Source organism: Aliiroseovarius lamellibrachiae (assembly GCF_018599245.1).
Classification (GTDB): domain Bacteria; phylum Pseudomonadota; class Alphaproteobacteria; order Rhodobacterales; family Rhodobacteraceae; genus Aliiroseovarius; species Aliiroseovarius lamellibrachiae.
On sequence record NZ_JAHEVJ010000002.1, the window covers coordinates 391624 to 448729 of the forward strand.

Annotated in this window: 54 protein-coding genes and 1 tRNA gene (2 of these 55 running past the window's edge); 33 read left to right on the forward strand and 22 right to left on the reverse strand. The window is 56.3% G+C overall.

The window, feature by feature from the left end; all coding sequences use genetic code 11:
- On the forward strand, positions 1-135 hold the end of the coding sequence (gene fnrL / locus KKW20_RS05325) for a transcriptional regulator FnrL (protein ID WP_214566771.1). 618 nt of this gene lie to the left of the window's left edge; 135 of the gene's 753 nt are visible here — the last part of the coding sequence; its start codon lies beyond the left edge, outside the window; the stop codon is at positions 133-135.
- A 95-nt stretch (positions 136-230) separates the two neighbouring features.
- Here the strand turns inward: fnrL and KKW20_RS05330 are convergent, their stop codons facing one another.
- A complete protein-coding gene (locus tag KKW20_RS05330) occupies positions 231-1070 on the reverse strand; it encodes a universal stress protein (RefSeq protein ID WP_214566773.1) in 840 nt (279 codons plus the stop codon).
- A 218-nt stretch (positions 1071-1288) separates the two neighbouring features.
- Here KKW20_RS05330 and ccoN point away from each other — a divergent pair, with 218 nt between their 5' ends.
- From ccoN to ccoS, 8 genes are all read left to right on the forward strand, one after another.
- Positions 1289-2887, forward strand: coding sequence for a cytochrome-c oxidase, cbb3-type subunit I (ccoN, locus tag KKW20_RS05335; protein ID WP_214566774.1), 1599 nt, complete (start codon positions 1289-1291; stop codon positions 2885-2887).
- A gap of 13 nt (positions 2888-2900) precedes the next feature.
- Entirely contained in the window at positions 2901-3635 is a 735-nt protein-coding gene (ccoO, locus tag KKW20_RS05340; RefSeq protein WP_214566775.1) for a cytochrome-c oxidase, cbb3-type subunit II, read from the forward strand.
- Positions 3636-3647: 12 nt separating this feature from the next.
- Positions 3648-3824: a cbb3-type cytochrome c oxidase subunit 3 gene (locus tag KKW20_RS05345; RefSeq protein WP_214566936.1), complete on the forward strand. Its 177-nt coding sequence runs from the start codon at positions 3648-3650 to the stop codon at positions 3822-3824.
- Between the two features lie 44 nt (positions 3825-3868).
- Positions 3869-4753, forward strand: coding sequence for a cytochrome-c oxidase, cbb3-type subunit III (gene ccoP, locus KKW20_RS05350; protein WP_214566776.1), 885 nt, complete (start codon positions 3869-3871; stop codon positions 4751-4753).
- A 492-nt stretch (positions 4754-5245) separates the two neighbouring features.
- On the forward strand, positions 5246-6658 hold the full coding sequence (ccoG, locus tag KKW20_RS05355) for a cytochrome c oxidase accessory protein CcoG (RefSeq protein ID WP_214566777.1): 1413 nt from the start codon (positions 5246-5248) through the stop codon (positions 6656-6658).
- Between the two features lie 40 nt (positions 6659-6698).
- Positions 6699-7199, forward strand: a complete 501-nt coding sequence (locus KKW20_RS05360) for a FixH family protein (RefSeq protein WP_214566778.1) — start codon at positions 6699-6701, stop codon at positions 7197-7199.
- Positions 7200-7213: 14 nt separating this feature from the next.
- Positions 7214-9409 carry a heavy metal translocating P-type ATPase gene (locus tag KKW20_RS05365; protein ID WP_214566780.1) on the forward strand — a complete coding sequence of 732 codons (2196 nt, stop codon included), beginning with the start codon at positions 7214-7216 and terminating at the stop codon, positions 9407-9409.
- A gap of 4 nt (positions 9410-9413) precedes the next feature.
- Positions 9414-9575 (forward strand): cbb3-type cytochrome oxidase assembly protein CcoS, encoded by a 162-nt coding sequence (ccoS, locus tag KKW20_RS05370; RefSeq protein WP_214566786.1) that lies wholly within the window; start codon positions 9414-9416, stop codon positions 9573-9575.
- Positions 9576-9689: 114 nt separating this feature from the next.
- On the opposite strand, the gene KKW20_RS05375 is transcribed toward ccoS, so the two are convergent.
- Complete coding sequence (locus KKW20_RS05375; RefSeq protein WP_214566788.1) at positions 9690-10307, reverse strand: response regulator transcription factor; 618 nt, start codon at positions 10305-10307, stop codon at positions 9690-9692.
- A gap of 206 nt (positions 10308-10513) precedes the next feature.
- Complete coding sequence (locus KKW20_RS05380; protein WP_214566790.1) at positions 10514-11248, reverse strand: arylesterase; 735 nt, start codon at positions 11246-11248, stop codon at positions 10514-10516.
- 24 nt (positions 11249-11272) lie between these two features.
- On the opposite strand from KKW20_RS05380, the gene KKW20_RS05385 reads away from it, so the two are divergent.
- Complete coding sequence (locus tag KKW20_RS05385; RefSeq protein WP_214566792.1) at positions 11273-11953, forward strand: ABC transporter ATP-binding protein; 681 nt, start codon at positions 11273-11275, stop codon at positions 11951-11953.
- Complete coding sequence (locus KKW20_RS05390; RefSeq protein ID WP_214566794.1) at positions 11950-14472, forward strand: ABC transporter permease; 2523 nt, start codon at positions 11950-11952, stop codon at positions 14470-14472. Before KKW20_RS05385 ends, KKW20_RS05390 begins: the two co-directional genes overlap by 4 nt.
- 143 nt (positions 14473-14615) lie before the next feature.
- Here KKW20_RS05390 and KKW20_RS05395 read toward each other — a convergent pair whose 3' ends face one another.
- The 9 genes from KKW20_RS05395 to KKW20_RS05435 all read right to left on the reverse strand — a co-directional run bounded on the left by KKW20_RS05395 (position 14616) and on the right by KKW20_RS05435 (position 21775).
- The gene (locus KKW20_RS05395; protein WP_214566795.1) at positions 14616-15329 is read right to left on the reverse strand and encodes a ZIP family metal transporter; all 714 of its coding nucleotides are present in this window, start codon (positions 15327-15329) and stop codon (positions 14616-14618) included.
- A complete protein-coding gene (locus tag KKW20_RS05400; RefSeq protein ID WP_214566796.1) occupies positions 15329-16108 on the reverse strand; it encodes a succinate dehydrogenase iron-sulfur subunit in 780 nt (259 codons plus the stop codon). Before KKW20_RS05400 ends, KKW20_RS05395 begins: the two co-directional genes overlap by 1 nt.
- Before the next feature lie 12 nt (positions 16109-16120).
- Positions 16121-17926: a succinate dehydrogenase flavoprotein subunit gene (gene sdhA / locus KKW20_RS05405; RefSeq protein ID WP_214566797.1), complete on the reverse strand. Its 1806-nt coding sequence runs from the start codon at positions 17924-17926 to the stop codon at positions 16121-16123.
- Between the two features lie 15 nt (positions 17927-17941).
- Entirely contained in the window at positions 17942-18313 is a 372-nt protein-coding gene (sdhD, locus tag KKW20_RS05410) for a succinate dehydrogenase, hydrophobic membrane anchor protein (protein WP_214566802.1), read from the reverse strand.
- Positions 18314-18323: 10 nt separating this feature from the next.
- Positions 18324-18707, reverse strand: coding sequence for a succinate dehydrogenase, cytochrome b556 subunit (gene sdhC, locus KKW20_RS05415; protein WP_214566804.1), 384 nt, complete (start codon positions 18705-18707; stop codon positions 18324-18326).
- Positions 18708-19021: 314 nt separating this feature from the next.
- Positions 19022-20083 (reverse strand): MaoC family dehydratase, encoded by a 1062-nt coding sequence (locus KKW20_RS05420; protein WP_214566806.1) that lies wholly within the window; start codon positions 20081-20083, stop codon positions 19022-19024.
- Positions 20083-20286, reverse strand: a complete 204-nt coding sequence (locus KKW20_RS05425) for a DUF1737 domain-containing protein (RefSeq protein ID WP_214566808.1) — start codon at positions 20284-20286, stop codon at positions 20083-20085. The genes KKW20_RS05420 and KKW20_RS05425 overlap by 1 nt, the downstream gene beginning before the upstream one ends.
- Before the next feature lies 1 nt (position 20287).
- The gene (locus KKW20_RS05430) at positions 20288-20836 is read right to left on the reverse strand and encodes an NnrU family protein (RefSeq protein ID WP_214566810.1); all 549 of its coding nucleotides are present in this window, start codon (positions 20834-20836) and stop codon (positions 20288-20290) included.
- Between the two features lie 72 nt (positions 20837-20908).
- Positions 20909-21775 carry an HpcH/HpaI aldolase/citrate lyase family protein gene (locus tag KKW20_RS05435; RefSeq protein WP_214566812.1) on the reverse strand — a complete coding sequence of 289 codons (867 nt, stop codon included), beginning with the start codon at positions 21773-21775 and terminating at the stop codon, positions 20909-20911.
- A gap of 343 nt (positions 21776-22118) precedes the next feature.
- On the opposite strand from KKW20_RS05435, the gene KKW20_RS05440 reads away from it, so the two are divergent.
- On the forward strand, positions 22119-22439 hold the full coding sequence (locus tag KKW20_RS05440; RefSeq protein WP_214566814.1) for a hypothetical protein: 321 nt from the start codon (positions 22119-22121) through the stop codon (positions 22437-22439).
- A 38-nt stretch (positions 22440-22477) separates the two neighbouring features.
- Here KKW20_RS05440 and KKW20_RS05445 read toward each other — a convergent pair whose 3' ends face one another.
- Entirely contained in the window at positions 22478-23236 is a 759-nt protein-coding gene (locus KKW20_RS05445; RefSeq protein WP_214566815.1) for a sulfite exporter TauE/SafE family protein, read from the reverse strand.
- Positions 23237-23393: 157 nt separating this feature from the next.
- Between KKW20_RS05445 and mdh the strand changes: the two genes are divergently transcribed.
- The 8 genes from mdh to lpdA all read left to right on the forward strand — a co-directional run bounded on the left by mdh (position 23394) and on the right by lpdA (position 33808).
- Positions 23394-24356 carry a malate dehydrogenase gene (gene mdh, locus KKW20_RS05450; protein ID WP_214566817.1) on the forward strand — a complete coding sequence of 321 codons (963 nt, stop codon included), beginning with the start codon at positions 23394-23396 and terminating at the stop codon, positions 24354-24356.
- Positions 24356-25009: a hypothetical protein gene (locus KKW20_RS05455; RefSeq protein ID WP_214566819.1), complete on the forward strand. Its 654-nt coding sequence runs from the start codon at positions 24356-24358 to the stop codon at positions 25007-25009. The genes mdh and KKW20_RS05455 overlap by 1 nt, the downstream gene beginning before the upstream one ends.
- Positions 25010-25229: 220 nt before the next feature.
- Entirely contained in the window at positions 25230-26423 is a 1194-nt protein-coding gene (gene sucC / locus KKW20_RS05460; RefSeq protein WP_214566821.1) for an ADP-forming succinate--CoA ligase subunit beta, read from the forward strand.
- Between the two features lie 15 nt (positions 26424-26438).
- A complete protein-coding gene (locus tag KKW20_RS05465) occupies positions 26439-26831 on the forward strand; it encodes a hypothetical protein (protein WP_214566823.1) in 393 nt (130 codons plus the stop codon).
- Positions 26832-26872: 41 nt separating this feature from the next.
- Positions 26873-27757, forward strand: a complete 885-nt coding sequence (gene sucD / locus KKW20_RS05470) for a succinate--CoA ligase subunit alpha (RefSeq protein WP_214566825.1) — start codon at positions 26873-26875, stop codon at positions 27755-27757.
- 70 nt (positions 27758-27827) lie between these two features.
- Positions 27828-30797, forward strand: coding sequence for a 2-oxoglutarate dehydrogenase E1 component (locus tag KKW20_RS05475; protein WP_214566827.1), 2970 nt, complete (start codon positions 27828-27830; stop codon positions 30795-30797).
- Between the two features lie 3 nt (positions 30798-30800).
- Complete coding sequence (gene odhB, locus KKW20_RS05480; RefSeq protein WP_214566829.1) at positions 30801-32297, forward strand: 2-oxoglutarate dehydrogenase complex dihydrolipoyllysine-residue succinyltransferase; 1497 nt, start codon at positions 30801-30803, stop codon at positions 32295-32297.
- 125 nt (positions 32298-32422) lie between these two features.
- Complete coding sequence (lpdA, locus tag KKW20_RS05485) at positions 32423-33808, forward strand: dihydrolipoyl dehydrogenase (protein WP_214566831.1); 1386 nt, start codon at positions 32423-32425, stop codon at positions 33806-33808.
- Between the two features lie 136 nt (positions 33809-33944).
- On the opposite strand, the gene KKW20_RS05490 is transcribed toward lpdA, so the two are convergent.
- Positions 33945-34607: a GntR family transcriptional regulator gene (locus KKW20_RS05490; protein ID WP_214566833.1), complete on the reverse strand. Its 663-nt coding sequence runs from the start codon at positions 34605-34607 to the stop codon at positions 33945-33947.
- Positions 34608-34639: 32 nt separating this feature from the next.
- Positions 34640-35329 (reverse strand): M48 family metallopeptidase, encoded by a 690-nt coding sequence (locus KKW20_RS05495; RefSeq protein ID WP_214566835.1) that lies wholly within the window; start codon positions 35327-35329, stop codon positions 34640-34642.
- 176 nt (positions 35330-35505) lie between these two features.
- Between KKW20_RS05495 and KKW20_RS05500 the strand changes: the two genes are divergently transcribed.
- Both KKW20_RS05500 and KKW20_RS05505 read left to right on the forward strand, forming a co-directional pair.
- Positions 35506-35829 carry a TIGR02300 family protein gene (locus KKW20_RS05500; RefSeq protein WP_214566836.1) on the forward strand — a complete coding sequence of 108 codons (324 nt, stop codon included), beginning with the start codon at positions 35506-35508 and terminating at the stop codon, positions 35827-35829.
- A 123-nt stretch (positions 35830-35952) separates the two neighbouring features.
- Positions 35953-36028, forward strand: a tRNA-Ala gene (locus KKW20_RS05505).
- Between the two features lie 124 nt (positions 36029-36152).
- Here the strand turns inward: KKW20_RS05505 and KKW20_RS05510 are convergent.
- From KKW20_RS05510 to KKW20_RS05530, 5 genes are all read right to left on the reverse strand, one after another.
- On the reverse strand, positions 36153-37118 hold the full coding sequence (locus tag KKW20_RS05510) for a glucokinase (RefSeq protein WP_214566838.1): 966 nt from the start codon (positions 37116-37118) through the stop codon (positions 36153-36155).
- A gap of 52 nt (positions 37119-37170) precedes the next feature.
- Positions 37171-38289, reverse strand: coding sequence for an ABC transporter ATP-binding protein (locus KKW20_RS05515; RefSeq protein WP_214566840.1), 1119 nt, complete (start codon positions 38287-38289; stop codon positions 37171-37173).
- Positions 38290-38293: 4 nt separating this feature from the next.
- Entirely contained in the window at positions 38294-39181 is an 888-nt protein-coding gene (locus KKW20_RS05520; protein ID WP_214566842.1) for a carbohydrate ABC transporter permease, read from the reverse strand.
- Positions 39174-40049 carry a carbohydrate ABC transporter permease gene (locus KKW20_RS05525; protein ID WP_214566937.1) on the reverse strand — a complete coding sequence of 292 codons (876 nt, stop codon included), beginning with the start codon at positions 40047-40049 and terminating at the stop codon, positions 39174-39176. The genes KKW20_RS05520 and KKW20_RS05525 overlap by 8 nt, the downstream gene beginning before the upstream one ends.
- A 126-nt stretch (positions 40050-40175) precedes the next feature.
- Entirely contained in the window at positions 40176-41432 is a 1257-nt protein-coding gene (locus KKW20_RS05530; protein ID WP_214566844.1) for an ABC transporter substrate-binding protein, read from the reverse strand.
- 197 nt (positions 41433-41629) lie between these two features.
- On the opposite strand from KKW20_RS05530, the gene KKW20_RS05535 reads away from it, so the two are divergent.
- From KKW20_RS05535 to KKW20_RS05560, 6 genes are all read left to right on the forward strand, one after another.
- Positions 41630-42331, forward strand: a complete 702-nt coding sequence (locus tag KKW20_RS05535; protein WP_214566846.1) for a response regulator transcription factor — start codon at positions 41630-41632, stop codon at positions 42329-42331.
- 3 nt (positions 42332-42334) lie between these two features.
- Positions 42335-43804: a sensor histidine kinase gene (locus KKW20_RS05540; RefSeq protein ID WP_214566848.1), complete on the forward strand. Its 1470-nt coding sequence runs from the start codon at positions 42335-42337 to the stop codon at positions 43802-43804.
- Positions 43805-43917: 113 nt separating this feature from the next.
- Positions 43918-45168: a sarcosine oxidase subunit beta family protein gene (locus KKW20_RS05545; protein ID WP_214566850.1), complete on the forward strand. Its 1251-nt coding sequence runs from the start codon at positions 43918-43920 to the stop codon at positions 45166-45168.
- Positions 45169-45228: 60 nt separating this feature from the next.
- Positions 45229-45540 carry a sarcosine oxidase subunit delta gene (locus KKW20_RS05550; RefSeq protein ID WP_214566852.1) on the forward strand — a complete coding sequence of 104 codons (312 nt, stop codon included), beginning with the start codon at positions 45229-45231 and terminating at the stop codon, positions 45538-45540.
- Complete coding sequence (locus tag KKW20_RS05555; RefSeq protein ID WP_214566854.1) at positions 45537-48491, forward strand: sarcosine oxidase subunit alpha family protein; 2955 nt, start codon at positions 45537-45539, stop codon at positions 48489-48491. Before KKW20_RS05550 ends, KKW20_RS05555 begins: the two co-directional genes overlap by 4 nt.
- On the forward strand, positions 48484-49047 hold the full coding sequence (locus KKW20_RS05560; RefSeq protein WP_214566856.1) for a sarcosine oxidase subunit gamma: 564 nt from the start codon (positions 48484-48486) through the stop codon (positions 49045-49047). Before KKW20_RS05555 ends, KKW20_RS05560 begins: the two co-directional genes overlap by 8 nt.
- A 4-nt stretch (positions 49048-49051) precedes the next feature.
- Here the strand turns inward: KKW20_RS05560 and KKW20_RS05565 are convergent, their stop codons facing one another.
- On the reverse strand, positions 49052-50062 hold the full coding sequence (locus KKW20_RS05565; protein ID WP_214566857.1) for a GlxA family transcriptional regulator: 1011 nt from the start codon (positions 50060-50062) through the stop codon (positions 49052-49054).
- Positions 50059-50955, reverse strand: a complete 897-nt coding sequence (locus KKW20_RS05570) for a LysR family transcriptional regulator (protein ID WP_214566858.1) — start codon at positions 50953-50955, stop codon at positions 50059-50061. The genes KKW20_RS05565 and KKW20_RS05570 overlap by 4 nt, the downstream gene beginning before the upstream one ends.
- 111 nt (positions 50956-51066) lie before the next feature.
- Here KKW20_RS05570 and KKW20_RS05575 point away from each other — a divergent pair, with 111 nt between their 5' ends.
- The 5 genes from KKW20_RS05575 to KKW20_RS05595 all read left to right on the forward strand — a co-directional run.
- Positions 51067-52515 carry an aldehyde dehydrogenase family protein gene (locus tag KKW20_RS05575; RefSeq protein WP_214566859.1) on the forward strand — a complete coding sequence of 483 codons (1449 nt, stop codon included), beginning with the start codon at positions 51067-51069 and terminating at the stop codon, positions 52513-52515.
- Positions 52515-53495: a membrane dipeptidase gene (locus KKW20_RS05580; RefSeq protein ID WP_214566860.1), complete on the forward strand. Its 981-nt coding sequence runs from the start codon at positions 52515-52517 to the stop codon at positions 53493-53495. Before KKW20_RS05575 ends, KKW20_RS05580 begins: the two co-directional genes overlap by 1 nt.
- A 79-nt stretch (positions 53496-53574) precedes the next feature.
- Positions 53575-55131 (forward strand): BCCT family transporter, encoded by a 1557-nt coding sequence (locus KKW20_RS05585; RefSeq protein ID WP_214566861.1) that lies wholly within the window; start codon positions 53575-53577, stop codon positions 55129-55131.
- 96 nt (positions 55132-55227) lie between these two features.
- The gene (locus KKW20_RS05590; RefSeq protein ID WP_214566862.1) at positions 55228-56934 is read left to right on the forward strand and encodes a hypothetical protein; all 1707 of its coding nucleotides are present in this window, start codon (positions 55228-55230) and stop codon (positions 56932-56934) included.
- A protein-coding gene (locus tag KKW20_RS05595; protein ID WP_214566863.1) for a DUF3726 domain-containing protein crosses the window boundary here: on the forward strand, positions 56931-57106 show its beginning. 475 nt of this gene lie beyond the right edge of the window; 176 of the gene's 651 nt are visible here — the first part of the coding sequence; the start codon lies at positions 56931-56933; its stop codon lies beyond the right edge, outside the window. Before KKW20_RS05590 ends, KKW20_RS05595 begins: the two co-directional genes overlap by 4 nt.

A 57106-nucleotide genomic window follows, 5' to 3' on the forward strand; every position in this document is an offset into this window, starting at 1 on the left:
GTAAGCCGCCAGATTTCTGCGCTGAAAAAGGCCGGGATCATTGTGCTTGAAGGCAAGCGTCGTGTGATCATTCCAGATTTCGCGATCCTGATGGCGGAAACCGGTGATGATTTTGATGGGGGGCCGTTGGCCTGACCTAACGACGCACGACGGGTCTCAGACTGTCAAAACGAGCCGTGCCCTACGGCTCGTTTTTTTTGTGCGGTTCTGTCTTCGTGAATGAAGTAGGGTCAATGCGCCAGAAATACTGGCTTTGCAGCAACTTCCAGCATGTGTCGGGTGGCGCCGCCCATAATGGATTCGCGGAACCGCGAATGACCATAAGCACCCATCACAATCAAATCGGCATCTTTGTCACGCGCGTGACGGTTCAGAATATCTGACACGCGGGGCAGGGTGCGCGCCATAACGGTGACCTCTGCGCGCACGCCATGACGCGACAGCATTTGGCTGAGCGCGCCACCGGGGTCCGAGCGTTCCGGCCCATGGCTGGGCGGGTCGATGATGGCGATGTAAACATTGCGGGCCCTTTGCAAAAACGGCATCGCAAGACGGATGGCACGCAGGGCTTCGGCGCTTTCATTCCAGGCAACAACCACGTTCTCGAGTGTCTCAGGAAGGGCGGATCCATCTGGCATGATAATCACCGGTGCGGAACCGTTGAACAGCGCGGCCTCGACCGTGGCTTCGGCGTCATGGCCGCGCCCTTCGCCGTAAGGGCGGGGCAAGACGACAAGGTCGGCGAACCGTGTGTGGTGGGCGATCAAGCCATTGAGGGCCACCATTTGCGAAGACAGGCAGGTTACGGACCAATCAAAGGTTGCACCGGACAAGGTCTTGCGCGCGTAATCTTCCATTTCAGCGGCCGCATCGCGGGCCATCGTTAGATTGTCCTGGATCATCATCGCTGAGGCGCCTGCGTAGTAGACACCTTGTTGCGAGTGATCGACGCCAAGGCAAAGCGTGTTCAAATGCGCCTCGTTGGTGCGGGCGAGGGTCTGTGCGGCCTTGAATGAGGCATCGCACATATTTTCGTCCGTGAGGACGGTGGTGATGGTTTTGTAGTCCATGGACGGCTCCTGAAGGTATTGTCCATAGCCTGCACAACCCCCACCTGCGACGCTTTGACATGGGTCAAAGGCAAGAAAACAGCCTTGGTGCGACAGTTTTGACATGGATCAAGGTAGTCACTAGGGGATAGGTCCAAACCGACAAAAGTCGACAAGTGTGTCCGAATCCCAGTTTTTCAAGGCGGGCACATTCATGACAGAGACGAAGGGACGCAAAAATGTGGGATTACCTAAAATTGGTAGTGTTTGGCCTGATTGCAGTTTTGGCCGCCATTGCCGCTAGCTATGCTCGCGATCTCGCGTATGGGGTGCATGCCATCCTGGTGACGCTTATCGCGACTGGCCTTTTTGTTTATTCACTGAAAAAAGTGGGTGAACCTAAAGTTGTTGAAACAGGATATATGGATGGGCCCATACGTGTGGGCGTGGCGCTGACGGCCTTTTGGGGCGCGGTTGGCTTTTTGGTTGGGACGTTCATTGCGTTCCAGTTGGCCTTTCCGCAATTGAACTTCGGCTGGGCCGAGGGGTATTTGAACTTTGGTCGCTTGCGTCCGCTGCACACCTCTGCAGTGATTTTCGCATTTGGCGGTACCGCGCTGATCACCAGCTCGTTCTATATTGTTCAGCGCACCAGTGGCGCGCGCCTTTGGGGCGGCAATCTGGCATGGTTTGTGTTCTGGGGATATCAGCTTTTCATCGTGCTGGCAGCCACCGGATATCTGTTGGGTGCAACCCAATCGAAAGAATATGCAGAGCCTGAATGGTACACCGACCTGTGGTTGACCGTTGTTTGGGTTGCTTATCTTCTGGTGTTCCTTGGCACGTTGATAAAGCGCAAAGAGCCGCATATCTATGTGGCCAACTGGTTCTATCTGTCGTTCATTGTGACCATCGCGATGTTGCATGTTGTGAACAACCTGGCGTTGCCAGTTTCGATCTTTGGGTCGAAATCGGTTCAGCTCTTCTCGGGTGTGCAGGATGCAATGACACAGTGGTGGTACGGCCACAACGCTGTTGGCTTTTTCCTGACCGCGGGCTTCCTTGGCATGATGTACTACTTTGTACCAAAGCAAGCTGAACGTCCGGTTTTCTCGTACAAACTGTCGATCATCCACTTCTGGGCTTTGATCTTCCTGTATATCTGGGCTGGTCCTCACCACCTGCACTATACCGCTTTGCCCGATTGGGCTGGGACTTTGGGTATGGTCTTCTCGGTTATCCTGTGGATGCCGTCCTGGGGTGGTATGATCAACGGTCTGATGACCCTGTCTGGTGCATGGGATAAACTGCGCACCGACCCGATCATTCGTATGATGGTTGTGTCGATCGGTTTCTACGGCATGTCGACCTTTGAAGGTCCGATGATGTCGATCCGCGCGGTGAACGCCTTGTCACACTATACCGACTGGACCATTGGTCACGTACACTCTGGTGCGCTTGGTTGGAACGGCATGATCACCTTTGGTGCCTTGTACTTCCTGACGCCGAGACTGTGGAACCGTACCGGTCTTTACAGCCTTCGTCTGGTCAGCTGGCACTTCTGGCTCGCCACCATCGGTATCGTTCTGTACGCATCGTCGATGTGGGTGACCGGTATTCTCGAAGGTCTGATGTGGCGTGAAGTTGACGCACAAGGCTTCCTTGTGAACTCGTTCGCTGACACCGTGTCTGCCAAATTCCCAATGTATGTGGTTCGTGGTCTGGGTGGGGTTCTGTTCCTCTCGGGTGCATTGATCATGTGCTACAACCTTTTGATGACCGTATTGCGCGCTCCAGCTCAAGAAGCTGAAGCTCCCGCTGCGGCTCCGGCTGAATAAGGAGGGGATGACGATGGGAATTCTTGATAAACACGTTGTTCTTGAAAAGAACGCAACGCTCTTGCTCGTCTCCAGCCTTTTGGTGGTGAGCATCGGCGGCATGGTTGAAATCGCACCGCTCTTCTACCTCGAAAATACCATCGAGGACGTAGAAGGCATGCGCCCCTACTCGCCGCTTGAGCTGGAAGGTCGGAACATTTATGTGCGCGAAGGCTGTTATGTCTGTCACTCGCAAATGATCCGCCCAATGCGTGACGAAGTTGAACGGTATGGTCACTATTCACTGGCCGCAGAAAGCCAGTATGACCACCCGTTCCAATGGGGATCCAAACGGACAGGTCCTGACCTTGCCCGTGTTGGGGCCCGGTATTCGGACGATTGGCATGTGGATCACCTTTCGGATCCACAGTCGGTTGTTCCGGAATCGGTGATGCCTAAATATGCCTTCCTGGCAGAGCGTATAATCAGTCCGAAATATGTTCGGGACCTTCTGGAGGCCAATGCACTTGTCGGTGTGCCTTACACCGAAGAGCAATTGGCATCCGCCGAGGCTGATTGGTTGACCCAAGCAGACCCCGAAGGTGACAACTCCGATGTTGATGCATTGATGGCTCGTTATCCAAAAGCGCAAGCGCGCAACTTTGATGGCAAGCCGGGTGTGTCGGAAATGGACGCACTGATCGCCTATTTGCAGATGTTGGGCACATTGGTTGATTTCTCGACCTTTACACCTGACGCAAGCCGGTAAGGAGCTGGGATGATGGATACATATAGCCTTATGCGTTTGTTCGCAGACAGCTGGGTCCTTTTGGCCATGTTTTTCTTTTTCCTCGGGGTTGTGTTCTGGGCGTTTCGCCCAGGCAGCCGCGCGGTGCATGACGACACGGCCTCCATCCCCTTCCGCCATGAAGACAAACCTGCCGGTGACCGGGACTAACGTTATGTTAATCCCCCGGCGCTCAGCTCAAGGAGTTGTGGCAAATGAGTAAAAAACCTGTTGAGAAGAAAAAGGTCGAGACCACCGGCCACAAATGGGACGGGATTGAAGAATTTAACAATCCGTTGCCCCGTTGGTGGGTCTGGGTGTTCTATTTGACCATCGTTTGGGGTATTTGGTATTCCATCGCTTACCCCGCTTGGCCCATGATCAAAGGTGCGACAGCTGGCTATCTTGGCTGGTCCACCCGTGGTGACGTTGCCGAGGAAATTCAGCGGTTCAAAGATATGAACAGCGCGCTGGAAACCGAATTGGCCAGTGCTGATCTGACCACACTTGAACGTGGTTCGGAACTTCACAACTACGCCATCCAGTCAGGCGGTGCGACCTTTGCGACCTTCTGTTCGCAATGTCACGGTGCGGGTGCCAACGGCATCACCGAAGGTTCGGGCTATCCGAACCTTTTGGACAATGACTGGCTGTGGGGTGGGTCGATCGAAGAGATCCAGACTACGGTGACCCACGGGATCCGTTCGATGGATTTCGAAGACGACACCCGTTTCTCGGAAATGCCAGCCTTTGGCGACGACTATCTGTCGGATGAGGAAATCGGCCAAGTTGCAAACTATGTGATGAGCCTGTCGCCCGTCACCAAAGCAGATGCTGATGCCACTCTGGCTGAGGCGGGTGCAATGGTGTTCGCAGACAATTGTTCGGCGTGTCACTCTGAAGATGGTACCGGGGATCGTTCGCAAGGCGCACCAAACCTGGCCGACGCCATCTGGCTTTACGGCAACACCGAAGATGAAATCATCCACACGATTTCTGTTGGTCCAAAAGGCGTGATGCCGGCGTGGAAAGGCAAGCTTTCCGACAGCCAAATCAACGCTGTTGCGACCTATGTACATGGATTGGGCGGCGGCGAATAAGCCATCGACCAACCCAAATCTGATCCGGGGCCTCACTCCCCGGCTCGGCACCAGCCCCTGATCCTGTTCGCGCGTTTCTCCGGGGTTGGTGCCATCTAATAGAAAAGCCCGGCCTTTGGTCCGGGCTTTTTTCATGCTATCTACAGATGTTGAAAAGGCTGTGTAATTTGCCTTTGGCGAAGAGCGGAAAACTGATTTTTGCGCAAAATCACTGACGGCTCGATCGGACGCTCTGGTGTGAGGCGAACGCCCCCAAGTGATTTGCCACAAAGGATTGCGGTGTCACGTTGATAACTGAATTGTTGCAGGTGCGGCCTTTTGACGGGCTGCGACGAGACGTCACCGCGACAAAATTGAAAATTAAATAATAACAATAGCTTAAGGCGACGCTTCGCATGTTCAATAATGAAAATTTTTGATCCACATCAATGCTGAAATGTAGAATAATTCTTACTAACAAACTCTCACGATTATCAGGACAGGACCCTGTCAATGTCAGACGCCCCGGAACAGCTATACGCCGCCCGCGAACCCGTATTCCCAAAACGGGTCAAAGGCATTTTCCGCAGCCTTAAGTGGTGGATCATGGGGATTACCCTTGGTCTTTATTATCTTGCACCGTGGATCCGTTGGGACCGCGGTCCCAACCTGCCGAACCAAGCGATTTTGGTCGATATGGCCAACCGCCGGTTCTATTTCTTCTGGATCGAAATCTGGCCGCATGAATTTTATTTCATCGCCGGGCTTTTGATTATGGCCGGGCTGGGCTTGTTCCTGTTCACCTCTGCCGCTGGGCGGGTCTGGTGTGGTTATGCTTGCCCACAAACGGTCTGGACCGATTTGTTTATTTTGGTGGAACGCTGGGTCGAAGGGGACCGCAACGCGCGGCTTCGTCTGCACCGCCAGAAATGGAACGGCGAGAAAGTTCGTAAGCGTTTGGTTAAGTTCCTTCTTTGGATCGTCATTGCGGTTGCAACTGGTGGGGCGTGGGTATTTTACTTTGCTGATGCGCCGACATTGTTGAAAGATCTTGTCACGGGGCAAGCCCACCCGGTGGCTTACACAACAGTGTTGGTGTTGACGGCCACAACCTTTTTCTTTGGCGGGATCGCGCGCGAGCAGATTTGTATTTACGCCTGCCCTTGGCCCCGCATTCAAGCGGCGATGATGGACGAAGATACCATCACCATCGCCTATCGTGACTGGCGTGGGGAACCCCGTGGGCGTGGTAAAGCCCGCGATGATCTGGGCGATTGTATCGATTGCAACGCTTGTGTGAACGTCTGTCCAATGGGCATCGACATTCGCGACGGTCAGCAAATGGAATGCATCACCTGTGGTCTCTGTATCGATGCCTGTGATGACATGATGGCTAAGGTCGGCAAAGAACGCGGGCTGATTGATTATCTTGCTTGGAAAGACGAAACCAGCGAGCGTGCAGGTAATCAAAAAGTACCGGTGATCAAACACCTGCTGCGCCCGCGTACCATACTTTATGTAAGCCTCTGGGCCGCAGTTGGCATCGGGCTGACCGTGTTGTTGTTTGTGCGCCCGGCCGTGGACGTGACAGTTCGCCCAGTGCGCAATCCAACCTATGTAACCCTTTCTGACGGTGCGGTTCGCAACACCTATGATGTGGGTGTGCGCAACCGTCATGGCGAGGAATGGCCCTATTACTTTGCGCTGCCGCTTGGTTCGGATCTGGAACTGGAACTGGAAGGGTCGGACAAACTTGTGTTAGTTGCTAATCCTGATACCGAAGCCAAACAGCGTGTGTATGTGATTGCCCCTGCCGGTTCGGAGGCCGCCACCAAAGACCGCACTGAAATCCGGCTTTGGATTGTGGATGGGGTAACGGGTGATCGGACCTACCATGATACTGTGTTTAACGGGCGTGGCCGCTAAGGCCCGCCCCAACCGGCCGACGCCATTTGGGACAAGAAATATGAAACAAGAGACAGGTAAAAATGAGGCTGGCAAAAAAGAATTTGTGCTGACCGGCAAGCATGTGCTGGCCATCACCGTGTCGGCCTTTGCCATTATCATCGGCGTGAATGTGTTCATGGCCTATTCGGCGATCACGACCTTTCCCGGGCTGGAGACTAAAAACTCCTATGTGGCCAGTCAGCAGTTTAATCGCCTGAAGGCCGCACAAGAGGGGCTGGGGTGGGATGTGGGCGCCAAGATCGAAGGGGAAACTCTGATCTTGGACATCAAAGACAAAGCCGGTGATCCGGTTAAGGTGGCGTCGATTTATGCCATCCTCGGTCGTGCGACCCAAGTGAAAGATGATCAAGAACCCGCGTTCACCCAAAGCTCCACCGGGGCCTATGTTGCCAATGTCGGTGCGTTGGATGGCGGGAACTGGAATTTGCGCCTGAATGCCACCGCTGAAAATGGCGTGACGTTTCAACAGCGCATCCAAATCTTTTTGTCTGAGAGTTAATCCAAAGGTTTCTCATGTCCGTCCCTCTGTCTGCCTGCCCTGCCTGTGACGCCGCCCCCCTTGCCAAAGCGCAAGCGGGAAAGGGGGTTGCGGGCAATGGGATGGAAGGCAAACGCATCATGCTGTCCTTGCCGCATATCTATTGTGCGGCCTGTATTGCAGGGGTTGAGGGCAACCTCGCCCAGCAAGATGGCGTGCGTGCGGCGCGCGTGAACCTGACCCTGAAACGGGCGACAGTTGATGTTGATCCTGATGTCGAGCCAGAGACATTGGCCAATTACCTGACGGGTATTGGCTTTGAGGCATATGAGCTGGATGCGGGACAGCTGACCTCAACCGCGACGGACAAAATGGGCAAAGACCTGTTGATGCGTCTTGGCGTGGCCGGGTTTGCGATGATGAATGTCATGCTGTTGTCGGTGGCGGTCTGGTCGGGGGCGACGGATGCCACGCGCGACATGTTCCATTGGATTTCGGCGGCCATTGCCATTCCGACGATTGGCTTTTCCAGCCAGGTGTTTTTCAAATCCGCCTGGACCGCGCTTCGGGTGGGGCGATTGAATATGGATGTGCCAATTTCCTTGGCGATCCTCTTGGCGCTTGGCATGTCGCTTTATGAAACTGCGCAATCGGGCGAGCACGCCTATTTTGACGCAGCCTTGTCGCTGACCTTTTTCCTTTTGGCGGGTCGCTATCTTGATTACCGCACCCGATCCGTGGCGCGGTCCGCGGCGGAGGAGTTGGCGGCGCTGGAAGTGCCCCGTGCCCTTCGTTTGACCGATGCGGGTGATGAACAAGTATCCGTTGCTGAGCTTGCGGTCGGCGACATCGTGCGTGTGGTTCCGGGCGCGCGGGTGCCGGTGGACGGGATTGTTGTCACCGGAGAAAGCGAGCTTGATCGGTCTTTGTTAACTGGCGAAAGCCTGCCGGTGGCCGCAGGACCGGATACGGTCGTTTCAACCGGTGAGGTGAACTTGACCGGGCCGATGACGGTGCGCGTGACGGCCGCAGGGCGCGACAGTTCATTGCACCGGATGGCCGACCTTGTGGCGATCGCGGAAACCGCCCGTAACCGCTATACCTCGCTTGCGGATAAAGCTGCGAAAATCTATGCGCCTTTGGTGCATATCTTAGCGCTCGGGGCGTTTTTGGCATGGCTTTGGATCTCGGGTGGTGACGTGCGATTGGCGCTGAACATTGCGGTCGCTGTCTTGATCATCACCTGTCCCTGTGCGCTTGGTTTGGCCGTTCCTGCGGTGACCACGGCGGCCTCTGGACGGTTGTTCAAACAAGGCATGTTGCTGAAATCCGCCACCGCGATGGAGCGTTTGGCCGAAGTGGACCATGTGGTTTTCGATAAAACCGGCACGCTGACCCAAGGCAAACCGGTGATGGATGAGAACGCACAGCATCGCACGCAGGATCTGGAAATTGCTTTGGCCTTGGCCGAGGGATCCAGCCACCCGCTTGCCCTGTCCCTGACCCAAGCCGCACGCGCCAAAGGCATTGTACCTGCTGAGGTGTCACGCGTGCATGAGGTGCCGGGCAAGGGCATCGAGGGGATCTGGAACGGCAAAACAGTGCGTCTTGGTCGTGCCGAATGGCTGGGGGCCAATGCGGTTGGCCAAACGGCGACCTACCTGTCGGTCTCTGGTGCGCGCCCGGTCGCGTTTACCTTTACGGATCGTCTCCGTGAGGCGGTGAATGAAGCCATTTCCGGATTGAAAGCGCAGGGCATGGGGATCACTTTGATTTCTGGCGACGTTCCTGCAGCGGTCGCGGATATTGCGGGCCGGGTTGGGATTTCCGACTGGAAAGCGGATACATTGCCCGAAGGCAAAGCCGAATATGTCGCGCGTCTGGGCAAGTCTGGAAAGCGCGTTTTGATGGTTGGCGACGGGCTGAATGACACGGCGGCACTGGCGGCGGCTCATGTCTCGATTTCGCCCGCCTCAGCGCTTGAGGCGGCGCGGGTTGTGTCGGACATCGTGTTGTTAGGGCAATCCATGGGCCCCTTGGGGGAGGCCACGTTGATGGCCAAGTCGGCAACGCGCAGAATTAAAGAAAACTTCGCCATCGCAGCGGGTTACAATGCAATCGCCATTCCGATTGCGTTGCTCGGGCTGGCCACGCCCTTGGCTGCTGCCCTTGCTATGTCGCTGTCATCTGTGACAGTTAGTCTGAACGCTTTGCGGTTGAAAAAAGGCTGAACCGATGAATGTGCTGGTCTATCTCATCCCTATTTCGCTCTTGCTTGGGGGCGGTGGATTGGCGGCATTTTTCTGGACATTGCGCAGCGAACAATATGACGACCCGGATGGCAACAGCCAACGGATCTTGTCGGATCGTTGGGATGACAGACCGCCTGAAGAGTGAGCTTTGGGTTAATGGGAGCATTTCCAGGTCATATTGTATCGCTTGTTCGCGGCCTTTCGCTCTGCTCCAACGCGAAAAGCAATAGCGGGGGCGTCTTAGAAAACTGGAGGCGCGTTAAACCAAGTTAAGATCACGCGCGATCATGGCCGCATGGGTTCGGTTTTTCGCGCCCAATTTACGCACCACCGCGCGCATATGCATCTTGACCGTGACTTCCTGAATGGAAAAGGCGTGGGCGATTTCTTTGTTCTGCAACCCATCACAAAGGCCGCGCAAAATCTGTAATTCACGTTCCGACAATTGCACCAGAGAAATGGCCGCCGGATTGTGAACAAGATCTGTAAACAAACATAAAAACTGTCCTTGCCGTGCTAGTTCTAACGCGTGGGACATTTCATTTGCGGGCAGATCTTTGGATATGACCGCGTTTGCCCCAGCCCGATAGGCGCGTTGTGCCAATTCTAGTGATCCGCCACGCATAAGAAGCGCGAAAGGACGCCTATCGTGCAGGTCCGACAGGTGATTGACCCCCTTAAGCCCGGACAGGCCCGGCAGGTCAAATTCAAGCACAACAAAATCAAATTGCCCGCCGCCCTTACGGGTGTTTGCCAGACGATTGATCGCGGCTGGCACCGTTTCGACTGATGTCAGATCAATGCCGTTCTGATCGGGAAAAGCAGCAGCAACACCATTCGTAATAGTTGCATCGGCTGTAACGACGAGTGTTTTCAATGAGGGACCTGCAAACGCGCCAAAATTGGTTTTTAAGTAATTAAAACAGTGTCACATAGGGATGCTCTGGAACACCTATCAATAAGGATAGGTTTTCATTGGGTTTTTGCCGAAATTCGCAAATTGCAATACTCAACAAGGCGGTATCGTAAGAAGGGGTTCCATTTTGCAATGATGGTCGTGGGCAAGTGATAAAATCGAACCATTCAATCAGTGCGAGAGAGTTCGCCTTGTTGAAGCCTTTGCAGAACTGAAAGAACCTCGGGGCCGATTTTTTCGACAATCATGGCGACCCCCTGTGCGGTTGGGTGGATGCCGTCGCGCTGAAATAGCGTTTGCAGCACCTCTTGTCTGTTTGGCTGTTCTTCCAATGCGGCAAAGAAGTTGGGGATGAATTGGCTGTGAAAACGTGCCGCAAGTTCGGGGAAGGCCATGTCATAGCTGGCCTTATGGTCGGGGCCAAAATTTAGCGACGCCGGAACTCGGATCAAGATGGTCGGCAGCCCGCGGGAGGCGAGTTCAGACAAAATCGCTTCAAGATTTTTGCGGGTTTCCTCCGGGGGAAGGCCACGCAGCATGTCATTGCCACCAAGGTTGACCAGCACGGCGTCAATATCATCGGTCAACGACCACCCAAGCCGCGCTTGCCCGCTGGCTGTGGTGTCGCCCGAAACTCCAGCATTGATGACCTCTATTTCAGCGGACCGTGCCACCAGCCAGGCCTGAAGTTGCGGCACAAATCCTTCGCCTTGGGCAAGGCCATATCCGGCGGTCAAACTGTCACCCAATGCCAGAAGTTTTAGGGTCTTTGCCTGAAGGGCAGTCGGCTGAAGCCAACCGACAACAAGGGCCAGGATGAGCCCACAAATGGGCCTGCTTAAATTGAACTGCGTGGTCCTCTTGTGAACCGCGCGTTTGGCCCCATATGCATGTGAACTCATTGATTTTCTCCCCAAAGGTGCCAGATGCCGTTTTCCAAACCAGATGCCGTTTTGACCCTTACTGATGCACGGCTGACGCTTGGCCATAATGCCGGTCGCACCGAGATCCTCAAGGGGATAGATTTAAGCGTTTCGCGTGGCGAGACATTGGGGCTGACGGGGCCGTCCGGGTCTGGCAAAAGCTCTCTCCTTATGTTGATGGGCGGGCTGGAACGTGCCACCGGGGGGCAGGTGCAAGCCCTGGGTCAAAACTTGGGTGCGATGGGCGAAGATCATCTTGCGCGCTTTCGCAGAGATCATATGGGGGTGGTGTTCCAATCTTTCCACCTTATCCCAACGATGACTGCGCTCGAAAATGTGGCAACCCCGCTGGAACTGGCGGGAAAGCGCGATGCGTTTGAACGTGCCGAAGAAGAACTGGCCGCCGTTGGGCTGGGCCACCGAATGCACCATTACCCCAGTCAGATGTCGGGCGGTGAACAACAGCGGGTCGCTTTGGCGCGGGCTGCGGCCCCTCGGCCCGATATTTTGCTGGCCGACGAGCCCACCGGAAATCTGGACGGGGCGACCGGCGAGGCGATTATGGATCTGCTCTTTGGTCTTCGTGATCGCCATGGCGCAACGCTGGTCATGGTCACTCATGCGCCAGAACTCGCCGCGCGATGTGACCGGATTTTGCACATTCAAGACGGGCTTTTGGCATGAGCGCGCTGAGACAAGCCGCCCGATTTGCCCGCCGAGATATGCGCGGCGGACTGCGAGGGTTTCGAATTTTTCTGGCCTGTTTGGCGCTTGGCGTTGCGGCGATTGCGGCCGTTGGATCTGTACGTGAAAGCCTTCAGGCGGGATTGGAAAGCCAGGGGGCGGTGCTTTTGGGGGGGGATGCGTCGGTCTCTTTCACCTATCGCTTTGCGGAGGAGGAGGAGGCCCAGCAACTTGGTGCCACTGCCGAGACTATGTCGGTCATTGCCGATTTCCGCTCGATGGCAGTGGTCGGTGAGGAACGCGGGCTGACGCAGGTGAAAGCCGTGGATGGGCAATACCCACTTTACGGTCAGGCCGTCTTGAACCCACCCATGAGTTTGGAAACGGCCTTTGCGGGGCAGAATGCGTTGCCCGGTGCGGTTATGGATGACCTGTTGATGGCGCGCCTTGGATTGGTGCCGGGGGATCGGTTCAACCTGGGTGGTGCATCTTTTGTCTTGATGGCCGAACTGGTGAACGAGCCGGATAATGCCAGCGGTGGTTTTGGACTTGGCCCGCGCACATTGGTGCATCGTGCTGCGCTTGCGGGAACGGGATTGCTGTCGGAAGGCACGCTTTTTGACAGTCACTACAGGTTGCGCTTGCCGGAAGACGTGGATCTTGATCAAGAGAAAAAGCGCGTGATGGATCAGTTGGAAACCCACGGCGCGCGCTGGGAAGATGCGCGCAATGGCGCACCGGGGATGAGCCGTTTTATCACCCGCCTCTCGACCTTTTTGGTGCTGGTGGGCTTGGCCGGTTTGGCGGTTGGCGGCGTCGGAATTTCCGCTGCCGTGCGGGCCTATCTGGATGGAAAAACCGAAACGATCGCGATCCTGCGCGCGCTTGGAGCAGAACGCCGGGTGATCTTTCTATCCTATTTTCTGCAAATCGCAGTCCTGACCTTGGCGGGCTTGCTGATTGGCTTGCTGTTGGGGGCAGGGCTTCCGGTCATTTTGGCCCCTTGGATCGCGGGTGCCCTGCCGATTGAGGCGTCGATTTCTGTCTATCCCGGCCCGCTGGCCGAGGCCGCACTATATGGCTGTTTGGCGGCTCTTTTGTTTACCCTTTGGCCGCTTGCACAGACCGAAGATGTGCAACCTGCAACCCTTTTTCGGGATGCCGCCCTTGGCGAGCGCCGGTTGCCGCGCCCGGTTTATATTGGGTTAAGCACGGCGATATTGGCCTTGCTTGTCTGGGCTGCGGCAACGTTGTCAGGGATGGCAACTCTGGCGATGTGGTCGTTTGTTGGCATTGCCGGGGCGTTTGCGGCGCTGGTTCTAACCGGTTTGGGCATTCGCTATCTGTCGCGTTGGCTGGGGCATCTGAACTGGCTGCGCGGTCACCCGATTGCCCGCATGGCGCTGACGGCGGTTGGTGGCCCGGGCGGCGAGGCGGGTGCGGTGGTCTTGTCGCTTGGTCTGGGCCTTGCGGTTCTGGCCGCCGTTGGGCAGATCGACAACAACCTGCGGGGGGCGATTTCGCGTGAACTTCCCGATGTGGCCCCGAGCTTTTTTGTGGTTGATATTCAACCTGATCAGATCGAAGGCGTCCAGGCGCGACTGAAGGGGGATGCGGGCGTCACGCGTGTCGATACGGCACCAATGCTGCGCGGTGTGATCACTCAGATCAACGACCGCCCGGCGGCTGAGGTGGCTGGCAACCACTGGGTCGTGCAGGGCGATCGCGGGTTGACCTATTCAGATCGCCCCACCCGGACCAAAGTTGTTGCCGGGCGCTGGTGGCCGGAAAACTATGACGGCCCCCCACAGATTTCGTTTGCTGCCGAAGAGGCAGAGGAAATGGGGCTTGGATTAGGGGATATAATCACCGTCAATATCTTGGGCCGGGATATTGCGGGCGAGATTACGTCATTGCGAGAGGTGGATTTCTCGCAAGCTGGAATGGGCTTTGTTTTGACCATGAACCCTTCTGCGCTACAGGGCGCGCCACACACCTGGCTTGCCACGATTTATGCAGATCAAGCGTCAGAGGCGGCCATTCTGCGCGACCTTGGAAAAGCCTATCCGAACATCACACTCATCTCTGTGCGCGACGCGATCACGCGTGTCACTGGATTGATGGGGCAGGTGGCGGCCGCCATCACCTATGGCGCGATGGCCACCTTGGTCACGGGGTTTGTGGTGCTGATGGGGGCTGCGGCAGCCGGCGAGCGGGCGCGCACCTATGAGGCGGCGGTGTTGAAAACGCTTGGCGCCACGCGGGGCGAGATTTTGCTGAATTTCGCGCTGCGTTCCGCGGTTCTTGGGGCCGCGGCGGGTGTGGTCGCGGTGATTGCGGGCGGCATATCGGGCTGGGCGGTGACCCATTACATCATGGAAAACGACTTTGTGTTTGAACCTGTGTCCGCCATTGCGATTGTAACGGGAGGTGTGGTTGCGACCATTCTTGCGGGTTTGGCTTACGCGTGGCGTCCCTTGGCAGCACGTCCTGCACAGGTTTTACGCGCGCGCGAATAGGGGCTCTGCCCCCCGGCCCCGAGGTATTTTGGGCAAGAAAAAGCTAAGACGTGGCGTGGTCGGTTTGTTGGGTGGTCAATCCAAGCAAGGCGGGGCTGTTTCTAGGGCTCTGTTCTTTTTAAGTGGTGCGCCCGACGAGCCTGTCATGTTGTCAAGATATGGCCCAATAGTCCCAAAGCAAAGCCCAGAATCGCGCCAAAGGGCGGGGTCCAGCGTCGAGACAGGGGAATTTGGGGCGCAATGTCTTGATACATTAGATAAAGAATGCCGCCTGCGGAAAAGAGCATCAGCCAGCCCAAAATGACGGGGGCATTTGCCAGCAGTGTCAGGCCAATCAGGGCGGCAATTGGGCCCAACGGGACCAGAAGTAGAAAGAGGCCTAGGCGTTTGGATCTGAGCATCGCGGATGTCTCGGCCAGTTCACGGTCTGCGTTAAACCCTTCGGGCAGGTTTTGCGCGCCGATCAATCCCGCAAGCAGCAAAGCGAGCGCGGGTTCAGCGGTGAGAACGGCGCCCAATGCGATGGTTTCCGGGATGAAATCCAGCAACATCGCCATAAATTGCGACTTTGACCCGCCGCGACGTGACAGGGCCACATCGACCACAAGTGCAGCGATTGCGCCAAGCAAGAAGGGGATCAGCGCGCGCGCTCCGGTGACACGGTCCAATCCCTCGGGGATCAGCACCAAGGCAACAGCAGACAGGAGTGCGCCCGCGCCAAAGGCCATCACCCAATGGTTGGTTTCATTCCGGATCCACCCCGGAAGGATCCGGTCAAATCCGGCCAGCCATGCGCCAAAAGGAATGGCCGCCCCAGCAAGGGCGGCCAATGTTATTGCATAGATCAGATCGCTCATCAGAGTGTGCGTTCAACCATCATCTTTTTGATCGAGGCGATCGCCTTGGCTGGGTTCAGACCCTTTGGACAGGTCTTGGCACAGTTCATGATGGTGTGGCAGCGGTAGAGCTTGAACGGATCTTCCAGATCATCCAAACGCTCGCCTGTTGCCTCATCCCGGCTGTCAATGAGCCAGCGATAGGCGTGCAACAGCGCGGCTGGCCCCAGATACCGATCACCATTCCACCAATAGCTTGGGCAGGAGGTTGAACAGCTGGCGCACATCACGCATTCATACAGGCCATCAAGTTTCTTGCGGTCTTCAATCGACTGCCTCCACTCTTTCGCGGGGCGGTTGGTTTTGGTCTCGAGCCACGGCATGATCGACGCGTGTTGCGCGTAGAAATGCGTAAGATCCGGGATCAAATCCTTGACCACAGGCGTGTGGGGAAGCGGATAGATTTTCACATCCCCCTTGATCTCATCCATGCCGTAAATACAGGCCAGCGTGTTGATCCCGTCGATGTTCATCGCACAGGACCCACAGATGCCTTCGCGGCAAGAGCGGCGGAAAGTCAGCGTTGGATCGATTTCATTTTTGATCTTGATCAGCGCGTCCAGCACCATGGGACCGCAATTGTCCATGTCGACGAAATAGGTATCGACGCGTGGATTTTGCCCGTCATCCGGGCTCCAGCGATAAATCTGGAACTTGCGCACATTGGCGGTGCCGGTGGGTTTGTCCCAGGTTTTACCGACACGAACGGTCGAGTTCTTGGGGAGCTTGAATTGTACCATCTGGCGTCCTCCTTAGAACGTCCGCGCTTTGGGCGCGATTTTCTTGAGTGCAATGCCGCCTTCGGCTTCGGTGGTCAGCGGGTCAACCACAACCGGACGATAGGTCAGATCCACCTTGTTGCCTTCGACACGAGACACCGTGTGAACGCGCCATTTCTTATCGTCGCGTGTTGGGTAATCTTCGTGTGCATGCGCACCACGGCTTTCATGCCGGGCTTCAGCACCGTGAATGGTGGCCAAGGCGTTTGGCATCAGGTTGGCAAGCTCTAGCGTTTCCATCAGGTCAGAGTTCCAAACCAAGGAACGGTCGGTCACGGACAGGTCGTCCATTTTCGCCGCAACTTTGGTCATCTTCTCAACGCCCTCTTTCAGCGTCTTGTCGGTGCGGAACACAGCGGCGTCCGCCTGCATTGTTTTCTGCATCTCAAGGCGCAATTCGGCGGTGGGCACGGTGCCATTGGCGTGGCGCAACCCGTCGAAACGATCCAGAGCCGCGTCAATAGACGGTTGGTTCAGCACAGGGTTGGCGGCGTCTGCGTCGACAACCTTGCCGGCGCGGATCGCAGCGGCCCGGCCAAAGACCACAAGATCGATGAGCGAGTTTGACCCAAGGCGGTTCGCCCCATGCACAGAGGCACAGCCCGCTTCGCCCACAGCCATCAGGCCCGGCACAACAGCTGTCGGATCTTTGGCGGTTGGGTTCAGCACTTCGCCCCAATAGTTGGTTGGAATGCCGCCCATGTTGTAGTGAACGGTGGGCAGAACCGGGATCGGTTCTTTGTTCACATCAACGCCTGCAAAGATCTTGGCGCTTTCTGAAATGCCGGGAAGGCGTTCGGCCAAAGCCTCGGGTGGCAGGTGGTCAAGGTGCAAAAAGATGTGATCACCTTCTTTACCCACACCGCGCCCTTCGCGGATTTCCATGGTCATGGAACGGGACACGTAATCGCGCGGCGCAAGGTCTTTATATTGGGGCGCATAACGCTCCATAAACCGTTCGCCTTCCGAGTTGACGAGATAGCCGCCTTCGCCGCGCGCCCCTTCGGTGATCAAACAGCCAGAGCCGTAGATGCCGGTGGGGTGGAATTGAACAAACTCCATATCCTGAAGCGCAAGGCCAGCACGCGCCACCATACCGCCACCGTCGCCAGTGCAGGTGTGGGCGGAGGTCGCCGAGAAGAACGCACGCCCGTAACCGCCGGTCGCCAAAACGACCATCTTGGCGTTAAAGACATGCAAGGTGCCGTCATCAAGTTTCCAGCACACAACGCCCTGACATTCACCGTCTTCCGACATGATCAGATCAATCGCGAAATACTCAACATAGAATTCCGCGTTGTTTTTCAGGGACTGACCGTAAAGCGTGTGCAGGATGGCGTGACCGGTCCGGTCAGCGGCCGCACAGGTCCGTTGCACGGGGGGGCCGTCGCCAAATTCGGTGGTGTGACCGCCGAAGGGACGTTGGTAAATCTTGCCCTCTTCAGTGCGGGAAAAGGGCACGCCGTAATGCTCCAGCTCGTAAACCGCTTTGGGCGCTTCACGGGCAAGGTATTCCATTGCGTCGGTGTCACCGAGCCAATCCGACCCTTTCACAGTGTCAAACATGTGCCACTGCCAATTGTCCGGGCCCATGTTGGACAGGGACGCGGCGATGCCACCTTGCGCCGCAACAGTGTGGCTACGGGTGGGGAAAACTTTGGTCACACAAGCAGTGCGCAGGCCTTGTTCGGCCATGCCAAGCGTGGCGCGCAGACCTGCGCCACCGGCGCCGACCACAACCACGTCATATTCATGCGTTTCGTATTCGTAAGCTGCCATTTGGAGGCTCCGATCTTAAAATGCGATACGCGCGAGGCCATACAGGGCCACGGCGAGAACGGTGTAGGAAATGGCGGTGCAGAAAATCACCAGGACTTTCTTGGTCACGCCGCGCGAATAATCTTCGATCACCACCTGGATGCCGTGGCGGAAGTGAACCATGGTGGTCACAACCGTCATCGCGGCAACGATGGCGGGGAAGGGGTGTTGATAATAGGCGATGGCCTCGTTGTATGGCATGCCCAAGGCGTGGCCAAAGGTCAGGGCAAACATCGGCATCAAGATCAAAAGGCCCACGGCGGAAATCGCCTGACCCCAGAATTGTTCGGTGCCAGAATGCGAGGACCCTTTGCCCACGGCGCGCTTGCGGTCGGTCAGATAGCTCATGTCCCGCTCCTTAAACGATGATTGCGACGAGGATCGCGAGAACGACAGAACCGCCGATCACGCCAAGCCCCATCTTTTCGGCGGTCTCAACATCAAGGCCAATGCCAATATCCCAGATCAGGTGACGCAGGCCGGACAGCGCGTGGTAGCACAGCGCCCAAAGCGCCATGAACATCACGACATCACCGATAAACGAGGTCATAAGCCCGTTCACGAAATTGTAGTATCCTTCGCCCATAGCGGCTGCAAAAAACCACCATGCCACCAAAATCGCAGCACCCAGCAACGCAACGCCGGTAATTCGTGCAAAAATGGAGGTGATGGAGGTCAGCTGCGGGCGGTAAACCTGCAAGTGTGGGGAAAGAGGGCGGTTGCCTCTGTTCACATCGGCCATGGCGGCCTCCTTTGTCAGTTTCGACTTTAGGGTGTTTCGAGATGAAATTGATACACAACTTTATTTCGAAACGCTTTAACGACAGGAATAGCCCTTTTTGCGTCACGGAGTCACGTCCGCAGAGAGGGTAAAAAGGGGTAATTTGCGCTAACTGATGCAAAAAATGATGCGTGTGATCACAATTTTTCTGAATGTGATCACAAATTTACTGACTTTTTACCCGAGGAAAAAACTCGGGCAATACTTGCATTTGCATGCTGAAGTACACCAAAATCCGCGCCCCAAATGAGGCGCGGATTTGCTTTGTTCGGAGTTTAAACGGGCATCAGTGCCCAGTAATCCAGATCCAACATCACCTCGGGAAGATACTTTCCGTCGTCTCCCTTCAGCGCGAACTCGGGTGCGCCGTGTTTCACAGCCACCATCCGCAAGCGAATGGCGCCCACGCCGGGAATGTCCGTTTCGGCCTTGTCCAAGACCTCTGACCATGCGCGGATTGTGTCACCAGAGAAGCACGGGTTGGCGTGCGCCCCGCCGTTCAGGCCCACGATCATCTGCGCATTGGCGAGCCCGTTAAATGACAAAGCCCGTGCCATAGAAATTACATGGCCGCCATAGATCAGGCGTTGCCCATCGGGACGGAAGGTGGCATCGAAATGCACTTTGGCGGTGTTCTGCCACAGGCGCGTTGCCATCATGTGTTCGGCTTCTTCAACGGTCACACCGTCGACGTGGTCGATCTTTTCACCGACCTCATAATCGCCCCAGCGGTGCGGCTCGCCGGCTTGAGTGAACTCATAATCGGCAAATGTCAGTGTCTCTGGAATAGACAGATCACCAGCGGCGAGGGCGGATTTCAGCTCTGGGATCACAGTCTCAGGGGCCGGGGCATCCAAGTTTCCTTTACGGACCATCACCCAGCGCACATATTCCAGAACCGTTTCCCCCATCTGGTCAAACCCGCGTGTGCGCACCCAGACCACACCGGATTTCCCGTTGGAGTTCTGTTTCAGCCCAATCACCTCGGACACTGACCGCAACGTGTCGCCCGGATAGACCGGTTTCAACCAACGCCCCTCGGCGTAGCCAAGGTTCGCCACGGCATTCAGCGAGATATCCGGAACGGTTTTGCCAAAGATCACATGAAACGCGATGAGATCATCAATGGGTGAGCCTTCCAGACCGCAATTCGCGGCAAACTCATCGGATGAGTAAAGCGCGTGGCGGGCGGGATAAAGCGCGTGATAAAGCGCGCGTTCACCTTCGGCCACAGTGCGCGGCACCGCGTGTTCGATCACATCACCGATTTTATAGTCTTCGAAAAACCGACCCGAATTGGTTTTGGCGTTGGTCTTGGAAGTGGTTTGGGCGGGCATTATTGCGCTCCTAGTTTTACGTCAGGGTGATAGTCGCCCGGCGCCTCTTTGATCACGGCCTGCGCACAACGCATTTTTCCGGTTTCAGGGTCGGGGGCATAAGCCGGGTCGCCGTAAAGCGCCCAGCCTTTGTTCAACGCGTCTGTCACTTTGTGGCAAAACGCGGCGGTGTCTTCTTCGGTGAGCAAGCGATACAGCTTCACATCACGCTCCGAACGGATTTGGGCCAATGAGGCTGTGGATATAGCCGATCACCGCAAGCAAGATGAGCGAGGCAAACAAGAACATCGCATCCTTGGCAATTGACCCTTTGGGGATGGGGGTCCAGTTGGGTTCCGCGCGGTTGATCACGCGCATTTCAATCACCGACCAGACGGTCAATCCGCCAAAAAGCATCATCGAGGCCGGATCCGGGTTCACGGCAACATGGGCCAGCGCCCAGATGATCATACCGGTCAGCATCGGGTGGCGCATCTTGTAAAAGATCGCGCCTTTTGAGGGGCCGGGGCTCATGAAATAGATCGCAAACAGGATGGCGAGATTGTTAATGTGTTTCAGAAAGCTTGGGTAAGACCACAAGTCATAGCTGTCCATGGAGCTGTGCCCAACCACCATCAGAACAATACCTGTGACGATGATCAGCGCGGAAATCCCCTTTGCTTTGTCGCCCAAAGCGGCGTGCTTTTCAGGCCATGCGCGTTTCCAAAAATGGCCTGCGTACCAAAGGGCAAGGCCCAGAATAAGGATGGTCATGATCAGCTCTCCTGCAGTGATCTGCGCGGATCAGAAAGCGTCCCTTTCCCAACCCGCGCGAAGATCCCCGGCTTAACCGCCGAGGGTTTGGATGGCTTCGGCTTTCGCCAGAATGCCTTTTGCAGTCACAACATGCAGGTTTTCGACGATTTTACCATCCACAACCGCAACGCCCTGGCCCGAGGCTTCTGCCTCTTCAAAGGCGGCGATCTGGCGGCGGGCAAGGTCGATTTCTTCCTCTGACGGGGCAAAGGCGGTGTTGGCCACGTCAAGCTGCGCGGGATGGATCAACGTTTTCCCATCCATGCCCATATCACGCCCTTGGTCGCATTCGGCGCGCAGCCCGTCATCGTCTTTGAATGCGTTGTAAACGCCGTCGATGATCACAACACCATGGGCTTTTGCGGCGATCAAACACATGTGCAACCCACCCATCATTGGCAAGCGGTCGGCGCGAAAGCGGGTGTTCAGCTCTTTTGCCAGATCGTTGGTGCCCATCACAAAGCCTTTCAGGCGCGGGTGGGCGGCAATCTCGGCGGCGTTCAACATCCCCTGCGGGGTTTCCATCATCGCCCAAATATCCACATCCGGGATCAAGGCGGCCAGCTCGTCCAGCTGTGCGGCTGACCCGACTTTCGGCATCAGGATCGCGTCGATGTCCGCGCCGACAAAGGCGGCCACATCGTCCTTGCCCCATTCTGTGTCAAATCCGTTGATGCGGACAATTTTTGCGCGGGCGCCATAGCCCCCCTTGTCCAGCTCTGCCTTCAGGATCGCGCGCGCCTCGGTTTTGGCATCCGGGGCAACGGCATCTTCAAGGTCAAAGATGATCGCATCTGCTTGCAGTCCACGGGCCTTTTCCAACGCGCGCTCTTTTGAGCCGGGAATGTAAAGGACGGACCGATAGGGGCGTTGGGTTTGGGCTGTGGCGTCTGTCATGATTCTGTCTCTCCGCAATATTATTGCGCAAATGATCATGAACACGCACCATTGCGCAAGAGAAGATTTGCTGCGCCGCAGAAATTTTCAGGTGACGGGCCGGTTTCTCCAACTTTCGATTAACCAGTGAACCATGTGGTCGGACTCGCGCGCGTGCGGTTAACCAGTTTTTCGTCCTTACACCGCAGGCTGATATGGCTAGTCGAGCGACGGGAGGGCCCGCGGATGGCCGCCGTTTAAGAAACGGGATGCAGCTCGGCACCTGATCGGACTGGAGCGCAAATTGTCGCCGGAACACCGGATGGCCCGATATTTTGCCCGCCTTGATTGAAAGGGAAGACCCATGAAAAAGCATCTTTTTGCGTTTGGGATGATGGCAGGCGCGGTGCTGTTGTCGACACATCACGCCCGTGCACAACAACAAAACTGCGCGCCGCGCGTGGCCGTGGTGGACCGTTTGGCACAAACCTACGGCGAAACGCGTCAGTCCATCGGGCTTGCGACCAATAATACCGTGGTCGAGGTGTTTGCGTCTGTTGACAGTGGCACATGGACCATCGTGGTGACCACGCCCCAAGGGCTCAGTTGTCTGGTTGCGGCCGGTCGCAGTTTTGAGCAGGTGGATGAGGCTCTGACGCCAGCTATGTTGGGTGAACCCGCTTAGCATTGGCTAAAAGTGATCTGCCCACGCCGGTGGGCGGATCAGGTTAGGGCGTCGAAAATGAGCTTGCTGCCTGTTGCGATCAAAAACAGATACGTCAGGCCGAAAAAGGCACGCTCGGGCATCAAGTGATGCAGCTTTACCCCGATCCAGATGCCAATGATACCAAATGGGGCGAGGTAAAGATCCGCGAGTGCCGTTTGTGTGGTAAAGATCCCCAACACAAAATAGGGGATGAATTTCATACCGTTGATGGCCCAGAACACGATGACGGTTGTGGCCTGAAATGTTGTTTTATCAAGCCTGCGCGACAGCAAAAAAACCGCGGCTGGTGGGCCTCCTGCATGGCTGATAAAACTGGTGAACCCGCCTATCGCCCCCCAAAAGGCGCCAGTTTTTGCGCCCATTGGCTGCGCCGCTGGTGTGATCCATCCGCGCGCGCGGGCCAGTTGAAATGCCACAAACCCCACCGCGATTAGACCGATCAGCAAGCGAAAGAGGTCTGGATTGGCGGTGCGATAAAGTAACGCCCCCACCAGTACCCCCGGTGCCGCGCCAAGGATCAGGGCCTTGGCTGAGAGGCCATCCCATTTGCCCCAATACGGGCGCAGGGCGGTGATATCCATCAGCATCAAAAGGGGTAACATCAGCCCAATCGCGGCACCTGGTTCCAGAATCAGCGCAAGCAGCGGTGTCGCCGCAAAAGCAGCCCCAGAGCCGAACCCACCTTTCGAAATGCCCGCAAATATCACGGCGGGGATTGCGAAGGCAAAGAAAGTGAGATCAAGGATTTCGGGCATAAATTACTCGTTTCCTGCGCATTTATTGGCGCTTTAGCGCTATCGCCTCCGGTGCTGACACGCAAGATGTGATCTATGCCGCACCGCGGCAGCCTTGCGCAAAAGCGACATTCGCCCTAGGGATAGCGCCAGATTTAACGGATCAAGGATCAAACTCATGGCACGACCCAAAATCGCCCTCATCGGTTCGGGGATGATCGGTGGCACTCTCGCACACCTCGCAGCTTTGAAAGAATTAGGTGATATCGTTCTGTTCGACATCGCAGACGGCACCCCCCAAGGTAAAGCTTTGGATATTGCTGAAAGCGGACCTGTTGAAGGTATCGACGCCGCAATCTCCGGCACCACAGATTATGCGGATATCGCAGGCGCTGACGTTTGCATCGTGACCGCTGGTGTTGCGCGTAAACCCGGCATGAGCCGCGATGACCTGTTGGGCATCAACCTGAAAGTTATGAAATCCGTTGGCGAAGGCATTGCCGCCCATGCGCCAAACGCGTTTGTGATCTGTATCACCAACCCGCTGGACGCCATGGTTTGGGCGCTGCGCGAGTTTTCGGGTCTGCCGCATCAGAAAGTGGTTGGCATGGCTGGTGTGCTTGACAGCGCCCGCTTCCGTCACTTCCTTTCGGTCGAATTTGATGTGTCCATGCGCGACGTGAATGCGTTTGTGTTGGGCGGTCATGGCGACACTATGGTGCCATTGGCCCGCTACTCGACCGTTGGCGGCATTCCTTTGCCGGATCTGGTGGATATGGGTTGGACCACACAAGAGAAACTGGACAAGATCATTCAGCGCACCCGTGACGGTGGCGCCGAAATCGTTGGCCTGTTGAAAACGGGCTCCGCTTACTACGCACCGGCCGCGTCCGCGATCGAAATGGCGCAAGCTTACCTCAATGACCAACGTCGTCTGCTGCCTTGTGCGGCGTATGTTGATGGCGCGCTGGGCCTTGAGGGCATGTATGTTGGCGTTCCAACCATCATTGGCGCCAACGGCATCGAAAAGGTTGTGGACATCAAACTGAACAAAGACGAGCAAGCCATGTTCGACAAATCAGTTGATGCGGTTAAAGGTTTGGTTGAAGCCTGTAAGGCGATCGACAGCTCGTTGGCGTAATGTCTTTGAGTTCAAAATACTTCAATGTGGCCGCAGTTTTTGCGGCCACATTTGTTTTTGCCCAATCCGTTTTTGTGGGCGCTGGTTTTACGCAACCGATTTTTGATGATGAGGCCTTCCCTAAGCCGCGACAAGCGCTGTCGACCGACCTGGATGGGGACGGTACTCCTGATCGGGTGTTGGTTTATGCCCTGAACAGATCCTTTGATATTTTGTCTTATGAACTGGGCTATGGCGGGGGTGATTTTGGCGAGAGGGAAGCCTTTATCGTTCCGGTCAACCTGTCTGACTTTGACAGCCTTGCGCTTTTGCCGAACGGAAATGTCACGCTCACCTGGGGGTGTTTTGCCTGCGGACGGTATCACACCCACATATCCCTCACGCTGCGCTTGGACCAAGACCGACTTCAGGTCATTGGGTATGATCAGTATTATGCAGACCGCATATATGCGGCCGTGTTTTCGTGTTCGGTCAACCTGATCACCGGGAAAGCCGTGGTCGAGGCGGATGATATAGAACAGGTCTTGCTGACAACGCCGGAACGGGCGACACATTTGCAGGACTATCGTTTTGAGAGTACGCCAAAAGCCTGCGATGCGCTGCGCAAATATGATGATGCCTTTATGGAAGAGCATTTTGGGGATGAGCGCTAAGCCGGCTCTGTGATTTCAGTTCGGCGAATGCGGCGATTCACATGTGAAATGCGTCATTCAGGCTTTGGCGCAGATTTTGTGATCACACATTTTAGGGGTGTGATCACAAAAGAGATAAAAACACCAAAAAAACGAATAATTGAACCGAAAACCGTTTCTTTACATGTTCTGTTGTGCATTCTGACCCAGAGTAAATGGACCAACTGGATAGGATGATTTCATGAACATTCATGAATACCAGGCGAAGGCCCTTCTGAAATCTTACGGCGCCCCCGTTTCTGACGGTCGTGTTGTGCTGAAAGCAGAAGATGCAAAAACCGCCGCAGGTGAACTCGATGGCCCCCTTTGGGTGGTAAAAGCACAAATCCACGCTGGTGGCCGCGGCAAAGGTTCCTTCAAGGAAGCCGACGCTGGCGACAAGGGCGGTGTGCGTCTGACCAAATCGGTCGAAGAAGCCGCGGAAGAAGCCAAAAAGATGCTGGGCCGCACGCTGGTCACGCACCAAACCGGCCCCATCGGCAAGCAAGTCAACCGCATCTATATTGAGGCCGGTTCCGGCATCGAGCGTGAACTTTACCTCGCTCTGCTGGTGGATCGCCAAACCTCGCGCATCTCGTTTGTATGCTCAACCGAAGGCGGCATGGACATTGAAGAGGTGGCTGCGTCCACCCCTGAAAAGATCCTGAGCTTCTCGGTCGATCCTGCCACTGGGTACCAAGGTTTCCACGGTCGTCGTATCGCATTCTCGCTGGGCCTCGAAGGCGCGCAGATCAAGCAATGCGTTAAACTGATGGGCCAGCTCTATAAAGCTTTCGTTGAGAAAGACATGGAGATGCTGGAGATTAACCCGCTGATCATTTCCGACAAAGGCGACATCAAAGTGCTCGACGCCAAGGTCAGCTTTGACGGAAACGCGCTGTATCGCCACGGGGACATCGCGGAATTGCGCGACGTGACCGAAGAAGACGCGAAAGAGCTGGAAGCATCTAAGTATGACCTGAACTACATCACCCTTGATGGTGAAATCGGTTGTATGGTGAACGGTGCTGGCCTTGCGATGGCCACCATGGACATCATCAAGCTGTACGGTGCTGAACCTGCCAACTTCTTGGATGTGGGCGGGGGCGCGACCAAAGAAAAGGTGACTGAGGCGTTCAAGATCATCACCTCGGATCCCAAAGTGAAGGGCATCTTGGTCAACATCTTCGGCGGGATCATGCGCTGTGATGTGATTGCCGAGGGCGTGGTTGCAGCCGTGAAAGAAGTGGGTCTGCAAGTGCCGCTTGTTGTGCGCCTAGAAGGTACCAACGTTGAGCAGGGCAAAGAGATCATCAACACCTCTGGCCTGAACGTGATCGCCGCTGACAACCTCAGCGACGGCGCAGAGAAAATCGTGAAAGCGGTGAAGGGCTGATGAGAGGTTGGAACTATGGAGCCAATTGAAGCGATTGCATTGGTCGGCTTTCTAGTTCTGATTGTCGTTGTAATGATGATGAAGGAACAACGCCTGAGCGACCCTGATAGATCGGACACAATTTACATTGATCAAATGAGGTCTTTGTCGATGTTGCGGACTGGACCAGTTTTCGCAACATTAATCCGACAATCAGGAGGGGTTTATCGGGAGTTGGGTGCCTTCCCTTCTATTGGCGATGCTTTCACTGAGGTTGAAAAGTCTTTTAGACGGGCGAAGATTGAAAGTGTGTTTGTTGAAGAAAACTCAATGGATGAGTTTCGAGTAATCAGACTACATCATTCGCACGGGGGAAAGGCTGAAGGAAAAAAGCTTGGCGGCGCCTTGATCGTCGTCGAACAAGTCTAACAGCGGCCATGATTGGCTCAGCGAATTAAGGAGACTCCTAAATGGCAGTCCTTATCGACGAAAACACTAAAGTGATCTGTCAGGGCTTTACTGGCTCTCAGGGCACTTTCCACTCGGAACAGGCGATTGCCTATGGCACCAAAATGGTCGGCGGTGTGACGCCGGGCAAAGGTGGCATGGATCATCTTGGCCTTCCGGTCTTTAACTCGGTGCATGAGGCGAAAGCCAAGACCGAAGCAAATGCGAGCGTCATCTATGTGCCGCCCCCCTTCGCAGCGGACTCGATCCTCGAAGCCATTGATGCTGAGATGGAATTGATCGTTTGCATCACCGAAGGCATTCCGGTGCTGGACATGATGGGCGTGCAACGTGCGCTGGACGGATCAAAGTCGCGCCTGATCGGGCCAAACTGCCCCGGCGTGATCACGCCTGATGCGTGCAAAATCGGCATTATGCCCGGCCACATCCACAAACGTGGCTCGGTTGGTGTTGTGTCGCGCTCGGGTACTTTGACCTATGAAGCCGTGAAACAGACGTCTGACATCGGCCTTGGCCAGTCGACTGCTGTTGGCATCGGTGGCGACCCCATCAAAGGCACCGAGCATATCGACGTTTTGGACATGTTCCTTGACGACGACGAGACCCAGTCGATCATCATGATTGGTGAAATCGGTGGTTCCGCCGAAGAAGAAGCCGCCGCATTCCTGGCCGAGCAGAAGAAAAAAGGCCGCTGGAAACCCGTTGCTGGCTTTATCGCGGGTCGCACGGCCCCTCCCGGTCGTCGTATGGGCCACGCTGGCGCGATTGTTGCTGGCGGCAAAGGTGGTGCTGAGGACAAGATCGAAGCCATGAAATCGGCGGGTATTGTTGTGGCTGACAGCCCTGCAACCTTGGGTGAAGCTGTGCTTGCAGCGATTGCCAAATAAACATTTCAAATCGCGCGCGCCCGGTATGGTCTGGGCGCGCGCATTCCCATTTCAGTTGAGACCGACGCGCATGACGGATCAGAGCCCCAACGACAGCTTTCACGCATCAAGCTTTATGCAAGGCCATAACGCCGAGTACCTTGAACAGCTTTATGCACAATATGCCAAAGACCCTTCGGCGGTCAACGCAGCCTGGGCTGCGTTTTTTGCCGAAATGGGCGACGCAGGCAGTGACGCCATCGCCGAGGCCGAAGGCCCCAGTTGGGCGCGCGCTGATTGGCCGCCGACCCCAACCGGCGATTTGGTGCATTCTCTGGACGGTATGTGGCCCGATGAGGACACGACCAAAGAGGGTAAGGCCGCTGGCAAAAAGATTGCCGAGAAGGCCGCCGCCAAAGGTGTTGAGGTTTCCGATCAGGCGATCAAACAGGCCGTGCTGGACAGTATCCGCGCGCTGATGATCATCCGTGCCTACCGGATCCGGGGCCATTTGGCCGCTGATCTTGACCCGCTGGGCATGCGCGAAGGATCCAAACATCCTGAATTGAACCCTGCGTCTTACGGGTTTTCTGAGGCCGACATGGACCGGCCGATTTTCATCGACAATGTACTGGGGCTTGAGATTGCCTCGATGCGTCAAATTGTTGAGATCGTGAAACGGACCTATTGCGGCACTTTTGCGCTGCAATACATGCATATTTCCAACCCGGAAGAGAGCGCTTGGCTGAAAGAGCGGATCGAAGGGTTGGGCAAGGAAATCGCCTTCACCCGTGAAGGGCGCCGGGCGATCCTGAACAAGCTGGTTGAGGCTGAGGGCTTTGAAAAATTCCTTCATGTCAAATACATGGGCACCAAGCGTTTTGGTCTGGATGGCGGCGAAAGCCTGATCCCGGCGATGGAGCAAATCATCAAACGTGGTGGAGCGCTGGGCGTAAAAGACGTGATTATCGGCATGCCACACCGGGGCCGTTTGTCGGTCTTGGCCAATGTGATGCAAAAACCCTATAAGGCGATCTTCAACGAATTTCAGGGCGGAAGTTATAAGCCCGAAAGCGTGGATGGGTCGGGTGACGTGAAATATCACCTAGGCGCCAGTTCGGATCGCGAATTTGATGGCAATACTGTTCACCTGTCGCTGACTGCCAACCCCTCGCATCTTGAGGCGGTGAACCCGGTGGTTCTGGGCAAAGCGCGTGCCAAGCAAGAGCAGTTGAACGACACGGAGCGGACACAGGTTCTGCCGGTCCTGTTGCACGGTGACGCGGCCTTTGCGGGTCAAGGTGTTGTGGCGGAATGTTTTGGCCTGTCGGGTCTTGTCGGTCACAAAACTGGCGGCACGATGCACATCGTGGTCAACAACCAAATCGGCTTTACAACCGCGCCGCATTTCTCGCGCTCAAGCCCCTATCCAACAGATATTGCCTTGATGGTCGAGGCGCCAATTTTCCATGTGAATGGCGATGACCCCGAAGCTGTGGTTCATGCGGCAAAAGTGGCCACGGAATTCCGTCAGAAATTCCACCGGGATGTTGTGCTTGATATCTTCTGCTACCGCCGTTTTGGTCACAACGAGGGCGACGAGCCCATGTTCACCAACCCGGTGATGTACAAAAAGATCAAAAAGCAAAAGACCACGCTTCAGCTTTACACCGACCGATTGGTGGCCGAGGGGCTGATCCCGTCGGGTGAGATCGAAGACATGAAAGCGTCGTTCCAGGCGCGCATGAATGAAGAGTTTGAAGCCGGCAAGGAATTCAAACCAAACAAGGCGGATTGGCTGGATGGGCGTTGGTCACATCTGGACAAAAAAGCCGAGGAATATCAGCGCGGTCAGACTGCGATTGCGTCAGACACCTTTGCCGAAGTCGGTCGTGCATTGTCGACAGCGCCCGAAGGGTTCCCGCTGCATAAAACAGTTGGGCGTCTTTTGGATACGAAGGCCAAGATGTTTGAAACCGGGTCTGGGTTTGACTGGGCCACGGCCGAGGCGCTGGCGTTTGGGTCATTGCTCACCGAGGGGTTCCCGGTGCGTTTGTCCGGTCAGGATTGTACGCGCGGCACGTTTTCTCAGCGCCATTCGGGTCTGATCAATCAGGACAACGAAGACCGCTATTACCCGCTGAACAACATTCGTGAGGGTCAAGCGCATTACGAAGTGATCGACAGTATGCTGTCGGAATACGCGGTGCTTGGGTTTGAATATGGCTATACGCTGGCTGAACCCAATTCCCTGGTGATGTGGGAAGCGCAATTTGGCGATTTCGCCAATGGGGCGCAGATCATGTTTGATCAGTTCATTTCGTCCGGTGAAAGCAAATGGTTGCGGATGTCTGGCCTGACTGTGCTTATGCCGCATGGGTATGAAGGGCAGGGACCAGAACACAGCTCGGCCCGTCTGGAGCGGTTCTTGCAGATGTGTGGTGGCGACAACTGGATCGTTGCCAACTGTTCAACACCTGCCAACTATTTCCACATCCTGCGTCGCCAGATGCACCGTGGATATCGTAAACCGCTGATCCTCGTGACACCAAAATCGCTTTTGCGTCACAAGATGTGCATCTCAAATGCTGAGGATTTCACCGAGGGGTCAAGCTTCCACCGTGTGCTGTGGGATGACGCCCAGAAGGGCAATTCCGACACCACACTTGCGGCGGATGACAAAATCAAACGCGTCGTTATGTGTTCGGGCAAAGTCTATTACGACTTGCTGGACGAGCGTGACAAACGCGGCATCACCGACATTTACCTGCTCCGTATGGAACAGTTCTATCCCTTCCCAGCGATGTCGCTGGTGAAAGAGCTGGAGCGGTTTAAGGGCGCTGAAATGGTGTGGTGTCAGGAAGAACCAAAGAACCAGGGCGCCTGGACCTTTGTTGAACCAAATATCGAATGGGTGTTGACCCGGATTGGCGCAAAACATCTGCGTCCCGTTTACGCTGGTCGTCCAGCATCCGCCTCGCCCGCGACGGGCCTGGCGTCACAACACAAAGCACAACAGGCCGCGTTGGTAGATGACGCGCTGAACATGGAAGGGAAATAACCCATGAGCATCGAAGTACGAGTGCCCACCCTGGGCGAAAGTGTCACCGAGGCGACCGTTGCAACCTGGTTCAAGAAACCCGGTGACGCGGTGCAAGCAGACGAAATGCTGTGCGAGTTGGAAACCGACAAGGTGACGGTCGAAGTGCCCGCGCCCGCTGCCGGCGTTCTGAGCGAGATTGTCGCCGCAGAAGGTGTGACCGTTGGTGTCGACGCGCTTCTCGCGAATATCTCCGAAGGCGCGGGGGCGGCGGCGCCAGCTTCGGCCCCGGCTGCGGCGGCCTCTGCCCCAGCAGCATCCAGCGACAGCGTGGATGTCATGGTGCCAAGCCTTGGTGAAAGCGTATCGGAAGCGACCGTTGCCACATGGTTCAAAAAGGTCGGGGACGCGGTTGCCGCAGACGAAATGCTGTGTGAGCTGGAAACCGATAAAGTGTCGGTCGAAGTGCCTGCCCCCGCGGCGGGTGTGCTGACTGAGATTATCGCGGCCGAAGGCACCACCGTTGATGCCACGGCCAAACTGGCGGTGATCGGTGGCGCCGGTGCGGTGGCAACACCTGCTGCGGCCCCTGCGGCCCCTGCTGCGGCGGCGGCCCCTGCGACGTCAGGAAAAGACGTTGAGGATGCCCCTTCGGCGAAGAAAATGATGGCAGAGGCCGGAATGACCTCGGCTGATGTAACCGGAACAGGTCGGGATGGACGCGTGATGAAACATGATGTGCAAGCCGCCAAAGCAGCGCCGAAACCAGCGGCAACCCCTGCGGCGGCGCCTGCCTCAGCCCCGGCAGCACAGGACAATTCTGCGCGCGAAGAGCGGGTGAAAATGACCCGTCTGCGTCAGACCATCGCCAAGCGCCTGAAAGACAGCCAAAACACCGCCGCCATGCTCACCACCTATAACGAGGTGGACATGACCGAGGTGATGGCGCTTCGCAATGAATACAAAGCTGAGTTTGAGAAAAAGCACGGCACCCGCCTTGGGTTCATGTCGTTCTTCACCAAAGCCTGCTGTCATGCGCTGAAAGAAGTGCCGGAAGTGAACGCCGAAATCGACGGCACAGACATCGTTTACAAGAACTTTGTGAACATGGGTGTGGCGGCTGGCACGCCGACCGGCCTTGTGGTGCCTGTGATCAATGACGCGGACGCGATGTCCTTTGCGCAGATCGAAAAGGCTATTGCTGAAAAGGGCCGCAAAGCCCGTGACGGCAAACTGACCATGGACGAAATGCAAGGCGGCACCTTCACCATCTCAAACGGTGGTGTCTACGGCTCGCTGATGTCCTCGCCGATCCTGAACCCGCCACAATCGGGCATCCTTGGCATGCACAAAATCCAAGACCGCCCAATGGCGATCAATGGTGAAGTGGTCATCCGCCCGATGATGTATCTGGCGCTGTCCTACGATCACCGCATTGTCGACGGCAAAGGTGCTGTGACCTTCCTTGTGCGCGTGAAAGAAGCGCTGGAAGATCCACGTCGCCTTTTGATGGATCTGTAACGGATTTAACGGCCCTGCCAATTTGGTGGGGCCGTATCACCGTGGGCAACTGCTAAGGTGATGTTGAATATTTATGTGCGCGTCCGGCTGACCCATAGGGCGGCTCTACGCCAAAGGAGGCCAAAATGGCAGACTATGATGTAATCGTGATTGGTGGCGGTCCAGGTGGCTATGTATGCGCCATTCGGTGTGCCCAGCTGGGCCTGAAAACCGCCTGTGTTGAGGGGCGCGAGACGCTGGGCGGCACCTGCCTGAACGTGGGCTGTATCCCGTCAAAAGCGCTTTTGCACGCCTCGCATTCGCTGCACGAAGCCGAACATAACTTTGCCAAGATGGGCTTGAAGGGGAAATCCCCCTCGGTCGATTGGAAAGAAATGCTCGCCTATAAAGACGGTGTGATTGATCAAAACACCAAGGGCATTGAGTTTCTTTTCAAGAAAAACAAGGTCGACTGGCTGCGTGGCTGGGGGTCGATCCCTGCGGCGGGTCAGGTCAAGGTGGATGACGAAGTTCACACCGCGAAAAACATCGTGATCGCGTCTGGATCAGAGCCATCGACCCTTCCGGGTGTTGAGGTGGACGAAAAAGTTGTCGTGACCTCGACCGGGGCGCTGTCGCTGCCGAAGATCCCCAAGAAACTCGTTGTGATCGGCGCGGGTGTCATCGGCCTTGAAATGGGGTCGGTTTACGCGCGTCTTGGGTCCGAAGTCACCGTGGTTGAATTCCTTGATCTGGTCACACCGGGCATGGACGCTGAACTGTCAAAAACCTTTGCGCGCAGCTTGAAAAAGCAGGGGCTGAAGTTCGTGATGGGCGCGGCTGTGCAAAAGGTTGAGGCCACGAAAACCAAAGCCAAGGTGCATTATAAACTGCGCAAAAACGACAAAGAGGACATGCTTGAGGCGGATGCCGTATTGGTCGCCACGGGCCGCCGTCCTTACACCGAAGGGCTTGGACTGGACGCGATGGGCATCGAGATGACCCAGCGTGGTCAAATTGCCACCGATCACTGGAAAACCAACATCCCCGGCATCTGGGCGATTGGTGATGTGACCGAAGGGCCAATGCTGGCGCATAAAGCCGAAGACGAAGGCATGGCGGCGGCAGAAGCCATCGCAGGCCAAGCGGGCCATGTGAATTACGACGTCATTCCGGGCGTGGTTTATACCTCCCCTGAGGTTGCAACCGTCGGCAAAACCGAAGAGCAACTGAAAGACGAAGGCGTTGACTATAAGGTTGGGAAATTCAGCTTTATGGGCAATGGCCGGGCGAAAGCCGTGTTCCAAGGCGAAGGTTTTGTGAAAATCCTAGCCGATAAGACCACCGACCGTGTGCTGGGGGTTCATATCATGGGCCCAGCGGCGGGCGAGTTGATCCACGAAGCGTGCGTGCTGATGGAATTTGGCGGATCCGCCGAAGATCTGGCGCGCACCTGTCACGCCCACCCGACGTTCTCGGAAGCGGTACGTGAGGCGGCGTTGGCGTGTGGTGACGGTCCGATCCATTCGTAAGGCCGAGAGCAAACAAAAGAAAAGCGCGTCCGATTTGGGCGCGCTTTTTTGTTTGGGGTGGGGCTTTGCCCCTCTGTCCTCAACTTTGTTGAGGTCATTCACCCCAGGATATTTTTAGAAAGAGGAAGGGGGAGGGCTAATCCGCAACCAGCATTTTTAGGCCCTGAGTGACGTCCGTGCGCACCGCCAGCCGAAGGGCGGGTTCGTCCCCTGCCGCAAGGGCCGCGAGGATCATGCGGTGATGTCGTTGTAAATCGGACCGGTGCCGAGTTGCGTAAAGCACGCGCATGGTTGGGCCAAGTTGAAGCCAGACGGTTTCTGCCATCGCCAGCATCGCGGGGGCATGGGCGCGCAGATAAAGCGTGCGGTGGAATTCCAGATTGGTGCGTAGATACCCCACGGCGTCTTTCTTGGCGACAAACTCTGACACCCGCGCATTGATGGCGCGCAGGCGATCCACAAGGGCCAGATGCGCACGGGGGAGGGCGCGGGCGGCCAGTTCCGGTTCCAGAAGGGCGCGAAGGGCCGCTAGTTCTTCGATGCGTTCTGGTGACAGATCCGGTGTGGTCACGCGACCGGAGCTGGACAGGGTCAACGCCCCCTCGGCGGCCAACCGCCGCACCGCTTCGCGTGCAGGTGTCATGGACACGTCATAGGTTTTGCCGATCCCGCGCAGGGTCAGGGCGGCGCCGGGGTCAATTTCACCGTGCATGATCTGGCTGCGCAAGCTGCGATAGACGCGTTCATGCGCGGCGCTGGTATCTTGCTTGTCTTGTTGAGGGCGTGTGGCAGAGGTCATGGGTAAACTGTGATCACAAACAGCCCCTAGGGTCAATCTCTGAAGCGATAACGGTGCAGGTCGGTACCGTGCTTTTGAAGCCATTTGCGGTGGATCTGATAGTCTGGGCAGATATCTTCGACCTGGCCCCAGAAGCGCGCGGAATGGTCCATATGCGCCAGATGAGACACCTCATGCGCGGCCACATAATCCAGCACCTCTTCGGGTGCCATAACCAGCCGCCATGAGTACATCAAATTGCCATCCGAACTACAGGATCCCCAGCGAGATCGCGTGTCGCGCAGGGTGATGCGGTTAACTTCATATCCAATTTCAGCGGCATAACGCCGACTTGCCAGATCCAAACGCTGCCGCGCTTCGTTCTTAAAGAGCGCCATAAGCCGTGGGCCGATTTTGTCGGGCGCCTTAGAGGGCAGCGTAATGACCCCGTCGCCAAGGCGCACCAGGCGGGTCTCTGCGGGGACAAGTTGGTGGGGCTTTCCAAGAAAGGGAACATGATCGCCAAAGCCGGGTCGCACATCCGTGGGGATGTCTTTCAAATGCCCGCGAATCCAGTCCGCGCGCTCTTGGGCAAATTTGACAGCCTCACGTCTGGGGGTGCCTTTCGGGACCGACATGGTGACACGGCCATCTAACCGGGAAATGCGCAACGAAAGACGCCGTGCGCGTGTGGATGGGCGCACCAAAAGCTCCACCTCCGGCGTGCCGGGTAAAGTAATCATTTCAGGTGACTTGATCCTCTGCCCCAACACGGGCTACATCCTTTCTTTATATCTCTCGCCGACCATCAGACCGGACCTGTGCGCCATGCATGGCAAAAGCCTTTGACAGCTGGCGATAGTTATGGCAACTGGCGACAGATTTCGCACGAAGTTTTGAAAACAGAAAGGGGTCAACGATGCCCAAGGAAGAATGGGGTGTGAAACGTATCTGCCCAACCACAGGCAAACGTTTCTATGACCTGAACGCCAATCCGATCGTCAGCCCTTATACGGGCGAGACGATTAGCGTGGAAACCGGCAAAGGCACACGCACGATGGTTGCTGACAAAGCGGACAAAGCCGCAATGGCAGAAGACCTTGTGGACGATGCAGATGCGGTTCTTGAAGACGACGATGATGATACCGATGTGGATCTGGGCGATGACGTCCTTGACGATGACGAGGACGACGATGTTTCGCTGGATGAGATCGCGGATGTCGCAGCACCAGACGACGAATAAAAATTCTGCAAAGGCACATTTTGGGGTTGCACCCCTACGTGCCTTTGCATAAATACCGCCGCACAGAGAGCGATTTTTCGCGCTGGTGGCAACATCAGCTTGTTGAAATGACGCTGATGTAATGGGGCCTTAGCTCAGTTGGTAGAGCGCTTGCATGGCATGCAAGAGGTCAGCGGTTCGACCCCGCTAGGCTCCACCATTTCCCTACACCACCTGAGAATGGCTAGCGATCGGTGCCGAGTTGATTTGTGTGCATGTGACGTACGCATGCGCCTAAGAGGGCCTGTTTGCGGCGCCGTTGCTTACGTCTTTGGCATCTGTGTCTAACGGCTGGAAATAAAGTTCCGCGCGCCCAGCAGGCCAAAGTTTGGGTTTTGGTAAAGGTAAACCGGGAACTCCGCGCGCCATGCACTGTGCCGTCCCCCCGCGTTGAAGGCTTGCAGGAATTTATCATCAAAGAGCCAAGGATTGGACAGGGCCACGCCACCGGTGATAAAGACGCCACCTTTTGCATCAATCACCAAGCCCAAATCGCCCGCGATCATCCCGAGATACTTTTGAAAAAGGTCAATGGCTGTGAGCGCGCAGGGATCCGTGCCTTGCTGCGCCGCCATGAACACGTCTTCGGCCTCTAAGGTCAATTGCGGTTTGTTGTGCACCTTCGCGATGGCGCGGTAAAACCTTGGAATGCCTGTGCCGGACAGGATGGCCTCGGCCTCAATCGCGATGCCGGATCCGATCTGAACCTCTGGCCAAATCTCAATGAGGGCTTGGAAATACGCCAGTTCTTGCGCCGATTGCGGGGACAGGGTGACGTGGCCGCCTTCACCGCGCACCACGTTGGGTTGCCCGTTGGCCCAGACCAGCGATCCAACGCCCAACCCGGTGCCAGGACCAATGATCAACCGCGGGCCCATTGGAATGTCCTGCCCGCCCTGAAGGGGGGTGACATCCGCCGGGGTTACCGTGGAAAGGGACCAGGCCGCCGCTTCGAAATCATTCAAAATCGTGACGTTGTCTGTGCCTGACGCCAAGGCCAAGTCAGCCTCTGAAAACCGTTGTTTTTTGGCATTGGTCAGCTCAACCTCGCCATCCTTCACGACGCCCGCCGCGGCCACCACAACCCCGGCCGGGGGCGTGGTGTGCTGGGCGACGAAAGCCTGACACGCAGCGGGCACCGAGACCTCACCTTTGCTGCCAAAACTTTGCTGGTCAATGATGGATCCCGCGTTTGAAATCGCGGCAAGGCGCATATTTGTGCCCCCGACATCTGCCACCAAGTTCCACATCTTCAGATCCTTAAACAGAGCGCCGGGCGCACATATTTCATGCTGCGAAAGCTTACCCCAGACGCATTTCCGTTTCCGGATCAAACAGGCTGGCGCGCGACATGTCGACCGCAAACTCCATCGTACCTTCGATGATCTGCGCATAACCAGAGCTGACACGGGCCATCACCTCTTTGCCATTCCAGTTCAGCACACAAAGCGTGTCTGCCCCGGTGGCCTCGGTCACATCAATATCGCTGGCAAAGCTTTGTGTGGTGTTTCCCGTGCTGTGCCCCGATTGTGTGATCGCCTCTGGGCGCAGCCCCACGACAATTTCGCGCCCAACATGACCTGAAAGGTCGGTGGGGTGATCCGAGAGGTCCAGAAGCACCGGCTGATCCCCACCGTTGGCGCGCACAGAAATCTCAGCGCCATAGCCTGTGTCGGTGCGTGTGACCGTTGAGGATATGAAGTTCATGGGGGGGGACCCCACCAGACCTGCGACAAACATATTGACCGGTTGGTCATAGATTTCCGCCGGGCTCGCCAGTTGTTGCACTTCGCCATCTTTCAGGATTGCAATTCGATCTGCCAGCGTCAACGCCTCGATCTGATCGTGGGTCACGTAAACCATTGTGGCGTTCAGGCGTTTATGTAACCGCTTGATTTCAGTCCGCATTTCAAGGCGCAACTTGGCATCAAGGTTTGAGAGAGGTTCGTCAAACAAGAACACTTCGGGACGGCGCACCAAGGCCCGCCCCATGGCAACCCGCTGGCGCTGACCGCCTGACAGTTGCGAGGGTTTTCGGTCCAAAAGGTGGTCCATTTGCAGCATCTTTGCCACTTCCAGCACCGCCACTTCGCGCTCTGCTTTTGGAACACCGCGCATTTCCAAACCAAACGAGATGTTCCGCCCGACGGTCATATTTGGGTAAAGCGCATAGGATTGAAACACCATTGCGATGTCGCGATCTTTGGGGTGCACATCGTTGATCAGACGGTCGCCGATCATAATCTCACCCTCGGTCACGGTTTCCAGACCCGCGATCATATTAAGCAGCGTGGATTTCCCACAGCCAGAGGCACCAAGCAGCACCAGAAACTCGCCGTCCTGCAGGTCGATATCGACGCCTTTCAGGACCTCAACCGAGCCATAGCGTTTGACGGCATTTTTGATTGTCAGAGAAGCCATGTTCTTATCCTTTGACAGAGCCAGCGGTCAGTCCGCGCACAAAATAGCGGCCCGCGACGATATAGACGAAAATTGTGGGGGCGGCGGTGATCAGGGCGGCTGCCATGTCCACGTTATACTGTTTGACGCCCGTTGTGGTGTTCACCAGATTGTTCATCGCAACCATGATCGGTTGCGCACCACCGGTGGTAAAACTGGCGCCAAACAGAAAGTCATTCCAGATTTGGGTGAATTGCCAGATCACCGACACCACGATGATTGGGGGGGAGAGCGGCAAGATGATGCGCCGAAAGATCGTAAAGAACCCCGCGCCATCAATGGTGGCCGCCCGGACCAGCTCGTCCGGAATGGTGACATAATAGTTGCGGAAAAACAGCGTGGTAAAGGCCAGCCCGTAAACCGAATGCACCAAGATCAACCCATAGACGGTATTGGTGATGCCAATGATCCCCAGCGTTTGCGCCATCGGTAGGATGACCACCTGAAAGGGGACAAAACAACCAAACAAGATCAGAGCAAAGACCATGTTGGCGCCTTTGAACTGCCATTTTGTCAGGGCATAGCCGGTCAGCGCACCCAGCAGGGTGGACAGGGTCACAGCGGGGATCGCCATCTTGACCGAGTTCCAGAAGTAAGGCTCAAGCCCATTACATGTCACGCCGATACAGGCCTCGGACCAGGCGTGTTTCCATGCCCAGAAGTTCAACTCATGGGGCAGGGACAACAAGGACCCGCCACGGATTTCTTCAAGCTCTTTCAACGAGGTGCCAACCACCACGTAAGCGGGCAAAAGGAACCAGATCGCAAAGACGATCAAAACCGCCCAGAGGAGCAGCCGCATCCAGACCGCTGATCGCGTCTGGGCGGGTACAAAAGTGGTCTGTTCAGACATGTTTCTTCCCCCGCAGTTCGGAATAAAGATAAGGCACCATGATCGCGGCAACGGTGGCCAACATGACCATGGCAGAGGCGGCACCAACGCCGATTTCATTCCGGCGGAAGGTCATTTCATACATGAAGTTCGCCGGCAGCGTTGAGGCATAGCCCGGGCCACCCCCTGTGAGTGCGACAACAAGGTCGAAGCTCTTGATCGCGAGATGGGCAAGGATGACAACCGCGCTCATGAACACAGGGCGCATCGACGGCAGGATGATCCGGATATAGATCCGCCAGGGCGACGCGCCATCCAGGCTGGCGGCTTTGATAATGTCCTGATCCACGCTGCGAAGCGCAGACAGAAACAACGCCATCACAAACCCGGCGCTTTGCCAGACGGCGGCCATGACAAGGGCATAAACCGCCATGGTTTCCGAGTTGGTCCAGCCGAAAGAAAAGCTTTCCCATCCCCAGCCGCGCACCACAGTTTCAAGACCCAGCGAGGGGTTCATGATCCATTTCCACGCGGTCCCCGTGATGATGAATGAGATCGCCATTGGGTAAAGGTAAATCGTGCGGATGAATCCCTCGGCACGGATTTTTTGATCGAGCAGAATGGCCAGCAAACAGCCGATGACAATTGCGGCGAAAATGAACAGAAAGCCGAAGACAAACAGGTTTTCCAAGGCGACCGACCAGCGGTCCATCTGGAAAAGCCGCTCGTATGGGCGAAATCCGATCAGGTTATAGTTGGGCAACATCTTGGATTTGGTCAACGAGATGTAACCGGTCCAAATGATGAATCCATAAACGAAAAACAGGATTGCGGCGAAGCTTGGGGCCACGACAATTTGTGGCAGCGCGCGGGCAATTCTATCGGTCAGTTTTAGGGGGGGGCGGGTCACGATGTGAACTCCTCCTGGTGATCAGGGCGGGCAAACAGGGGCTTGCGTGTGGCAAACAATTGACCGTGGCCCACCATATCGCGGGCCACGGTCTTGGGAGAAAGGTTACTGAGCCAGTTTGATGGCGTCGACCAGTTTGCTTACAGCTTCTTCTGAGGACATGTCCGAATTGAAGTGGGCGGTTGCCACGTCAATAAAGGCACCACGCACGGCGCCAGACTGGGCAATCTCATGCGCCATGGAGCCCAAAAGCGTGCCACCTTCGGCAGCGGACACCATGTCGTCCATGGATTTGATGGCGCAATCGTCAAACTTGCCGCGCGGAACGTCTGTGCGCGCAGGGATCGAACCTTTGAGAAGGTTGAAGGTCTCTTGGAACTCTGTGCCCAAGATCAGTTCAGCCAACAGGGCCTGTCCCTGTTTGTTGTCTTCGCCGGACACTTCAAACATCGCAAAGCTGTCAGAGTTCAAAAGGTAACCGTTTTCAGATGGGGTTGAGGCGCAGATGTAATCTTTGCCCGGCACCTTGCCAGCGGCGGCAAACTCGCCTTTTGCCCAATCCCCCATGATTTGCATCGCAGCTTCGCCGCGCATCACCATTGCGGTGGCGAGGTTCCAGTCGCGGCCCGGGAAATCGGGGTCCACATAACCGCGCATTTTGCGCATCTGGTCAAAGACTTTGACCATTGTGTCTGATCCCAAAGCGTCCATGTCCAGATCAACCAGCGCTTTGCGATAGAAGTCTACACCGCCAATGCCAAGCACAACGGTTTCAAACACGGTTGCGTCCTGCCAAGGCTGACCGCCATGGGCCAGTGGAATGATGCCAGCCGCCAAGAGCTTGTCGGCGGTTGCGTTGAATTCGTCCCAAGTTGTGGGAACTGTTGCGCCGACTTTCGCCAGAACTTCTGGGTTGGCCCAGATCCAGTCCACGCGGTGTACGTTCACCGGAACCGCAACATAGTTGCCTTCGTATTTCACGATGTCCTGAATGGCGGCGGGCAGAACCGCGTCCCAGTTTTGGGCGCTTGCCACACTGGACAGATCCGCCAAAGCGCCTGCCTCGGCCCATTCCTGAATGTTTGGACCTTTGATTTGAACGGCAGCGGGTGGGTCACCTGCCAAAACGCGTGCACGCAGCACGGCGGCCTGGGCGTCACCGCCGCCGCCTGCAACGGGGGCATCAACCCATTCACCGCCACGCGCGGCAAAAGCTTCTTGCAGGGATTTGACCGCTGCGGCCTCACCACCAGATGTCCAATAGTGTAAAACCTCTGCCTTTGGATTTGCCAGCGACGGTGTGGCCATAAAGGTGGCGGAAAGCGCAAGGGCGCTGACGAGCGAAAGTGAAATCGTTTTCATGTGTTCCTCCCAGAATCAACAATCGGCAATTTGAAAGCCTACCTAAACGTACGTCTAAAACCCGACACGCCAATCCGGTGAAATGTTGCGTTTTGTAACGAGGTTTGCTCAGTATCGGACAGCTCAGGGCAAGAATGCTAGTGTTGACTGTGGGTTGCCCGAAGAAACCGCCCTTGTTGAAATGAGGAATTGCACATTTGTCCCGTGTTCACATCATCGAAGATGACACTGAAATCTCGACACTTTTGTCGACCTATTTAGAACGTCGCGATTATGAATGTCTGGTGTCAAACTCAGCCGAAGCGGCACAAAATCATCCGCCCGATGGTTTTGATTTGTTCATTGTGGACATTATGTTGCCGGGCATGGATGGGTTGGGGTTTTGTCGGTGGGTGCGCGAAACTTCGGACGTGCCATTGATCATCCTGTCTGCGGAAAAAGGGGATGCAAAGCGGATCTATGGCATCGAGCTGGGGGCGGATGACTATTTGGAAAAACCCTTTAGCCCGCGTGAATTACTGGCGCGCATGAAGGCGCTTTTGCGGCGCAGTGGCGGCGGTGCGCGTCCGCGCAACAGCGGTAAAATCACCTTTGGGGGATGGCTTCTGGATCGTACAAATCAAAAGCTTCACAGCCCAAACAAGATGCATGTCCCGCTTAGCTCAACGGAATATCAATTGATCGCAATGCTTGTGTCGGCCTCGCCCGATCCGGTCAGCCGGGATGACATTGGGCGAACAATTATTGGTGTGGAACTGGGCCCAGAAGATCGCCGGGTGGATATCTTGATCAGTCGGTTGCGGAAAAAAATGGTTGGAATGGACCGGAATGCAGACTTTATCAGAACCGTCCGAAATCGCGGGTATCAGTTTTGCGCTGATATGGACGAGCTGGATTGACGGATGACAGCAGTTTTTTATCGTCTATTGCATACACTGCCTGCATCGCTTTCCCAACGCCTGCCGATGCTTGTCGTGGCTGCCTATCTGTTTGGCACAGTGATCACCGCATGGACGGTGCAAAGCCTTTACCAACGCAGCAACGCCTTGGCCGTGGCCGAAACCTCGGGCGAGATTTTGCATCAAATCATCCGGCGGGGTACGTTGCTGGAAGAACCCGATGTCATTGAATATCGTACCGGCCCCTTTGAGGTGCGCCAGACAGAGGGGTTGCCAAGGGCGCTCTCCGCGCAATCCATCCCCTTGATACTGGAGCTGGATGGCGACCGGTATCGGGCTGCAATCTCCTTTTCTGCGCGACCGCAACTGCCCGAAGCGCTGCGCGCGAGCCAGCGTGATCAATCGGCCACCGCCCGCCTGTCTGAACTTGCTCGCGGCATCGCACGGCAAGACCAATCGGCACAGCTGACCATCTTCTTACCCTCTGGTGAGGTGTTGAGCATCAAAGCCCCAAGCGTGTGGCGCGACCGTCTGGGGCAAACGCGAAGCGTCTTGATTGGTCTCGCCATTTTCGCCATCGGACTTTCCGTGATTATCCCCCTGTCAACCAATCTGGCAGGGCCGTTCCAGCGCTTGGCAGAACGGGGTCGAACGCCCGAAAACCTTGGCGAATTGGCATCGACCGAAGCGGTGCTGATTGCGGACCGGATGCGACGCCTGAATGAACGGTTTCAGCTTGAACAAGATCGCAAAACTCGTGGGTTGGCGGCGATCTCTCATGATCTCCGAACCCCGGCCACCCGAATGCGTTTGCGCACAGAGCTGCTTGAGGATGACGCCGTGCGCGGCCGGTTTGAGGCGGATTTGGATGAAATCACCAACATCGTGGACGGCGCGCTGGACCTGCTCAGCATTCGTGAACTGCCCGAAGAAACCTATCGCTTTTCTTTGGTTGCGCTGCTTGAAAGCCTTATCAACGATTACCGCGACGTGGGCAAACGGGTGAATTTTACAAACCCTGAAGAGATAGATCTGAATTCGGCCTCGTCGATCTTCGCCACCTCCGAACATGTGGTGGTGAAAGGAGGCGCGGAATGCATCATGGAAGGTCAGCCTGATAAATTGCGCCGGGCATTTTCCAACCTGATCGACAACGCTTTGAAATACGGCGATCGCGCCTGTGTCGAAGTGCGGCCAAAATCGACAAATACACTAGAGGTGAGCATTCATGATTTTGGTCCTGGTATTGAACCCGACCAGATCGATCGGATGCTTTTGCCGTTTGTTCGCGGGCATGTTTCCCAAACCCAACGCGGCATCGGGCTTGGCCTGTCGATTGCGTCAGAAATCATCGAATTGCATGGCGGGTCATTAAGTTTCGCCAATGCGGATCCGGGTTTGATTGTGACGGCCACTGTTTCGCGCGACGGCGGGGGCCCCGCGTCCAGCCCTCCTGCGCGCTCTGATCGTTGAAATCAGCCAAGACGAACCAGAGCTTGTCGAAATTGGACGTGTTTTCGTCCGAAATGAACATCGTCATTTTGAAGCAGATTCGGCTTTACTGTTGGTAACTGACAGGAGCCAATATGGGTTATTCAGGTCTGAGACTGATCAAAGAGGCGCTGACCGGCCATAAGGGCTGGGGGCCACAATGGCGTGATGCTTCCCCGCAAGACGCGTATGATTATGTGATCATCGGCGGGGGCGGGCACGGGCTGGCCACGGCCTATTATCTGGCGAAAGAGTTCGGCGGAGCGCGGATTGCGGTACTGGAAAAGGGCTGGATTGGCGGCGGGAATGTGGGGCGTAACACCACGATTATCCGGTCAAACTATCTGCTGGATGGTAATGAGCCGTTTTATGAGTTTTCGCTGAAACTTTGGGAAAACCTCGAACAGGATCTGAACTATAACGCGATGGTCAGCCAGCGCGGGATCCTGAACCTTGTGCATTCTGACGCGCAACGTGATGCGGCGCGCAGGCGCGGGAATGCGATGATCCTGAACGGATCTGACGCAGAGCTTTTGGGTGTGGACGGGGTGCGCAAGATGTATCCGTTCCTGAACTTTGACAACGCGCGGTTTCCAATCAAAGGCGGGCTTTTGCATCGGCGCGGCGGCACAGTGCGCCACGATGCGGTGGCCTGGGGCTATGCGCGCGGCGCGGACCGGCGCGGCGTGGACATCATCCAAAACTGCGAAGTCACCGGGTTCCGGATTGAAGAGGGTCGCGTGCTTGGGGTCGACACCTCACGCGGTTACATCAAAGCGCGTAAGGTTGGCGTGTCCGTGGCGGGGTCCTCTGGCCGTGTGATGGCGCAGGCTGGCATGCGCCTGCCGATTGAAAGTCACGTCCTGCAGGCCTTTGTCTCCGAGGGGTTGAAGCCGATAATTCCCGGAGTAATCACCTATGGCGCTGGGCATTTCTATTGCAGCCAGTCGGACAAAGGCGGCTTGGTCTTTGGGGGCGATATCGACGGCTATAATTCCTATGCGCAACGCGGCAATTTACCGGTCGTTGAAGATGTAATTTCGGGCGGCATGTCGCTGATCCCCGGCCTCGGACGCGCGCGCCTGTTGCGCGGTTGGGGCGGCATTATGGATATGTCGATGGATGGATCCCCCTTTATCGACAAGACCCACATTGACGGGCTCTATTTCAACGGGGGGTGGTGTTACGGCGGGTTCAAAGCAACCCCGGCGGCGGGCTATTGTTTTGCGCATCTTTTGAAAACAGACCGCCCGCATGACACCGCCAAAGCCTATCGCCTGGACCGGTTTATGACCGGCAATATGATCGACGAAAAAGGCATGGGCGCCCAGCCCAATTTGCACTGACTGACCAGACTGACACATCTGCATTGATCGCGCCAAAATCGCGCATGAAGGACTGAGACTATGATCATCAACCACCCCCTGCTTGGCCCTCGTGATGCGCAAGAGTTTACCTATCTTGGTGACGCCACGCTGATCAATCGCCCATACTGGTTGTCGGAAAATGCCCTGCGGGACTTTCATGATTATCTGCATCTGCGCGACAATCCAGCCGGGGAACACCGCGAATTGTGGTTTCACGAACAGGGCGATCGGTCGTGGTTGGTTGTGACCCGAAACACCGTGACCCATAAGATTTCCAGTGTGGAACTCGCCTGTGATGTGGCGCGCGCCAATGGCCGGTCAACAGGGCGCGAAGAGGCGCAAGTGGCATGACCCAAATGAACCGTCTAACCGGTGGGTTGATTGACCAATCCAAGCCGCTAAATTTCAGTTTTGATGGCACGTCTTATAAGGGGTTTGCGGGCGATACGCTGGCCTCGGCCCTTTTGGCAAATGGGGTGCGCCTGATGGGGCGGTCGTTCAAATATCACCGCCCGCGTGGCGTTGTGACGGCCGGCAGCGAGGAACCAAACGCGCTGGTGGAGCTGCGATCCGGTGGACGGCAAGAGCCCAATACCCGCGCCACGGTGGCGGAGCTTTATGATGGGTTTGAGGCAAACTCACAAAACCGCTGGCCGTCGCTGAAACATGATATGTTGGCGATCAATGATCGGTTCTCAAACTTTCTAACGGCCGGTTTTTATTACAAAACCTTCATGTGGCCCAAAGCGTTTTGGGAAAAGATTTACGAGCCTATTATCCGCAATGCCGCCGGATTGGGCAGCTTGACAGGTGAGGGTGACCCGGACCTTTATGACAAAGGGTTCCTGCATTGTGATGTGTTGATCATCGGTGCGGGGCCTGCTGGGCTGATGGCGGCCCTGACCGCCGGTCGTGCTGGTGCTCAGGTCGTTTTGGCCGACGAAGATTTCCGCATGGGCGGACGTTTGAATGCCGAAACCCATCATCTGGGCGACATGCCCGGTGCGGAATGGGCGGCGACTGCCGTGGCTGAATTGGCGTCAATGGACAATGTGCGGCTGATGACACGCAGCACGGTGTTTGGCGCCTATGATCACGGTGTTTATGGCGTGTTGGAGCGTGTTGCCGATCACATCGCGACCCCAGCCGCCGGGAAACCGCGCCAAATCCTGTGGCGGGTTTATTCCAAACGCGCGATCCTCTGTGCCGGGTCGACAGAACGCAGCATTGCCTTTGAAAACAACGATCGTCCCGGTGTGATGATGGCGGGGGCGGTGCGGGCTTATGCCAATCGCTGGGCGGCAACACCTGACCAGAACATAGCGATCTTCACCAACAATGATGACGGTCACCGTACTGCGGCTGACTTGATTGCAAAGGGCGTGAACGTGCCTGCTGTGATCGACATTCGCCCGGATGCCCCCAAGGTTGTCGGCGCCGAGCTGTTGGCTGGTGCGCAAGTGATTGGCAGCAAGGGTCGGCTTGGCCTGACAGAGGTCACATTGCGTCTGGCCTCTGGCGAAATGCGCAGCATTTCCTGTGGGGCGCTGGCGGTGTCTGGGGGGTGGAACCCGAATGTGCATCTGACCTGTCACCAACGCGGTCGTCCCAAGTGGAACGACGCGCTTGCGGCGTTTGTGCCCGGCGATGACTTGCCAATGGGAATGACCGTGGCGGGGGCCGCTTTGGGGGATCTTTCGACCCATGGCGCGCTGGCAGGCGGAGCGAAAGCCGCCGTTGCTGCGCTGGGGGATCTTGGCATGACGGCGGGCATTCCGATCTTGCCGAAAGCTGATGATACGCCCGTCAAGCTGACCCCATTCTGGCATGTCGCAGGCAAAGGCCGCGCGTGGCTGGACCTGCAAAACGACGTGACCGTCAAAGATGTGAAACTGGCGCATCAAGAGAATTTCGTGTCTGTAGAGCATCTTAAGCGCTATACCACGTTGGGCATGGCCACCGATCAGGGTAAAACCTCTAACATGGGTGCGCTGGCGGTGATGGCCGAGATGACCGGGAAATCAATCCCCGAAACTGGCACCACCATTTTCCGCCCCCCCTATACCCCTGTCTCCATGGGCGCGATGGCGGGCCGGGCTGTGGGCAAAGAATTTCACCCCACACGCCTGACGCCCAGCCATAAATGGGCTGCGGAACAGGGCGCAGAATTCGTCGAAGTGGGCAATTGGCTGCGCGCACAATGGTTCCCGCGCACGGGCGAGGATCACTGGCGGCAATCCGTGGACCGCGAGGTGACCCAGACCCGCAATTCGGTGGGTATCTGTGACGTGACAACCTTGGGCAAAATTGATGTGCAGGGCGCGGATGCAGCGGAGTTTCTGAACAAGATCTATGCCAATGCCTTTGCAAAGCTGCCCGTGGGCAAAGTGCGCTATGGCTTGATGTTGCGCGAAGACGGGATTGCGGCGGATGATGGTACAGCGGCGCGACTGGCGGAGGATCATTTTGTGGTCACCACCACCACCGCCAATGCGGTCACGGTCTATCGCAACATGGAATTTGCGCGTCAGTGCCTGTGGCCTGATCTGGATGTCCAACTGATTTCAACCACAGAAGCTTGGGCGCAATATGCCGTTGCCGGACCCAATGCGCGCAAGCTGTTGCAAAAGGTGGTGGATGCGGAATTTGACCTCTCGAATGAGGCGTTCCCGTTTATGGCTTGCGGTGAAATCACGGTTTGCGGTGGGACGCGCGCGCGCCTTTTCCGTATCTCATTCTCGGGTGAACTCGCCTATGAAATCGCCGTGCCCACCCGCTATGGCGACGGCTTGATCCGTGCGCTGATGGCTGCGGGGAAAGAGTTTGACGTGACCCCATATGGCACCGAGGCACTGGGCGTGATGCGTATTGAGAAAGGCCACGCTGCAGGAAATGAGCTGAACGGCACCACCACAGCGCTGAACCTTGGCTTGGGGCGCATGGTGTCGACCAAGAAAGATTGCATCGGCAATGTGCTGAGCAAACGGGATGGCATGAACACGGAGGATGCCCTGCGTTTGGTCGGCGTGCGCCCGGTGGATGCGAAAGATCCAGTTCCGGCAGGCAGCCACCTTATGGCTGTCACCGGCCCGGTCGATGCCGGCCATGATCAGGGATATGTCACCTCTGCCGCCTATTCGCCCACATTGGGCACTGCCATTGGCTTGGCATTTGTGAAAGGCGGTGCTGCGCGTATGGGCGAACGCCTGCGCCTTGCGAACCCGCTTGAGGGGAGTGAGGTGCTGGTTGAAATCGTCAGCGCGCATTTTGTGGATCCAGAAGGGGAGAAGCTTCGTGGATAAATTGACAGCACTCACGCCGTTGGGCGATGTGACCGCCCGTGTCGACACCATTGGCGGGCTTGAAATACGCGAAGTGGTGGATCAGGCGATGGCGTCTGTTGCGGCCCGTTTGGGGCAAGCAGATCTGACCAAAGAAACAACAGCCGCCAAGCTGGGGCTTGTGTTGCCTGACGTTGGGCTTTCCTCCCAAGCCGCTCCCTTTACTGCCTTTTGGATGGGGCCGGATCAGTGGATGATCTCGGCAGAACATGACAGTCATGAATTGCTGGCGTCAGAGGTGAAGCTCGCACTTGGACCTTGTGCGTCCGTGGTGGAGCAAACAGACGGCTGGTGCCGGTTTGATATCACCGGCGTGGCCGTCTGCGATCTTTTTGAACGGCTGTGCAATGCACCCCTTCGCCAAATGGCTAACGGTGCGGTCACCCGGTCTTCGGTCGAACATGTGGGGGCGTTTGTCTGGCGCCTGACCGAGGAACGAGTTGCCGTGATCGCCCCGCGATCCTCAGCAAATTCCCTGCACCACGCCTTAATCGCCGCAGCAACGTCGATCGCCTGACACCTTAACTTTGTGGCAAAGCGTCGCCCGTTTTGACGCGAAGCGAGTTTTTGGCGCGCCGGTCGGTGATCGGCGTGACCCCAAAGGTCTCGCGGTAATGGCGCAGGAATGCACCGGGCGTGGCATAGCCAACCATATAGGCGACCTCGGTGATGGTGTCGTTGGTGTAAAGTACCAATTGGCGGGCCTGGTTCATCCGCATTTTCCGGTAGTACTTCAGCGGGCTTTGTCCGGTGGCATCTTTAAAACTACGTTCCAACGAACGTGTGGACACGCCAATGGCATCGGCCACTTCGCCAATTTGGATCGGGCTTTCGATGTGTTCCGCAAATTTCTGAATGGCCTTCGCCACTGGCTTCGGCAACAGATCTTCGCTTTTCGACGTGGCGAAGGCGGGGGTTTTTTGCGACATGGCGGCGCTGCGGATGAAGGGGTGTTGGAACCAACAGGCGACCTCGGCCATGATGTCGCCGCCCAGCTGTTCGTCGATTAGGTTCAGCATGAAATCAAAGGCCGCCGAGGCGCCGGACACGGTTTTAAACGGCCCCTCGTCGCAAATCACTGTGCTTTGGATCGGCGTGTCAGGAAATTCCACCTGAAACGCGGCCTCGTAACACCAATGCACTGACATCGGGTGGTTTCCCGTCAATCCCGTGCGCGCCAGAGGGAAGGCCCCCCCGCTGACGGCCCCCAAAGTGCCTTTTGCCCGCAAGATCCGTTGCAATGCGGCATTGGCGCGGGAGGGGTCCTCAAACCGGCCATTTGGGCTTGCGGCGAAGAACAAATAATCCAACCCCTCGACCTCGGACAATTTGGTGTTGGGGGCAAATGTAACCCCGGCGGACGAGGGCACAGGGGCGTCGCCTTCGGCAACCACTGTCCAACGAAACGTCTCGGTTCCTGATATTTCATTGGCCGCCCGCAAAGGTTCAATACAGGACGTCAAACAGGCCATCGGGAAGCCCGGAAACACAAGAATACCAAGCGTGATTGGTGCGCGATCTGTCTGGGTCATGCTGCATCTCGTTTCATCATGGAAGCTGCGGTCTCAAGGATGTGCTTTTCCAACAACCGAGCAGCGGGCGACAAAGCGGAATCGGCTTTGCGCAGGAGGTGGACTTGGCGCCGAATCTGTTCATCCGCCAAGGGTTTGAACACCAAATCGGGTGGCGTTGTCGCCCATGCTGCCATTTTCGGCAAAATAGTAACCCCAATATCAGCCCGCACCATGGCCAGCAGTGAGGTTAGATTGTGGGCTGATAACAGCGCCTTTGCATGCAGGTTTTGCGAGGCCGGGGCCTTGATCCCTGCTGATAGGCTATTGGCAATCAGGCGGTGTCCTTCGAGGGCGGCCCACTGGATGGGACCTTTCGTCTGTGCCAGAGGATGCGCTGGGGAACAGACCACGCCAAAGGTATCTGACAGCAGCAGCTGGCTGTGAAAACCGACACTGTTTTCGCCCAAAGTTGCGATGCCGATGTCAATGCGATCACGGGACAATTCGTGCAGGATAGAGCTGGAATCCATGTCCCTAATCTCAATGTCAACATTATCGAATTCGTTGATATAACGAGAGAATACTTGCGGAATGACTGTGCCGGCCACCGATGGAACCGTGGCGATGCGCACATGCCCATGTGTGGCATTGGCAAAGCCTTCAATCGCTTTCACGGTGTTGTCGAACTGTTGGATTTCGCGCTCGGCTTGCTCCAACACAAAGGCGCCCAAAGCGGTCAGTTTGTTTTTGCGGTCGGTCTCAAAAAGCGGCTCGCCCAGGTGGGTTTCAAGTTGCTTTAACATCATCGACACCGCCGAAGGTGTCCGCCCGAGGCTCGCGGCGGCATCACTAAGATTGCCATTGCGCGCCACGGTCGCAAATCCACGGAGCATTCCGATTTTCAGAGCCATGCTGAATTCTCTTCAGTTAAATTGAAATAAACTTCAACAGTTTTAGTTTGATTGAAGTGTAATCAAAAGTCCATACCAAACGAAACTGACTTCTGTGTGAGGCGACACATCATGACTGATATCCAAAAAAACTTGATTGCTGGCGAATGGCTGACCGGCGAAGGTGAAATCGAAAACCGCAGCCCGTCGGATTTGACGGATCTGGTCGGCATCTTTGCCCAAGCCAGCTCTGATCAGCTGGAGGCAACCCTTGATCAGGCGCGTGTGGCGCAGGCCGAGTGGGAAGCTTACGGCATGGAGCGCAAGCAAGCGGTTTTGATGGCGATCGGCAACGAGCTGATGGCGCGCGCGGATGAGCTGGGCACACTTTTGGCCCGCGAAGAAGGCAAGCCACAAGCCGAAGGCAAAGGCGAGGTGTACCGCGCCGGCCAATTCTTCACCTATTATGCGGCGGAATGTCTGCGTCAGCTTGGCGAAAATGCAGACTCGGTTCGTGCGGGTGTTGAGATCGACGTGCGCCGCGAGGCTGTGGGCGTTGTGGCGGTCATCTCGCCTTGGAACTTCCCTACCGCCACCGCATCTTGGAAAATCGCCCCGGCCCTTTGCTACGGCAACGCCGTGGTGTGGAAACCTGCCAATGTAACGCCCGCCTCGGCCGTTGCTTTGGCCGAAATCATCAACCGTCAGGACATCCCCAAAGGTCTCTTCTCATTGGTCATGGGCGCAGGTCGTTCGGTGGGGCAGCGCTTGGTTGAAAGCCCAAAGGTCAATGCAATCTCGTTCACGGGGTCTGTTCCTGTGGGCAAGGGCATTGCTGCGGCTGCCATTCAAAACCTGACCAAAGTGCAGATGGAAATGGGGTCCAAAAATGCGCTGGCCGTGATGGACGACGCGGATGTTGATCTGGCTGTGACCCTTGCCCTTGGGGGCGCGTTTGGCGGCACCGGTCAGAAATGTACCGCAAGCTCGCGTCTGGTTGTGCATTCCGCTGTGCATGACGAATTTGTGGAAAAACTGATTGCGGGCACAAAAGCGATGAAGGTTGGTCACGCGCTTGAGGCTGGCACCCAAATGGGTCCGGTGGTGAGCGAACAACAGCTCTCAGAAAACCTTGCCTATGCCGCGCTTGGCCAAACCGAAGGGGCCGAATTGGCCTGTGGTGGTGCGCGTCTAGAGATGCCCCACGACGGTTTCTATATGTCGCCCGGTGTGTTTGTGAACACCACCAATGACATGCGGATCAACCGCGAAGAGATGTTTGCCCCGCTCACATCCGTCATCAAAGTAGGCAGCTATGACGAGGCGATTGCGACCGTTAACGACACCAATTTTGGCCTGACCTCGGGCATCGTGACCAAATCGCTGGCCCGCGCCACGCATTTCCGTCGCAATGCGCGCACCGGTGTTGTGACCATCAACCTGCCAACCGCGGGCACCGATTATCACGTACCTTTCGGTGGGCGTGGTGACAGCTCTTACGGTCCGCGCGAGCAAGGTAAAAACGCGGCGGAATTCTACACCACCGTGAAAACAGCCTACATCAGCGCAGGCGCCGTTTGATGCTTATCGACGGTCTGCAATATGCCAATTGGTCGGAGAAGATTTTCCGCCAGCTTCGCGAAGGGGGCGTGGATGCGATCCACGTCACCATCTCGTACCACGAGAATTTTCGCGAAACGGTTCTGAATTTTGAAAAATGGAACCGCTGGTTTGAAACCTATCCTGATCTGATCATGAAAGGTCAATGGGCGTCTGACATTGATGTGGCACGCGAAACCGGGCGCACCGCGGTGTTCTTTGGCTTTCAAAATCCGTCGCCGATCGAGGATGACATTGGGCTGGTCGAGATCGTTCACACCCTTGGCGCGCGGTTCATGCAGCTGACCTATAACAACCAATCCTTGCTTGCGACCGGCTGTTATGAGGCCGAAGACATGGGCATTACGCGCATGGGCAAACAGGTCATCAAAGAGATGAACCGCGTGGGTCTTGTCGTGGACATGAGCCATTCGGCGGACCGGTCAACCATTGAAGCGGCGGAGCTGTCTGAACGCCCAATTGCGATCACCCATGCCAACCCGCATGACTGGTCGCCGGCGCTGCGCAACAAAAAAGACAAGGTCATTCGCGCGGTTACGGAAAATGGCGGAATGATGGGCTTTTCGGTCTACCCGCATCACCTGAAAGACAAGGGCGACTGCACGCTGGAAAGCTTTTGCGAGATGATCGCGCGCACCGCAGATAAATATGGTGCCGAGCATTTGGGCATTGGCACAGACCTTTGTCAGGATCAGCCCGACAGCATTGTCGAATGGATGCGCGTGGGACGTTGGACCAAGGAAATCGACTACGGCGAGGGATCGGCGGCAAATGCTGGATTTCCGCCCATGCCGCATTGGTTCGAAGACAACCGTCATTTCGGAAATATCGAACAGGGTCTTAAGGCAACCGGCATGAACGCCGAAGAGGTCGCCGGGATCATGGGTGGCAATTGGTATCGCTTTTTTGCCGAAAACTTTGGCCCGCAGAAGGGACGCTAGCGGGACAATGTCAACGTAACGTGGTCTGGAAAAAATCGTTCCCTGTATGGGCAGGGCGGGCCACACTTGGGAGGGAAAGATGTCGGAAGCATCTGTAGAAAATCAAGCAAAAGAGAGCCAAGATCAGGGTGCGGTCAACAAACCGTTGTTCCTGATTTCAGGCGGCTTTATTGCGCTTTTTTGTTTGGCCGCGCTGATCAATCTTGATGCGCTGTCGGCGGCTGTAGATTGGGGATTTAATGTCTCAGCCACCTATTTTGGTCTTTACTGGCAGGTTTTGTTGCTCGCAACATTCCTGATCGGGTTGGTGCTATGTGTGCTGCCCGGTGGCCGGGCGATCATGGGCGGTCTGACCGCACCAGAATTCACCACGTTCCAGTGGGGTTCCATGATCATGTGTACATTGCTTGCGGGCGGTGGCGTGTTTTGGGCGGCGGGTGAACCGATTGCGCATTTCTTGTCTTCGCCCCCGCTTTATGGAGCAGAAAGCGGCACTGCGGCGGCCGTCGACGCCGCGATTGCCCAAAGCTTTATGCACTGGGGCTTTTTGGCTTGGGCCATCTTGGGGTCTCTGTCGACCGTGATGCTGATGCATTATCACTATGAAAAGGGTCTGCCGCTTGCGCCGCGCACGCTGCTTTATCCTGTGTTTGGTGACAAAGCGATCCACGGCCCGATTGGGTTGATCGCTGATGCCGCCTCCATCATCGCCGTTGTGGCGGGCACTGTTGGCCCCATTGGTTTTCTTGGTTTGCAAGTCAGCTATGGTCTGTCCGACCTTTTTGGTATTCCTGATGTGTTCATCACCCAAGCGATTGTGATCGCTGGTCTGGTGGCAATTTACACCGTGTCGGCGATGACTGGTCTGTCGCGCGGTATTCAGATCCTGTCGAAAGTGAACGTGATCCTGGCCGCTGTGTTGTTGGTGTTTGTTCTGATTGCCGGCCCAACCGGGTTTATCTTTGGCTCGTTCTTTTCGGGCTTTGGCACCTATATCGGAAACTTCTTCCAGATGGCGCTGTTCCGCGGGGACGCGGGCGTCTTTGGCGCACCCGGCTGGCTGGGCTGGTGGACCGTGTTCTTCTGGGGCTGGTTCATGGGCTATGGCCCGCTGATGGCAATGTTCATTGCGCGCGTGTCGCGTGGTCGCTCGATCCGTTCGATCATCATCATGCTGTCGATCATTGCACCGATTGTGACCAACTTCTGGTTCACTATCATTGGCGGCACCGGCATCTTTATGGAACTGTCCGAGCCGGGCACCATTTCGACGGCGTTTGAGGGCTTTAACCTGCCAGCGGCCCTGTTGGCGATCACCTCGAACTTGCCGATGGGCTTTCTTGTCTCGGTCATGTTCCTGATCCTGACCACGATCTTTGTGGCCACAACCGGGGATTCGATGAGCTATGTGATCTCTGCTACGATGACCAAAGGCGACACCCCTTCGGTTCCAGTGCGTGTGTTCTGGGGCGTGGCCATGGGCGTCATGGCAATCATCCTGATCTCGGTTGGATCGGGCGGCGTGTCCAAGCTGCAAAGCTTTATCGTTGTGACCGCTGTACCCGTTTCGCTGATCCTTTTGCCGTCCCTGTGGGATGCCCTGCGCATCACCTTGGCCAAAGGCAAAGAAAGCTAAGCCTTTGTCGGGCGCCTTCGGGCGCCCGACATTCCGCGTTTCCAATTCGCTGAAAAAGGAAACCACCTTAACGTCCTGACTGCAAAGGCCAATAGAATGAGCGATATAGCACGCCGCGACCCAAATACGGTCATGCGCCTCGCGCGCCTCGGTTCCATCCATCAATCGCGCCTGTCGTTTATGCGCGTCCTGACCCGCCGCCTTGCGCGCGAAGGCTGGACGTTTGAGCAAACCGCATTTGAGGTGGATGACAATGGTGAAGGTCACGCGGTTTATACCGCACATGGCCCAGACCGTGCCTATTCTTTGATTGCCTATGCACATGACCTTCCTGCGGAAAAACGATCTGACCGCGTGATCGCCGAGGCTTGGGATGCAACATTTACTCTGTTTGACGGGGTGCCGACTGCGGACGATATTGAACGCCTGTCCCATAATATTCCGGTGCAAGAAGCGGGTCGTGTTTCGGGAACGGAACTGTCTGTATCGCGCGCCAACCGATCGGTTCGCCTGTGGGAACATGTGGTGTCTGAACTGGCGGCCGGTCGCCAACCCTCTGCTGAACAAATTGACGCTGTGGGGTATCTGATGCGCACCACCGCTGTTTATGGATCAGGAAAATTGGGCGCGGCGGATCGCGAAATGATCGCCGACCGGCCCGAATTCCGCGCCCCGTTCCAAGTGGAAATGCTGTCGGTTTTCCTGACCCGCTGGTTTGTACGTGATCTGGTGCAGCATATGGCGGATCGTCGTGCTGCAAATGCAGGCGAAGATGCGGCGAAACTGTCTGACGAACTGGCCCGCTCGATGGGCATCGGCAATTCAACCGGGCTGGGCATGGCGCCGTTCCTGCTCAACCATCCGGTTCTTTTCAACAACTGGGTGGCGGCCAGAGAAAACGCCATTCAGACTGTGCGGTCTTTGCAGGCTGCTGGCGCAGAAGAGGTGGCCCTTTTCCTGTCGTTGATTGAACGGAGCAAAATCACCATCGCAGGATGGCATTCAGAACATAAGATCCAGCTTGAGAAGCTCGACGGTCTGCGGGCTGACGTGGAAAAAGTGAGCGACTATCTCGCGAAAAATGACCTGAGCGGTCCGCGCCCTTGGGATGGGTTATATATTTGGGCCGAAACTGCCCTGTCGCTGGAAGGGCAGGAATGGATCGCGTCGCTTATCCTCGAACCTTATGGTGATCTGGTTGATGGGTTCGCTGATGATATGGCGGCTGACAATACCGCGACTTTCCGTATAGCTGGGGCAATGACAATTGGCGAACTGCGCGCCTTGCTTCGGGATATTTATGCGTGGGCGATCGACACTGATTGGGTGGCGCCGGAGAATAAAGCCCGCGCGTGGTATGTGTCTGAAGAAAAGCTGGAACCCCGTTTGGGCGAACGGTTCGAAGAACCTATTGAAGAATATGAGCAACCCTTGGCACCCGGGCGGGATGCGGCGCGTTTGTTTGCGGCACTTGAGCATTGGCCGGACGAGGCGCAGGTTGCTGAGTTTGTTTTGCGCCATCCAGAGCATCGCCACGTCTTGCGCCGGGCGCAAATTGTGGGCCGCGCGCCCTATGCGGAAATTCGCGACAACACGATTTCGGATCAGGTGCTGCCGATTGACATGCTGCGCTGTAAGTTGGCGTTCTTTGGGGCCACACAATTTGATCCACGCTCTGATCGTTGGGTGCGGATTTGTATGTATGGCAATGCGCCGTTCCCAACCGAACTGACGACTGAGAACGCAGATTTCTGGGTGTTTCCAGATCGTGACGGATCCGACATGAAAGGGGTGGGCGCATGAGCCATTCTTTGAACGAAATCGAAGCGATGAGCAAACGGGCCGCCCGTGGCGCCGGCTTGTCCTGGGGATTGGCGGAAGAAGCCGCCAAAGGCACGCGTTGGTTGTCGTCTTTTGGGTTTTCTGGACCCGAATTGCTGGCAGATTTGCTGGAGCTTAACGACCGCCTGCCGCC

What these genes read in the sequence shown, in the direction of transcription:
- KKW20_RS05330 (WP_214566773.1), bottom strand. Translation starts at nt 1,070, where the DNA reads ATGGACTACAAAACCATCACCACCGTCCTCACGGACGAAAATATGTGC.
- ccoN (WP_214566774.1), top strand. Translation starts at nt 1,289, where the DNA reads ATGTGGGATTACCTAAAATTGGTAGTGTTTGGCCTGATTGCAGTTTTG.
- ccoO (WP_214566775.1), top strand. Translation starts at nt 2,901, where the DNA reads ATGGGAATTCTTGATAAACACGTTGTTCTTGAAAAGAACGCAACGCTC.
- KKW20_RS05345 (WP_214566936.1), top strand. Translation starts at nt 3,648, where the DNA reads ATGGATACATATAGCCTTATGCGTTTGTTCGCAGACAGCTGGGTCCTT.
- ccoP (WP_214566776.1), top strand. Translation starts at nt 3,869, where the DNA reads ATGAGTAAAAAACCTGTTGAGAAGAAAAAGGTCGAGACCACCGGCCAC.
- ccoG (WP_214566777.1), top strand. Translation starts at nt 5,246, where the DNA reads ATGTCAGACGCCCCGGAACAGCTATACGCCGCCCGCGAACCCGTATTC.
- KKW20_RS05360 (WP_214566778.1), top strand. Translation starts at nt 6,699, where the DNA reads ATGAAACAAGAGACAGGTAAAAATGAGGCTGGCAAAAAAGAATTTGTG.
- KKW20_RS05365 (WP_214566780.1), top strand. Translation starts at nt 7,214, where the DNA reads ATGTCCGTCCCTCTGTCTGCCTGCCCTGCCTGTGACGCCGCCCCCCTT.
- ccoS (WP_214566786.1), top strand. Translation starts at nt 9,414, where the DNA reads ATGAATGTGCTGGTCTATCTCATCCCTATTTCGCTCTTGCTTGGGGGC.
- KKW20_RS05380 (WP_214566790.1), bottom strand. Translation starts at nt 11,248, where the DNA reads ATGAGTTCACATGCATATGGGGCCAAACGCGCGGTTCACAAGAGGACC.
- KKW20_RS05385 (WP_214566792.1), top strand. Translation starts at nt 11,273, where the DNA reads ATGCCGTTTTCCAAACCAGATGCCGTTTTGACCCTTACTGATGCACGG.
- KKW20_RS05390 (WP_214566794.1), top strand. Translation starts at nt 11,950, where the DNA reads ATGAGCGCGCTGAGACAAGCCGCCCGATTTGCCCGCCGAGATATGCGC.
- KKW20_RS05395 (WP_214566795.1), bottom strand. Translation starts at nt 15,329, where the DNA reads ATGAGCGATCTGATCTATGCAATAACATTGGCCGCCCTTGCTGGGGCG.
- KKW20_RS05400 (WP_214566796.1), bottom strand. Translation starts at nt 16,108, where the DNA reads ATGGTACAATTCAAGCTCCCCAAGAACTCGACCGTTCGTGTCGGTAAA.
- sdhA (WP_214566797.1), bottom strand. Translation starts at nt 17,926, where the DNA reads ATGGCAGCTTACGAATACGAAACGCATGAATATGACGTGGTTGTGGTC.
- sdhD (WP_214566802.1), bottom strand. Translation starts at nt 18,313, where the DNA reads ATGAGCTATCTGACCGACCGCAAGCGCGCCGTGGGCAAAGGGTCCTCG.
- sdhC (WP_214566804.1), bottom strand. Translation starts at nt 18,707, where the DNA reads ATGGCCGATGTGAACAGAGGCAACCGCCCTCTTTCCCCACACTTGCAG.
- KKW20_RS05420 (WP_214566806.1), bottom strand. Translation starts at nt 20,083, where the DNA reads ATGCCCGCCCAAACCACTTCCAAGACCAACGCCAAAACCAATTCGGGT.
- KKW20_RS05430 (WP_214566810.1), bottom strand. Translation starts at nt 20,836, where the DNA reads ATGACCATCCTTATTCTGGGCCTTGCCCTTTGGTACGCAGGCCATTTT.
- KKW20_RS05435 (WP_214566812.1), bottom strand. Translation starts at nt 21,775, where the DNA reads ATGACAGACGCCACAGCCCAAACCCAACGCCCCTATCGGTCCGTCCTT.
- KKW20_RS05440 (WP_214566814.1), top strand. Translation starts at nt 22,119, where the DNA reads ATGAAAAAGCATCTTTTTGCGTTTGGGATGATGGCAGGCGCGGTGCTG.
- KKW20_RS05445 (WP_214566815.1), bottom strand. Translation starts at nt 23,236, where the DNA reads ATGCCCGAAATCCTTGATCTCACTTTCTTTGCCTTCGCAATCCCCGCC.
- mdh (WP_214566817.1), top strand. Translation starts at nt 23,394, where the DNA reads ATGGCACGACCCAAAATCGCCCTCATCGGTTCGGGGATGATCGGTGGC.
- KKW20_RS05455 (WP_214566819.1), top strand. Translation starts at nt 24,356, where the DNA reads ATGTCTTTGAGTTCAAAATACTTCAATGTGGCCGCAGTTTTTGCGGCC.
- sucC (WP_214566821.1), top strand. Translation starts at nt 25,230, where the DNA reads ATGAACATTCATGAATACCAGGCGAAGGCCCTTCTGAAATCTTACGGC.
- KKW20_RS05465 (WP_214566823.1), top strand. Translation starts at nt 26,439, where the DNA reads ATGGAGCCAATTGAAGCGATTGCATTGGTCGGCTTTCTAGTTCTGATT.
- sucD (WP_214566825.1), top strand. Translation starts at nt 26,873, where the DNA reads ATGGCAGTCCTTATCGACGAAAACACTAAAGTGATCTGTCAGGGCTTT.
- KKW20_RS05475 (WP_214566827.1), top strand. Translation starts at nt 27,828, where the DNA reads ATGACGGATCAGAGCCCCAACGACAGCTTTCACGCATCAAGCTTTATG.
- odhB (WP_214566829.1), top strand. Translation starts at nt 30,801, where the DNA reads ATGAGCATCGAAGTACGAGTGCCCACCCTGGGCGAAAGTGTCACCGAG.
- lpdA (WP_214566831.1), top strand. Translation starts at nt 32,423, where the DNA reads ATGGCAGACTATGATGTAATCGTGATTGGTGGCGGTCCAGGTGGCTAT.
- KKW20_RS05490 (WP_214566833.1), bottom strand. Translation starts at nt 34,607, where the DNA reads ATGACCTCTGCCACACGCCCTCAACAAGACAAGCAAGATACCAGCGCC.
- KKW20_RS05495 (WP_214566835.1), bottom strand. Translation starts at nt 35,329, where the DNA reads ATGATTACTTTACCCGGCACGCCGGAGGTGGAGCTTTTGGTGCGCCCA.
- KKW20_RS05500 (WP_214566836.1), top strand. Translation starts at nt 35,506, where the DNA reads ATGCCCAAGGAAGAATGGGGTGTGAAACGTATCTGCCCAACCACAGGC.
- KKW20_RS05510 (WP_214566838.1), bottom strand. Translation starts at nt 37,118, where the DNA reads ATGTGGAACTTGGTGGCAGATGTCGGGGGCACAAATATGCGCCTTGCC.
- KKW20_RS05515 (WP_214566840.1), bottom strand. Translation starts at nt 38,289, where the DNA reads ATGGCTTCTCTGACAATCAAAAATGCCGTCAAACGCTATGGCTCGGTT.
- KKW20_RS05520 (WP_214566842.1), bottom strand. Translation starts at nt 39,181, where the DNA reads ATGTCTGAACAGACCACTTTTGTACCCGCCCAGACGCGATCAGCGGTC.
- KKW20_RS05530 (WP_214566844.1), bottom strand. Translation starts at nt 41,432, where the DNA reads ATGAAAACGATTTCACTTTCGCTCGTCAGCGCCCTTGCGCTTTCCGCC.
- KKW20_RS05540 (WP_214566848.1), top strand. Translation starts at nt 42,335, where the DNA reads ATGACAGCAGTTTTTTATCGTCTATTGCATACACTGCCTGCATCGCTT.
- KKW20_RS05545 (WP_214566850.1), top strand. Translation starts at nt 43,918, where the DNA reads ATGGGTTATTCAGGTCTGAGACTGATCAAAGAGGCGCTGACCGGCCAT.
- KKW20_RS05550 (WP_214566852.1), top strand. Translation starts at nt 45,229, where the DNA reads ATGATCATCAACCACCCCCTGCTTGGCCCTCGTGATGCGCAAGAGTTT.
- KKW20_RS05555 (WP_214566854.1), top strand. Translation starts at nt 45,537, where the DNA reads ATGACCCAAATGAACCGTCTAACCGGTGGGTTGATTGACCAATCCAAG.
- KKW20_RS05565 (WP_214566857.1), bottom strand. Translation starts at nt 50,062, where the DNA reads ATGACCCAGACAGATCGCGCACCAATCACGCTTGGTATTCTTGTGTTT.
- KKW20_RS05570 (WP_214566858.1), bottom strand. Translation starts at nt 50,955, where the DNA reads ATGGCTCTGAAAATCGGAATGCTCCGTGGATTTGCGACCGTGGCGCGC.
- KKW20_RS05575 (WP_214566859.1), top strand. Translation starts at nt 51,067, where the DNA reads ATGACTGATATCCAAAAAAACTTGATTGCTGGCGAATGGCTGACCGGC.
- KKW20_RS05580 (WP_214566860.1), top strand. Translation starts at nt 52,515, where the DNA reads ATGCTTATCGACGGTCTGCAATATGCCAATTGGTCGGAGAAGATTTTC.
- KKW20_RS05585 (WP_214566861.1), top strand. Translation starts at nt 53,575, where the DNA reads ATGTCGGAAGCATCTGTAGAAAATCAAGCAAAAGAGAGCCAAGATCAG.
- KKW20_RS05590 (WP_214566862.1), top strand. Translation starts at nt 55,228, where the DNA reads ATGAGCGATATAGCACGCCGCGACCCAAATACGGTCATGCGCCTCGCG.